Source organism: Chitinophaga sp. RAB17, from assembly GCF_052114225.1.
In the GTDB taxonomy this organism is placed as follows: Bacteria; Bacteroidota; Bacteroidia; order Chitinophagales; family Chitinophagaceae; genus Chitinophaga.
The window spans coordinates 288,358-346,028 of record NZ_JBFREI010000004.1 but is presented as its reverse complement, the minus strand read 5'-3'; the positions used below and the strand labels follow the sequence as shown (position 1 = coordinate 346,028).

The 57,671-nt window shown below is 46.4% G+C and carries 39 protein-coding genes (2 of these 39 only partly in view); 17 read left to right on the top strand and 22 right to left on the bottom strand.

Annotated elements, in window-relative coordinates; all coding sequences use genetic code 11:
• Window positions 1-129 carry the start of a tetratricopeptide repeat-containing sensor histidine kinase gene (locus AB4Z08_RS16740; protein ID WP_441574909.1) on the bottom strand. It extends 1,782 nt beyond the left edge of the window, so only the first 129 of its 1,911 coding nucleotides appear in the window; its start codon is at window positions 127-129; its stop codon lies beyond the left edge, outside the window.
• Between the two features lie 410 nt (window positions 130-539).
• On the opposite strand from AB4Z08_RS16740, the gene AB4Z08_RS16735 reads away from it, so the two are divergent.
• Window positions 540-1,178: a hypothetical protein gene (locus AB4Z08_RS16735; protein ID WP_441574908.1), complete on the top strand. Its 639-nt coding sequence runs from the start codon at window positions 540-542 to the stop codon at window positions 1,176-1,178.
• A 19-nt stretch (window positions 1,179-1,197) separates the two neighbouring features.
• On the top strand, window positions 1,198-1,563 hold the full coding sequence (locus tag AB4Z08_RS16730; protein ID WP_441574907.1) for a hypothetical protein: 366 nt from the start codon (window positions 1,198-1,200) through the stop codon (window positions 1,561-1,563).
• Between the two features lie 126 nt (window positions 1,564-1,689).
• Here AB4Z08_RS16730 and AB4Z08_RS16725 read toward each other — a convergent pair whose 3' ends face one another.
• From AB4Z08_RS16725 to AB4Z08_RS16695, 7 genes are all read right to left on the bottom strand, one after another.
• Window positions 1,690-2,991: an HlyD family secretion protein gene (locus AB4Z08_RS16725; protein WP_441574906.1), complete on the bottom strand. Its 1,302-nt coding sequence runs from the start codon at window positions 2,989-2,991 to the stop codon at window positions 1,690-1,692.
• Window positions 2,981-5,188, bottom strand: a complete 2,208-nt coding sequence (locus AB4Z08_RS16720) for a peptidase domain-containing ABC transporter (protein ID WP_441574905.1) — start codon at window positions 5,186-5,188, stop codon at window positions 2,981-2,983. The genes AB4Z08_RS16725 and AB4Z08_RS16720 overlap by 11 nt, the downstream gene beginning before the upstream one ends.
• A 1-nt stretch (window position 5,189) precedes the next feature.
• Window positions 5,190-6,260, bottom strand: a complete 1,071-nt coding sequence (gene gwsS / locus AB4Z08_RS16715; RefSeq protein ID WP_441574904.1) for a grasp-with-spasm system SPASM domain peptide maturase — start codon at window positions 6,258-6,260, stop codon at window positions 5,190-5,192.
• Between the two features lie 2 nt (window positions 6,261-6,262).
• Complete coding sequence (locus AB4Z08_RS16710; RefSeq protein ID WP_441574903.1) at window positions 6,263-6,442, bottom strand: hypothetical protein; 180 nt, start codon at window positions 6,440-6,442, stop codon at window positions 6,263-6,265.
• Complete coding sequence (gene gwsG, locus AB4Z08_RS16705) at window positions 6,420-7,394, bottom strand: grasp-with-spasm system ATP-grasp peptide maturase (RefSeq protein WP_441574902.1); 975 nt, start codon at window positions 7,392-7,394, stop codon at window positions 6,420-6,422. Before gwsG ends, AB4Z08_RS16710 begins: the two co-directional genes overlap by 23 nt.
• A 91-nt stretch (window positions 7,395-7,485) precedes the next feature.
• Entirely contained in the window at window positions 7,486-7,674 is a 189-nt protein-coding gene (locus AB4Z08_RS16700) for a hypothetical protein (RefSeq protein WP_441574901.1), read from the bottom strand.
• A 36-nt stretch (window positions 7,675-7,710) separates the two neighbouring features.
• A complete protein-coding gene (locus tag AB4Z08_RS16695) occupies window positions 7,711-7,887 on the bottom strand; it encodes a hypothetical protein (RefSeq protein ID WP_441574900.1) in 177 nt (58 codons plus the stop codon).
• A 497-nt stretch (window positions 7,888-8,384) separates the two neighbouring features.
• Here AB4Z08_RS16695 and AB4Z08_RS16690 point away from each other — a divergent pair, with 497 nt between their 5' ends.
• From AB4Z08_RS16690 to AB4Z08_RS16680, 3 genes are all read left to right on the top strand, one after another.
• Window positions 8,385-9,128, top strand: a complete 744-nt coding sequence (locus AB4Z08_RS16690; protein WP_441574899.1) for a hypothetical protein — start codon at window positions 8,385-8,387, stop codon at window positions 9,126-9,128.
• Window positions 9,129-9,299: 171 nt separating this feature from the next.
• Window positions 9,300-10,205 (top strand): aldo/keto reductase, encoded by a 906-nt coding sequence (locus AB4Z08_RS16685; RefSeq protein ID WP_441574898.1) that lies wholly within the window; start codon window positions 9,300-9,302, stop codon window positions 10,203-10,205.
• Between the two features lie 29 nt (window positions 10,206-10,234).
• On the top strand, window positions 10,235-10,618 hold the full coding sequence (locus AB4Z08_RS16680) for a nuclear transport factor 2 family protein (RefSeq protein ID WP_441574897.1): 384 nt from the start codon (window positions 10,235-10,237) through the stop codon (window positions 10,616-10,618).
• A gap of 90 nt (window positions 10,619-10,708) precedes the next feature.
• On the opposite strand, the gene AB4Z08_RS16675 is transcribed toward AB4Z08_RS16680, so the two are convergent.
• Window positions 10,709-11,155 (bottom strand): YybH family protein, encoded by a 447-nt coding sequence (locus AB4Z08_RS16675; protein ID WP_441574896.1) that lies wholly within the window; start codon window positions 11,153-11,155, stop codon window positions 10,709-10,711.
• A 352-nt stretch (window positions 11,156-11,507) separates the two neighbouring features.
• Between AB4Z08_RS16675 and AB4Z08_RS16670 the strand changes: the two genes are divergently transcribed.
• The 5 genes from AB4Z08_RS16670 to AB4Z08_RS16650 are packed head-to-tail and all read left to right on the top strand — an operon-like array spanning window position 11,508 to window position 28,141.
• Window positions 11,508-13,040, top strand: a complete 1,533-nt coding sequence (locus AB4Z08_RS16670; protein WP_441574895.1) for a hypothetical protein — start codon at window positions 11,508-11,510, stop codon at window positions 13,038-13,040.
• A gap of 9 nt (window positions 13,041-13,049) precedes the next feature.
• On the top strand, window positions 13,050-16,388 hold the full coding sequence (locus tag AB4Z08_RS16665; RefSeq protein ID WP_441574894.1) for a hypothetical protein: 3,339 nt from the start codon (window positions 13,050-13,052) through the stop codon (window positions 16,386-16,388).
• Between the two features lie 3 nt (window positions 16,389-16,391).
• Complete coding sequence (locus AB4Z08_RS16660) at window positions 16,392-17,513, top strand: HNH endonuclease (RefSeq protein WP_441574893.1); 1,122 nt, start codon at window positions 16,392-16,394, stop codon at window positions 17,511-17,513.
• A gap of 11 nt (window positions 17,514-17,524) precedes the next feature.
• Window positions 17,525-18,382: a hypothetical protein gene (locus tag AB4Z08_RS16655; protein WP_441574892.1), complete on the top strand. Its 858-nt coding sequence runs from the start codon at window positions 17,525-17,527 to the stop codon at window positions 18,380-18,382.
• Window positions 18,383-18,397: 15 nt separating this feature from the next.
• Window positions 18,398-28,141 carry a hypothetical protein gene (locus AB4Z08_RS16650; protein ID WP_441574891.1) on the top strand — a complete coding sequence of 3,248 codons (9,744 nt, stop codon included), beginning with the start codon at window positions 18,398-18,400 and terminating at the stop codon, window positions 28,139-28,141.
• On the opposite strand, the gene AB4Z08_RS16645 is transcribed toward AB4Z08_RS16650, so the two are convergent.
• On the bottom strand, window positions 28,091-31,969 hold the full coding sequence (locus AB4Z08_RS16645; RefSeq protein WP_441574890.1) for a glycosyltransferase: 3,879 nt from the start codon (window positions 31,967-31,969) through the stop codon (window positions 28,091-28,093). The two genes, AB4Z08_RS16650 and AB4Z08_RS16645, sit on opposite strands and share 51 nt — an antisense overlap.
• 101 nt (window positions 31,970-32,070) lie before the next feature.
• On the opposite strand from AB4Z08_RS16645, the gene AB4Z08_RS16640 reads away from it, so the two are divergent.
• Entirely contained in the window at window positions 32,071-32,997 is a 927-nt protein-coding gene (locus tag AB4Z08_RS16640; RefSeq protein ID WP_441574889.1) for an alpha/beta fold hydrolase, read from the top strand.
• Between the two features lie 135 nt (window positions 32,998-33,132).
• Here AB4Z08_RS16640 and AB4Z08_RS16635 read toward each other — a convergent pair whose 3' ends face one another.
• From AB4Z08_RS16635 to AB4Z08_RS16620, 4 genes are all read right to left on the bottom strand, one after another.
• On the bottom strand, window positions 33,133-35,151 hold the full coding sequence (locus tag AB4Z08_RS16635; protein ID WP_441574888.1) for a glycoside hydrolase family 19 protein: 2,019 nt from the start codon (window positions 35,149-35,151) through the stop codon (window positions 33,133-33,135).
• Between the two features lie 379 nt (window positions 35,152-35,530).
• A complete protein-coding gene (locus tag AB4Z08_RS16630; protein WP_441574887.1) occupies window positions 35,531-36,460 on the bottom strand; it encodes a pentapeptide repeat-containing protein in 930 nt (309 codons plus the stop codon).
• A 294-nt stretch (window positions 36,461-36,754) separates the two neighbouring features.
• Window positions 36,755-37,747, bottom strand: coding sequence for a hypothetical protein (locus tag AB4Z08_RS16625; protein WP_441574886.1), 993 nt, complete (start codon window positions 37,745-37,747; stop codon window positions 36,755-36,757).
• A gap of 79 nt (window positions 37,748-37,826) precedes the next feature.
• A complete protein-coding gene (locus tag AB4Z08_RS16620; RefSeq protein WP_441574885.1) occupies window positions 37,827-38,294 on the bottom strand; it encodes a hypothetical protein in 468 nt (155 codons plus the stop codon).
• 360 nt (window positions 38,295-38,654) lie between these two features.
• Here AB4Z08_RS16620 and AB4Z08_RS16615 point away from each other — a divergent pair, with 360 nt between their 5' ends.
• Complete coding sequence (locus tag AB4Z08_RS16615) at window positions 38,655-39,386, top strand: DUF1266 domain-containing protein (protein WP_441574884.1); 732 nt, start codon at window positions 38,655-38,657, stop codon at window positions 39,384-39,386.
• 421 nt (window positions 39,387-39,807) lie between these two features.
• Here the strand turns inward: AB4Z08_RS16615 and AB4Z08_RS16610 are convergent, their stop codons facing one another.
• The 4 genes from AB4Z08_RS16610 to AB4Z08_RS16595 are packed head-to-tail and all read right to left on the bottom strand — an operon-like array spanning window position 39,808 to window position 44,603.
• Window positions 39,808-40,911 carry a heme-binding protein gene (locus AB4Z08_RS16610; protein WP_441574883.1) on the bottom strand — a complete coding sequence of 368 codons (1,104 nt, stop codon included), beginning with the start codon at window positions 40,909-40,911 and terminating at the stop codon, window positions 39,808-39,810.
• Window positions 40,912-40,943: 32 nt separating this feature from the next.
• Window positions 40,944-42,128 (bottom strand): ferritin-like domain-containing protein, encoded by a 1,185-nt coding sequence (locus AB4Z08_RS16605; protein ID WP_441574882.1) that lies wholly within the window; start codon window positions 42,126-42,128, stop codon window positions 40,944-40,946.
• 10 nt (window positions 42,129-42,138) lie between these two features.
• A complete protein-coding gene (locus tag AB4Z08_RS16600; protein ID WP_441574881.1) occupies window positions 42,139-44,118 on the bottom strand; it encodes a GMC family oxidoreductase in 1,980 nt (659 codons plus the stop codon).
• Between the two features lie 17 nt (window positions 44,119-44,135).
• A complete protein-coding gene (locus AB4Z08_RS16595; protein WP_441574880.1) occupies window positions 44,136-44,603 on the bottom strand; it encodes a hypothetical protein in 468 nt (155 codons plus the stop codon).
• A gap of 210 nt (window positions 44,604-44,813) precedes the next feature.
• On the opposite strand from AB4Z08_RS16595, the gene AB4Z08_RS16590 reads away from it, so the two are divergent.
• The 3 genes from AB4Z08_RS16590 to AB4Z08_RS16580 all read left to right on the top strand — a co-directional run bounded on the left by AB4Z08_RS16590 (window position 44,814) and on the right by AB4Z08_RS16580 (window position 47,105).
• Window positions 44,814-45,659: a 5'-nucleotidase, lipoprotein e(P4) family gene (locus AB4Z08_RS16590; RefSeq protein WP_441574879.1), complete on the top strand. Its 846-nt coding sequence runs from the start codon at window positions 44,814-44,816 to the stop codon at window positions 45,657-45,659.
• Window positions 45,660-46,131: 472 nt separating this feature from the next.
• A complete protein-coding gene (locus AB4Z08_RS16585; protein WP_441574878.1) occupies window positions 46,132-46,629 on the top strand; it encodes a GNAT family N-acetyltransferase in 498 nt (165 codons plus the stop codon).
• Between the two features lie 5 nt (window positions 46,630-46,634).
• Window positions 46,635-47,105: a MarR family winged helix-turn-helix transcriptional regulator gene (locus AB4Z08_RS16580; RefSeq protein WP_441574877.1), complete on the top strand. Its 471-nt coding sequence runs from the start codon at window positions 46,635-46,637 to the stop codon at window positions 47,103-47,105.
• Window positions 47,106-47,148: 43 nt separating this feature from the next.
• Here the strand turns inward: AB4Z08_RS16580 and AB4Z08_RS16575 are convergent, their stop codons facing one another.
• A complete protein-coding gene (locus AB4Z08_RS16575) occupies window positions 47,149-47,760 on the bottom strand; it encodes a hypothetical protein (protein WP_441574876.1) in 612 nt (203 codons plus the stop codon).
• 165 nt (window positions 47,761-47,925) lie between these two features.
• On the opposite strand from AB4Z08_RS16575, the gene AB4Z08_RS16570 reads away from it, so the two are divergent.
• Window positions 47,926-48,351 (top strand): hypothetical protein, encoded by a 426-nt coding sequence (locus AB4Z08_RS16570; protein ID WP_441574875.1) that lies wholly within the window; start codon window positions 47,926-47,928, stop codon window positions 48,349-48,351.
• Here AB4Z08_RS16570 and AB4Z08_RS16565 read toward each other — a convergent pair whose 3' ends face one another.
• From AB4Z08_RS16565 to AB4Z08_RS16555, 3 genes are read right to left on the bottom strand one after another with little or no spacing between them, the layout of a single operon-like run.
• The gene (locus AB4Z08_RS16565) at window positions 48,352-50,241 is read right to left on the bottom strand and encodes a CocE/NonD family hydrolase (protein WP_441574874.1); all 1,890 of its coding nucleotides are present in this window, start codon (window positions 50,239-50,241) and stop codon (window positions 48,352-48,354) included. It lies immediately after the preceding gene.
• A gap of 30 nt (window positions 50,242-50,271) precedes the next feature.
• A complete protein-coding gene (locus AB4Z08_RS16560) occupies window positions 50,272-51,744 on the bottom strand; it encodes a RagB/SusD family nutrient uptake outer membrane protein (protein WP_441574873.1) in 1,473 nt (490 codons plus the stop codon).
• Window positions 51,745-51,756: 12 nt separating this feature from the next.
• Window positions 51,757-55,023 (bottom strand): SusC/RagA family TonB-linked outer membrane protein, encoded by a 3,267-nt coding sequence (locus AB4Z08_RS16555; RefSeq protein WP_441574872.1) that lies wholly within the window; start codon window positions 55,021-55,023, stop codon window positions 51,757-51,759.
• Between the two features lie 458 nt (window positions 55,024-55,481).
• Between AB4Z08_RS16555 and AB4Z08_RS16550 the strand changes: the two genes are divergently transcribed.
• On the top strand, window positions 55,482-57,671 hold the 5' portion of the coding sequence (locus tag AB4Z08_RS16550; protein ID WP_441574871.1) for an FtsX-like permease family protein. The gene runs 213 nt beyond the window's last position; only the first 2,190 of its 2,403 coding nucleotides appear in the window; it begins with the start codon at window positions 55,482-55,484; its stop codon lies beyond the right edge, outside the window.

Genomic DNA, 57,671 nt, shown 5'->3' with positions numbered 1-57,671 from the left:
ATAATCTTTTCCGGATGTTGTATCAAGGGTATTTTCCTGATGATGTTGTTGCTGCTTGTTATTCTTGCAGGCGGCAACAACAAGCAGGGTCAAAACACAAAAGAAAGCAAATGACGTTCTCACATTCATCAATGAAATAAATTTAGCTGCGCAAAAAAACGTAAAGATATAAACTGATCCCCTTTTATCCCCTGGTTTTATGATCGCAATTATTTTTTAAATATCTGATTTAAAAAAACAGTGCACATGACCGGGTAAATATCCAATGGTTTCCATCCCTTATCCGTAGCATCTGACCCCATATTTGCCCCCTTTCCATTCAGATAAAGGATAATGTATTGCAGATATGGACTCATAGGCTGCGAATACCAGTCGCCCGATCCTATCTCCGGGTATGCTGCCTATAATTGTATCCTTAATTTCTCTCTACAGCATATTTTCAGAAACAGTGCTGAAGACTTGTCACCAGATCGAAATGGCCTGGTGGAAAGCTATTTAAATGAAAAGATGCTGAAGGTGTACCGCAATAAAAGAAAATTATGGAATATAATCACCCAAGTTCACTAAACAAAAGTAAATCCGGGCAAAAATATTTACTCGTCATTACTGCAATAGTAATAACAATCATCTTATCCTGCTATTGGCTACTTAGCCGTACCGGCGAAAAGAACAGACCACAGGAGACAGCTTCATTACCACCAATGATCCACGACAGCACCAATACCAGGCAGGCGGACAATGACTTCTCCCACTCCGCTTTTAGTAGCCTGGATACAAAGACAAAAAAGCTATTACGCGCCCAAAATTATAGTGATGGTACAGCGTATGCGATAACCCGGCATGCGGAAAGAGCCCAATCCATTATTTGTTATGGAGATTTCGATGCTGATGGCTACAAAGACGTGGCCATTGTGATGGATAACGAGGACAAACAATGCAGCCGCCTGTTGATCATCTGCACAAATACAGCCACCAAAGAAAAGTTCCTTGCTTTCTCCGAAAACTATTCAGACAAAATAAAAATCAATGCTTTCCAGAAGGGATCAAAGATCATCATGAATAGTGAATCGCCCGAAACATCGGCCATTGACGGTATTATAGCTATTGGGGAAGATGTAAAACTGGCGATTGTGTATGATACGCATCTGCAAAAATTCAAGACCTTTTACCAGGAATAATTTTCAATAAAATCTAAATATGAAAACAATCAAAACAATCCTTTTGTCGGTGGCTGTAATAGCCACTATACTATTTTCAGCCTGTGGAGATAGCGCACCTTCCAAAAACTACTTTTCCGAAGCAGGGCTAACGCTGGAAACGTTCAGCAACCAGGAGTTGAATAACCACCTTAAAAAAATGGAGCCCTTATACAATGAAATGGCTTTTGCTGTTGAGAAAAAAGATAAGGGTGCAGACGCCAGGCTGAGCGCTTCTTTTTCAGACTGGCTACTGCAGGCGTTGTCATTTAAAGATTCACTACCCATCGAAGAGCAGAAAAAATTTGACGATGTGCTTGAAAAAATCAACAGCAAATGGGTAGAGAAAAAGAACAAATTATTGTAAGCAAGTATACTGATCAGAAAAATACAATACGGCCCTTTCATTTATTCCGCCATGTTACCACCAAAAACAAAAAACCTTGCAGCGCCATATGCTGCAAGGTTTTTATTATGTAAGCGATATTACCCGTTACTCATACCGCAACAGTCTTCTGAGCTGGTAAAAGAATCTTTCGATCAGCCGCAGGTCCTGTGTAACTACCTCTGCATTGCCTTTCAGTTCCTTATCAAAAGGAAGCGTTTTGTGAAAGGATGTCTGAAGACCATTAGGAAGAATAATATTCACATAATAATTACCATCTTTATCGGGCGCATTGGCAATATTCTTTACCCGACCTTCCACCATACCAAATTCCTGGTAAGGGTAGTTATCCAGTTTCAACAGCACTTTTTGTCCCTCCTTTACCTTGCCTGAATTGGTGGCGGGTACCCTCAGTCCGCCGATGAGGATATCTTTATCATCCGGCATAACAGACAACAGTATATCTCCTGTCTTCACGAACTGGTTCTTGCCAATGAACTGCTGAAAGCCCACCACACCAGCCACAGAAGAGGTGAGCAGGTAGTTCTGTTCCCAGGCGTTGAGTGATTTTCTCAGCTGCTCGAAAAGTTGTCCGGTTTGCGAACTTAAATTGATCTTGTCTTTCTCCGCATTGATGGTAGCACCACTCCTGGTCTTTTCAATACTGAGTATACCTTCCTGCAACTGCGATATCGTAATATTGATGCTTTCCAGGTTCTGTCCTGCCTGTAGAAACTTCATTCTTTCCTGGCTCAATTCTGCTGCGGATACTACTTTTTCTTTAAAAAGTTCCTGGTACCTGTCGAACTCCCTTTTAGAAAGTTCATACTTTGTTTCCTCCAGGCTCTTTTGTTGTTGCAGGGTATGTATCCTGTTGCGTGACTCGGCCAGGCTCTTGTTTGCCGCCGCATAGTCCGGGGAATAGGGTTGCAGCCTGGCATACAGTTGCTCGTCTGTCAGCGCTTTGGCAAAGGCGTTATAATCTCCCTGGATCTCTCCCAGTTTAAATCCCGCTACTTCACTGAGAGGAAAATACACCAGCCCTTTGTTACCCAGCGAATCAACGATGCTTCTCAGGCGGATCACATCCCGGTAGTCCGCTGTAGATTGTAATACCATGAGTACCTGGCCCCGGGAAACAGCCTGATGGTCTGCCACAAATATTTCCTCTACTTTGGTATTAATTCTGGCTTCCAGCTTCTCCGGCGGGTTCCGGGATGAAATGATCACCGTGGAAGGAACAAACTCCGGATACTTTATCAGGCAACTCATCAGTAAAATGAGTAGAAGTATCAGCAATATAGTAGTATTGCCCCAGCGAACCATCCAATGCGGTGGTTGCGTAAGAATATCCTGCACACCTTCCGAATGCAGTTGAATAGTGTCTAGTATATCTTTTTTAGTTTCCAAGTTCCAACTGATTTTTTACGAGTCTGTAATACTCTTTCCTGAGTGATACCAGTTCATCATGACTTCCTTCTTCCACTACTTTTCCTTTATCCAGTACAATGATCTTATCTGCATTTTTAACGGTTGACAAACGGTGGGCGATGATCACTGCTGTTTTTCCTTTTAAGAACTGTTCGAGGTTGCCCATGATCGCCTTCTCTGTATTGGCGTCCAGCGCGCTGGTGGCCTCATCAAAAAATATATACTCCGGTGATTTATATACTGCCCTGGCAATAAAGAGCCGCTGCTTCTGTCCTCCACTGATGCCAATGCCTTCATTGCCGATCTTTGAATTATAGCTTAGTGGCAAACTTTCCACAAAATCCCTGATACACGCTACACCCACGGCCTTCCTGAGCTGTTGCCGGTTAATATCGTCTATCCCTATCGCAATATTTTTTGCGATGGTATCATTAAATACGTATCCTTCCTGCATCACCACTCCACATTGATCCCGCCAGTACCGCGCTGAAATATGCTGCAGCTGCACATTTCCAATTTTAATCTCCCCTTCACCGGGCTCGTAAAATTTCATCAGCAGTTTCAGCAGCGTGGTTTTACCACTGCCGCTGGCGCCTACGATGGCAGTAGTTTTGCGATAAGGTATGCGCAGGCTAAGCTGCTCAAACACGGGTGCACCTGCGCCTACGTACCTGAAGGAAACATTATTCAGCGCGATATCCTGTTCTGGTATTTCCACCACTGTCTGTATATCGGCGGGCTCTTCATCTTCCTTGTCATGGATCTCCCCCAGCCTTTCCAGCGATATTTTTGCATCCTGCATTTGTTTGACAAAGTCCATCAGCTGTACCAGCGGACCATTCAGCTGGCCAATGATATACTGCACTGCCAGCATCATCCCCAATGTAAGGTTGCCATCGAGTACCAGCTTTGCCGCCAGAAAACTGACAAAGATGTCTTTCATCTGGTTGATGAAATTTGAGCCCACTGTTTGCCACTGTTCCAGTGATAATGACCTGATCTGGATCTTAAACAGTTTCACCTGCATAAACTCCCAGCCCCAGCGCATCTGTTTTTCTGCATTGTGCATTTTAATTTCCTGCATGCCATTCACCAGCTCAATCACCTTACTCTGCTCCTGCGATACCTGCGAAAAACGTTTATAGTCCAGTTCTTTTCTCTTCTTAAGGAAAAAAGATATCCATCCTACCGACAAGCAGGCACCCAACAGGTAGATCAGGAATAACCGGTAATCATACAACAGCAGTACCACGCTGAAAATAACCAGGTTCACCAGGGAGAACAGGGTATTCAGCGAGGAATTGGTCAGCAATTGTTCTATCCGCTGGTGATCATTGATACGCTGCATAATATCGCCGGTCATGCGGGTATCAAAATAGCTGATAGGCAGTTTCATGAGTTTTATGAAGAAGTCAGATACAATAGAAATATTGATCCGGCTGGAGAGATGCAACAAAATCCAGCTACGTACGATCTCTATTCCCATCCTACCTAAAAACAACATCACCTGTGCCAGCAGCACCAGGTAAATAAAGTTCAGATCATGATTCTGAATACCTATGTCTACTATGCTTTGCGTAAGAAAGGGAAAGATAAGTGACAACAGGCTGCCGGCAAAGAGGCCGATTGCCAGCTGCGCAATCAGTTTTTTGTACCTGAAAAAATAACTGAACAGGAAAGAGAAATCCTTCCTGCTACGTGGTGCTGCTGCATCAGCTTCATTAAATGCAGGGGTAGGGTCCAGCAAGAGGGCAATTCCTTCCTCATCCCGCTCCTGCTTACCCCGCCCTGCCCAACCATCGATGAACTCCTGTTGGGTATATTTCAGCAACCCGTAGGCAGGATCAGAAACATACACGAATGTTTGTCCACCGGTTTTTTTTATCTTGTAAACAACAACGAAATGTTGTTGCCCCCAATGACAAATGCAGGGCAATGGCGCCTCTTCCATCAGGGTAATGAAATCTATTTTAACCGCCAGCGATTTATAACCCAACCCCTCGGCTGCAGCAGACAATCCCAGCAAAGAACTTCCCTCCCGCGTGGTTTCTGCCAGCGACCGGATGGTCTGAATATCTATTAATCTGCCGTAATGCTTACTGATGATCTTTATACAGGTAGGTCCACAATCCTTCCCGTCCGGCTGCATATAAAAAGGGAATGCTTTCAGCTTCATATTAATTGATTGTCTCTTCCAGCCCATACAAGGCGATGGCGGCATGCTTCAAAGGATTGTCTGCCCATTCCTCCCAATGATTGGTGTACGGATCGTAGCCGCATTTAAGTGGCCTGGAATAAATATCCTGTGGATCTTCCAGGTAAGCCCTGCAATCAGTGCATACATGTCTGAACTCACAGTCTTTACAAACCGCTATTTCGTCTTTACGGATTTTTCCATACCGGTGAAACGCTTCATTATCCAACACTTCCTGTAACGATGTTTCTTTGACATGCCCGAAGTGTTCCCGCATGGAAGGACAGTTCCTGATATATCCATTCAGATCTATACTCAGTTTTCTGTTCAGGCAGGTGTTATAATGCTGGCTCTCCGTGAACAACTCCATGTTTGAAGTGAAATAGTTCGTGCGGATTTCACCACAGGCCAGGCAGGAATTGATCTTATTGCTGAAGAATACTACCGGCACGGAACCATCGAATATTTTTTCCGCCTTATCAGTCGGTGAGGAATGTATCAGCAGCGACTTTACCCGCGGGTATTGTTTCACGAGTTTATCCAGTGTCCGCAACTCCAGCGCATCATCATATAGCAGCACCAGTTTGATGAATCTCAGCGTGGTGCCGTTAAATATCTCCAGCAATTCCCGGATCTTACCTAATGCCGTTTTCCCGTAACACCTGATCTCCAGCCCTTGTACATGCAGGTCGAACAGCTGACGGAAAAAAGTCGCGGTGTAGTTGATTTCTTCATTGTACTCAATGATGACGTTGGTAATATCCGAGTACCGGTCCCAGCTGAGGTCCAGCGGTATCAGTTCCTGCAGCAGCTGATGATCTGTAAACCCCAGTTCTTTGCTGATCAGGAAATCAATGTAACCGGTAATGGCCTCCCGGTTATCTTCCCCGTAATGCGTCATACATTCTTCAATGGAATGTTGCTGCAAAAAAATGAGCACATCGGCGGTATCGTTGGGGATATGGTAAAATTTGCGCATCTGCAGATCGCAGAGTAGCGACATACGGGCTCCCTTCACGAGCCGGCAGTTTGCATATAGATTAAAGTATTGCATCATCAGAATTTGGAAATCACTTTATAGAAATTAAAAAGCTCGAACCCTTCGGACTTTATTTTCGGGGCTTTTTCAAATTTGAGGATGGACCTGGTTGTCTGCTGCTGATCTTTTTCCAGGAAATACAGCGACAACGGAAGACCTTTCTTCTCCTTCAGGTTACTGATAAATTTCTTTTTCATGGGAGCTATTTTTATGGAGCCATTGTGCCAATTTCTTTTCCAGGTAATAGTTGCAGGGATAAGACACCATGCCGAACTGGCCTACCGGGTTAATTTCGAGGAAATGATAGTTCCCCTGTATGTCTACCATCAGGTCAATGGAGCCGGTCTTGAAGCACAGTGATTTCATCAACTGATCCAGCTTAAGTTCCAGATCAGCCGGGAGTTTGTAGGGCACTGTTCTGTTGGGCCGCTGGTTGTCGTAGTTCCGGAAATCTTCTTTTGTCTTCCGGTTATTCTGGGAAAAAATAGCCATAGAATGGCACTCGCCATCCAGGTAAAAAGTACGTATCTCAAACTTCTTGATAATTTTTTCCTGTATCAGGGAGGGGAAGAATTTTTCAGGTACCTGGTGCAGATTGGCTTTGTTAATGGTTTTGGTAAGCATCTTGTATTGCCCTCCTTCGGTGTCTTCCAGGAAAATGCATTCACTGACAGGTTTTACAATCAGTTCCGGGTGGCTTTCAAGCAGGTGTATAATGGCGGCTTTGGACGTCACCACATCTGTAAAGGGTGTATCGATGCCGCATTTGCTGGCAAGGTGCAATACGTGTAATTTGTTCAGGTTATCTTCTGAGACAGGATCATTCAACCACTTCTGCCGGTCGATGGTATAAAACAGCAATGAATAAAGCCCGTTGAACTCATCCACCAGAAATCGTTTCAGGGTATATTGTGTAGGAAAGTCTTCCTGCTTAAGACTGTATTTTGCAGGAAATCCGCTAACCTTCCTCCGGTACCAAACGGTCGCTATTTCAGTATTGCCGGGCAGATCGCTCAGGTGTTGAATATGGAATAAGTCTTCCCCATTCACCCGCAGATAGGGTATCCGCAAATGATTCAACCACTGGCAAACATGGTCAGTGGTGCCTTCCAGGTGCGATTGACTTAATATGAGGATTTGCTTGGGCATGGTATATAGTTGATTACTGGTAGTAAGGACTGCCGGCAATAGCCGGCAGTCCTGGGGTTTCGGTCACAACAATGGCCGAAGATGATATTTATTATTTACCATCGGGTCTGTGGTCACACAGGTAAACATCCGGGCCTGAATAATGTGTAGGCGTGTGAACAGTGGTGCCACAGCTTTCGCCGGCGTCAGAAAAATCGTTGGAGATAGAGGCAGCTCTGCCACCTTTGATTGTTTCCAAAGACTCTACTTTTTTTGCATTCAGTTTTGTCAGCTTTTCCATAGTTTTTAATTTTTTAAAGGTTTACGTTTGGGGTGATTACTTAGGGTCTTTACGGGTATCGGTTACCCAATGCTGACCATTCCACGAAGCATAATTTTCCGTGGTTACTTCCTGATCGTCTACAGAAAACTCAGGTAAAAATGCGTATCTGCCGCCTTTTACAGTTTCCGGAGTTGCTACCTTTTTGGTAACCAATTTTTCTAACTGTTTCATGTGATTTGATTTAAATTCTGATTCAAAATTAGGCGGCAGGCGTAATTCTTCCGATGCTGAAAGCATATTTGGATGGTTGCAATCCATATTCGTAGTACTTTGCGAAATAATTGCAGTGGCAGGTAATCTACGTTTGAGAAATGGAGCTATTAAATACCCGTCAGTAATTTGCTAAAGTAAAAAGCGTGTTATCATTTAAAAAATGCATCACGCTTTCTGATCCTAATGCTGAAGCCGAACCTGATAATACACTTTTCAAGTCTTATTTATAACAGAGGTTTCCTTCTTATGAAAGATATCTTCTGCACATCATGTATTTTCAACACACTTTACCTGCTACCGCAGAGAAAAAACCTATACACTGTAACCCAATAGCAGCAACGGTTACAGGAATATTATATTTCTCCCGTTTTTAAAAAAATATAATATACCCATGCCATAGATTTAGTAGGAATAAATATATATTTGGGCGAGTTTTAAACCCTCATTACTATTTTATGAAACGCACCAAAATCCATGTTAACTCAACCCTCGCCCTGCTGTTAGCAATTGTTACCATTACAAGCTGTAAAAAAGAAAACCTGAGCAAAGGTCCTGTAGCACCGGAAAACACTGTAGCGGTACAACCCGTAGAAGATCACCTTACTATCACGCCCGAAAGACAAAAGGTGATCGATTTTTTTAACAAGAACAAAAATGCCCGTGGTGAAGCCTCGGGTGCGGTAGCAGCTGCCAGTTACCGTTCTTTTACAATTAACTATTCAGGTAGTGTTCCTAATGACATCAAAGCTTTGGTAAATGGAGAAATTGACCAGCTCTACAACACCACCATTACCAGTACCACCAAATCACGCATGACCGGCGCCCCTATCAATGTATACTCCAGCCCCGGTAGTGGTGATTTGTTTTACACTAACGGTAACGTATACATTGTAAATTTTGCTACTTACCGTAGTGTACATACAGGTCCGGGTAATGTTATCTTTCACGAATTATTCCACTATCTGCATGACCGGTGGGTTTCTGGTGGATTTAACAATTCTACTATTTACAACCTTTACAGTGATGCCTACTACGCAGGTATTTATCCTTCCTCCGCTTATGTGCTGAGTAATCAGGCAGAATATCTGGCGGTTTCATCGGAAGCTAATTACTGTAACACCAACAGACCTCCGTACAATTCGGCTACACTTGGTTCGCTGGATCCTAACTGTAAAAGTTACCTCACCACCAATTTCTAATCTGCTTCACAATTTTTTCAAGAACCGGTTGCTCCCTGGCAGAGAGCAACCGGTTTTTTTTACAACGTCCCTGAGATCTGTAAAATCAGCATTAAAAATGTGATGTAGGTCACACCCTCTCCTGAAATTTCCTGCCGTACTTTGTTGGGTGATTTAGAAAATATATCAAAAATGACGACAACAAATAATACCATCCATATGCCGCTGCTCGGGTTTGGCACCCTGATTCCTGATGCAGCCGAAACGATCACTGCTACCCGGAACGCGCTGGAAGCAGGATTTCGGCACTTCGATTGTGCAGAACGATACCGAAACGAGTGCCAGGTAGGTGAAGCATTGCAGGCTGGACTTGCCGCCGGAGGTATTGCCCGCGAAGACATTTTCGTCACTACAAAGTTGTGGAACACAAACCATCGGCCCCACCGCGTTGAACCTGCCTTCGAGGCGAGCTTGAACAGACTTGGGCTGGACTATCTGGATCTCTATCTCATTCACACACCGTTTGCATTTCAACCGGGAGACGAGCAGGATCCGCGGGATCAAAACGGGCAGGTCATTTACGATCGTAACGTAACTTTGTCGGACACCTGGAAGGCAATGGAGCGCCTGGTGGACGGTGGTAAATGCAGGGCTATCGGATTATCTGACATCAGCCTGAACGAACTGTTGCCTCTCTATGAATCAGCGAGAATCAAACCCGCCGTAATCCAGGTCGAATCACATCCGTATCTGCCGGAAACGGAGTTGCTGGAGTTCTGTAGGGAAAAGGATATAGTGTTTTTAGCATTTGCACCACTGGGGCACGGAATAAAACCCGGGCCGCTCGAAGATTCGGTCATTTTATCGATTGCCGCACGGGTTGGAAAAACACCAGCGCAGGTGCTGCTGGCCTGGGCGATCCAGCGTGGCACAGCTTTGCTGACCACACCCAGAACTGCCGCACGGGCGAGAGAAAATTTTGATATCTCTCCCCTCCCGGAAGACGCATTTGATGAAATCAATCGCATTCAAACCAGGCAGCGATTCAACGAAGTGGTGAAGACAGGCGTGCCGGGCTTCATTGCACGCGTTAATTGAACGGAAAAACCAAACAACCAATGCTGTCTATGGAAGAAGAACAAATACGCGAAGCCCTGAATACACACTGGCGCGCATCGGCAGCCGGCGATGTAAACGCCGAACACGATATTTATGATGACGATGTTATCTGTGATTATCCCCAGTCAGGAGAGCGAATTTCCGGACGGCACAATTTGCAGGCGTTGCGGAGCCATCATCCTGGTAAGCCTTCCGGATTCCATGTGAGGCGGATTGTTGGAGCAGGTGACCTCTGGATTACAGAATACACTATCAACTACCAGGGGCAATCGGCATTCACCGTGAGTATAATGGAATTCCGCAACGGGAAGGTTATACACGAGACACAATATTTCGCAGATCCCTTCGAGGCGCCGGCATGGCGAAGTCAATGGGTTCAATCAGGCGCTTAGTGCATAATCGAAATTCAACTAAAGAAAGCCACATAAATAGCGTGATTTATGCGGCTTTTGGTGGTGATATATAATAGAGGGATGATTGTATTATTTCTTTCCCAGCTTAAGTAACCAACTGGCAAATCGTCCGATTTTTTTTACCCTGCAATTGTGAAAAGCTGTAAGCTGCCAGTCGCCCGCAGCATCACTAACCCATACCGTTGTGTTAATGGATTGACGGCTTTCCGGCGCCTGTTTCTGCCAGCGAAAACGGATGGCCCCTGTGGCAATAACAACGGCTGTTGTTTCATTTAAAAAACGTACCTGTTTAATTTCTCCTTCCAGTTTTGCTCCTCTGAACATGAAATTATTCATCAGTTCTTCATGTACCCGTATGTATTCCTCTCTGCCTTTCAGATGTGTTCCATTAAAGGCGATATAGTCGCAGTCTTCAGTCAGATAGCGGCTTGCGGCCCTGAAATCCAATGTTTCAAAGGAGTTGCAAATTTCAAGGTTGGCTCTTTGTATAGCCTCGATGCTTGCCTGGTTGTCCATGGTTTATTTTTTAATCTGAAACAAAGTTAGCAGGCCATCTTTTCGTTGGACAGTACATTTAGGTGAGTCTCTACCTAACACCGGTAAAAACAGGGTTACTACCGGTAATTTATTATTTACTGCGGCATTTTCACAGCCGGCTCCCCCGTCTGACTGGTAATAACTCCCTTGTCATTATCAGCCACATCAAAAAGCGTTCACCGGATAAAAACAACACTTCACAGTCACCTTTACTCACAAGACATATTTCATGGTTAGATAAATTGAAATTTGCTTAACTTAACTTCTATAAAATTGATTTATCTATCCCTCAAGGATAAATTAACTCCCTCATGAAACCCTCATTTTATCTATGACACTACCACTAACAGATTCCACGGGTATTACAGGCCCGACAGGCCCTACAGGAGCACCAGGCCCCACTGGCCCACAAGGAGTTACCGGCATACAAGGTGAACCGGGCAAACAGGGGGACCGGGGTCCTACCGGAATTATGGGTGTTACCGGGCTGCTTGGTGCCACTGGCGTACAGGGAGCCACCGGCATTCAGGGCGTTACCGGCGTACAGGGTGTTACCGGTTATCCGGGCAATACCTGGAGTTATGCCATCATGAATGGTCTGACCGGGCCGGAAGGTCCACGGGGCCTCACCGGTGTACAAGGCACCACTGGCGTACAAGGTATGACGGGTGTAGGTGCCACGGGGGTACAAGGCTTCACAGGTATTCAGGGAGTTACAGGCCTACAGGGCGTAACTGGTGTTCAGGGCTTCACCGGCGTACAAGGTACAACGGGGTTGAACGGTTCAACAGGCGCACAGGGCTTCACCGGCGTACAAGGTACTACGGGGTTGAACGGTTCAACAGGCGCACAGGGCTTCACCGGCGTACAAGGTACAACGGGGTTGAACGGTTCAACTGGCGCACAGGGCTTCACCGGCGTACAAGGTACAACGGGGTTGAACGGTTCAACAGGCGCACAGGGCTTCACCGGCGTACAAGGTACAACGGGGTTCAACGGTTCAACTGGCGCACAGGGCTTCACCGGCGTACAAGGTACAACGGGGTTGAACGGTGCAACAGGCGCACAGGGCTTCACCGGTGTACAAGGTACAACGGGGCTGAATGGTTCAACTGGCGCGCAGGGCTTCACCGGTGTACAAGGTACAACGGGGTTTAACGGTTCAACTGGTGCGCAGGGCTTCACCGGTGTACAAGGTACAACGGGGTTAAGCGGTACAGGTTCAACAGGCGCACAAGGCTTCACCGGGGTACAGGGTGTAACGGGACTACGTGGCCCCACCGGACCTTCGGGAGGTGGTAGCGGCAACTTTACACTGGGTGATCTGGCAGAAGAACAATATGCCCGCGACCTGATGCTCTACAGAGTATCCTATAGCATTCTATGGATGGGCGCCTGGCGTTACCAGGTCCATACCATCCTGGTAAAAGGCGTACCTCACTTCCTCAAACGTGGTATCCTGGATACAGATGCTTCTACGAATGTGCAGTTCATGAACAGGTACGAAAGCTTCGATTATTACATCTACCAACTGCTTATTAAATACTATACCTGCCTGAAAACACCGGGCTGCCAGGCAGGTAATCTTCCATCCCTTATTACCGTCTTCGATCAGTTTTTCAAACTACGAACGATGCCACTCCATGAGGATCCTGCTGCGCTCAGCATCCTCGATGAGGCCATGGGTGGACCTGGAAAGATGAATACATTCCTACAGGAAAATATCGGCGATCCTTTTCCTACCGTTGATCCTGCCTACACAATGGACTCCTCCTTTATGGACGCCCTCTCCGCAAACATTCTCCGGAAAGGACAGGACTCGCCCGTCATGCAGCTGTTGAAGCTATTCTTTATTAGCCGTTAATATCATAACATGTACACCCCCTTTCAGCCAGACAGCAACCTGTATCTTCCCGACCCGGTTCCGGACCAGATCAGCTATTGCTATTACCTGCCCGGCACGGAAAAGCCGGCGCAGCTTTCCCTGGAAGACAGCTGGAGTAAATACAAAGGATATTACATCTTTCTGTATAACCCGATCGACCATACGAAAACAGATCTGCTGACAGCACTGGAAAAACAGCTGTCTGCCACCACTGCTCTCAAACAACCAACCCATACAGGTGCAGGCTGGTGGATGAATACGGATCAGAACTCCGGTCTGCAAAGTGTACTCCAGGCAAAGACGACAGACAATGGCATCCTGGTGCAGGAAGAAGTACAGCTGGGCTTCGGCACTTACCAGTTCCCTCTTTTCCGCGATGCGCCGCTCCTCCTCAATGCCGATGGCCATCTTCAGGCCGGATACCCCAACGTAACCGGCGCACAAACTACGGCTGTCGAAAAAAGTATATCCATTGCCGTTAGTGGTGATATGGCTGGTGTACTTACCGGTCAGGTAATGATCAACGACTTCTCTGCTGCCGAATATACCGGCTGGTCCGCCGGCTTCCGGTACAGCATGACGGACATGGATACCGGCAATCTGTGTAGCCAGTACTATCCGCTGTTTGCACCCACGCAAACAACCTACTGGCAGTTTAATGTACACTGGGACCCACTCCATCCACTGGACGACTCCCGCTCCTATCTTACATTCACCGGCATTTCCTTCGGACTGGAAAAAATTGCCGGCACGGACGACCGGTTCCAGATTGTTCCGGGAGGCGATGGCGCCATGCTGTCTTATCTGCGTACGATATACGGGCAGCCCATTTCCCTGCAACCTGTTACTACAGGCCCTTCACCGGCACAACTCGTGTTTCAGACATATGCCGATCCGGCAACACCAACCGCTTACTACCTGGCGCCCAAAGGCGCATTTACGCTTGGTATACAACAGGAAAGTGCCGCTGCCTGCCAGCTATTACCCGGACTTGCCGGCACGGAAGCTATTTCCTTTACCTCCGGTGATCAGATCATTTTTTATCCGGGTAATGCGGCTTATGCCAGCGCAGGACTTAGCAGTGAAGAACTGGATACCACCTACACCGTATCCTGGGCCTTTATTAAAACAAGAGACAGTCATACACCGGTGATATACGCCGCCGCACCTACCGTGGCCAGCTTATATCAGTCTTCCAACACAGCCGGCCTGCTGGATGCTTTCTATAATGCCACTGCACAGTTGCCCGTTGAAGGCACTGCTGCACTGAGTTTCCCGCTGGTACCATATGCAGGCCTCGGTGCCTCAAAAGGAGCTCCTTTTTCTCCAGACAAAATTGCTCCTTTTGAAACCAGACTAATAGCCCCTGCACGAAAAAAGCAGATGGATGCAATGCCGCTTCCCAAGCTTTCCGATGCGGATGCACCTTCCGTTGTAACCACCACCCCGCAAGGATTGCTGGCTACCATCGCAGGTTTAAACTGGCAGGAAGTGCTGCTGGCACATAACACGGAGATAGCTACGGACCTGCGGTTCGTAAACCTGCCGGCACCACTGCGGAATGCATTACAGACAAATAATCTTTTCCTCGTTATTTCCGACAATAAAAATATTGGCACCTTTGAGAATGCTCTTTCCATAGAAGGCTGGCAATTCAATATCAACATACCTGCACGCAATCCCGCAAATGATCCGGACCAACGCAATATCCTGATCCTGAAATTCCGCCCCGGCGCACTATTTGACCTGATCGCAGATCTTACTGCCTGGACAGATCCAATATCATTCAACTACGATAATAACCAGCTGCAGGGCATTCAAACATGGTTACTGAATTACTGTATTGACGCACAGTCGCAACAGGACGAACCGCAGTACGCCAATTTCCTGAACATCATTCAAGACCCTCAATGGTATGGCATTCTGGCGCTAAAGGTAGACATCAACCTGGGCAACTTCCCGAAGGACCTCCGCGGACTGCTGGGCGCCATGGACCTTAAACGCTTTTACGCACATCATGTAGGTGTACAGGTAAATTTTGTTACACAGGATGCCCAAAACCTGGACAAACCAATTGCGATAAAACGCAGTAATATGTTCGGGCTGATCAACTATACAGATCCTTCCTATAAACGGGTACAACAAAGCAGCGGCAATAACGGCAACGGCAATACGCAAATTGTCAGTGATACCAACAACAGTATGCAGGATGCCACATACAGCTATAAGGTGCTCTTTCTCCAGATTATTTTTGCCAATACCATCATCACCAATTTCGACAGCAAACTGGAACTCACAGCCCGTAAGTGGTTTGAAGAAGCCGCATCGCTGAATCCACCAGGCACCAAGGCAGATGATACACAGCCGCCTGCCAACTACTCCATGATCTTTGATGGCCATTATGAAAACCATGACGGCCACCGGACCTATACTTTCCTGACCCGTAAGGGCCTTTCCTATCAGTATTTCCTGACCAGTGAAGTATTGAATTATACGGACTTTGTAAAAGCGCAGTTTCAGACGGTAAATTCCGTTCCGGAAAAAGCAGTTCCCACCACAGAGCTGGTGACTTCCAAATTCACTTTCTATGGTTATCTCAATTTCCGTGACCTGGAAAATTTTGATTGCTTTTCTTTCGGYGCGGCCAAAGGCCAGGAACTGCTGCCCGCGCGAGGGTTATACTTCTCTAATCTTGCATTGGACGTAAGTTTCAAACTGGACACAAAGCTGAACGCAACCAGTGGACTGTCTATCTCCCTAAACACTGCCAATACCGCATTTGATCAATCGCTCAGTACCGTGCGCGACAAAAGTTTTGCCGCAGCATTCCCGATAAGTCCGAACGACATCCTGCAGGGCAGCGGGGATAATACACCCAAAAAACTGAACTACCTGCAGGTAGTACCTCCGGTTAATTTCACTACCGCCGGTTTGCAGGACTCCTGGTATGCTATCAACTTCGATGTGCATTGGGGCGGCCCCGGTGCATTGGCCAGCCAAAAAGGATTTATACCGCAGTTACTGCTGGCATGGAGCCCTGGCGCCGGCACGACTAATGTAGGCATCTTCCTGCAACTGCCCGGTTCCGGTGGTGGTGGTAATACTTTCAGCATCCAAAATGTACTGAAGCTGTCTGCCGGACCTTTCCAGCTGAAGAAGGTGGTACATGACGGCGATAAAGTGAGTTATAATTTATTTCTGATAAACCTCTCTTTGAGTTTGTTTGGACTGAAACTGCCGCCTGCGGGGAATGTAAACCTCGTATTGCTCGGTGATCAGGAACAACCCGGCTCCCTGGGATGGTATGGTGCATATATAAACTTATAAACAATGAGACCTGTTTCTTTCACGGCTAATCCAACGTACCAGATCCCACTGAATATGCGGACCAACACGCAGGCTATACGGAGTGGACTGGCGGCTAATGGCATCAATCCTGTCCTGGGAAAAACCACTTACCGTACGCAGCGGGTTTTGGACCTGCTGCAAACACTTACATTTACCAATCGTGGTGCAGACAACTGGAGCAATTTAAGCCAGTTGAACCAGGGGCTGGTTATTTCCCTGATCAATTATTTTAGCAAGAATGATAACGTAAATTACGGAAATGCCCGTGGGTCGTTGATTGAAAACTACGGACAGTACTGTAATTACTGTGGTATGCCCGTGCAGGATTCATCCCTGGCGGTAGAACACCGGCTTCCCAAGGCTGAATTTCCGGGATTGATGTTGAATTATATGAACTTCTTCCTGGCATGCCCGATGTGTAATTCCTACAAAGGCTCAAAGCCCACTTTTACCGTCTGTAGAAGCTGGGCAATAAACAGACAGGGAATTCCGGCTCCCAACATGGTGGAGGTAGGCAATGGCGGGTATGACAGACAAGTCTGGCCCAATCGTCCTGCGGCCTATACCGGCTTTACCCCCATCCTGTACAACCAAACCACCGATGCGCAGGTGCCGCTGCAATATGCACTGAACATCAATAATGATGTAGTAAATACCGAAAACAATACCGTACAGGCCATACTCCCGGGATATAAAAACGGACAGGAGGTAACGGTGGCGGTAAGGTTTGAATCTGTCGACGCGCTGGTTCAGGGGCTTCGGGAAGACAACTTCATCAGCATTGTCAACCTCAATTTTACCGAAGCGGATAATTACTCAGACAGGCGTGTTACCAACAGAACGGTGGCGTGGATGAATGCCCTGCTCTCGATGTTCAGATTATCAGGGTTTCAGCCCGGTTCAGCGGAATATGATTACATGGTAAACCAGATTCTTTCTACCGTGCAGGCAGCCGGCTACTACAGCATTTGGGCATACGTCTTTTATCAGAAATCCCCTCCAACCGTACAGAATTCAGTATATACTTCGTTCAAAACAGAAACCGCAGACCCTACACGTCCGCAATTCTATTTTCCCGGCACCAACGCTGCCAATATGCCCTAAAAAGAAAACCCATGAGACCAGTCAATAAAATATCTCCTCATATACAGCAGTTACAACAGCAGAACGGACCAGTTGAAACCGGCGCTGTTACAAATGCACTGATAGATACCATCGGCAACTACTGCTCCTACTGTGAAATGCCGCTCAGCGGCTATCATGTGGAACACCTGCGGTATGCTGCCGCCTGGCCTGGAAGTGCGGACATATCCATGTGGGATGATCTGTTGCTGATCTGCAACGACTGCCGCAGCAATATCCGTGTACCCGAACTCAATACATTAAGTGCGGATGCGCTGCTGTGGCCCGACAGAGACCTGTCCTTTAATCTCTACAACAGTCCCCTGCACTACGAACTGCGACCGGTAAAATATATGGTGGTTAATACGGATGATGACATAATACTTGAAAAGGAGACGGAACTGGTATTTGTGGTAGCCAATCCTGCAGCACCACAGGCGCTGTATGAAAAAGCTTTCAACACCGTCAACCATTTCCAGCTAAATATGAAGCTGGAATATTACGATGCTGCTACCAATGAATTACGTATACCCGAGACCGTACATCTGCAACATGCCGATAACCGGATGTTCAAACGTACCAAAGCCTGGCACGATGCCATACATGCAGTGGAGGGATTACGGGGTATGGATAGTATTCCCAATAAATCTGAAAACCACTCCGTACTCCGACAGATGCTGGTAGACCAGATTGCCATGACGGCCTGGTACTCAGGTAATTGGTCGGTATGGATGACAGTACTACACCAGCAAACAAACGATGTGGCACTTACACAATCCGTATTATTGAGTACTGCACATCTTTTCCCAGGAACGAGAAATGAAAACAACCGTTTATTCATTGCAGAATAAACAGCCCTCAACACCATGATGAAAAACATAACTATAGCACTGGCGGTTAATCCGCGGATCCAGCAACTGCAGCAGAAAATCACCTCTCTGCAGGCTTTCAGCCAGGCGTCTATTGAGTCCGCCGATATTATCAAACTGCTGAAACAGCTGATAAAGACAGATAATATCACGCTCAGCGGTACTGAATTCAGTAACCCGAACGACAACTCGCTGCAGGTAACCGCTACCGCTGCCCTGTTTAGTCAGCAGATAAAAATTACTTCCGTTTTTACTGTAGATGAAAACAGCCAACTGTCCATGACCATGAACAGCTATGCGGACATCTCCATGACGTTGAGTGCTATATATGAAGCAGGACTGGTACCTGCGAGCAAGACCCCGGGCCTCGTGCCAGCGGTCCCGATCGACGGATTGTCGTTTGTATTCGATTCTGCCGCCGGCGCTTTCACCCTCACCGGCACCGGAGAAAAATGGTCCTTCCTCGGTTATACAGATCTCTATGTTGATGTACCTACACTTCGTGTAGTCAATACCGTTAGCAAGGAAGGCAGTACATACCAGTGTATCGCCGGCGGTTCGCTGGTCAACTCCAAAGGTACCGTAAACGTAGCCATAGAAATAGGCCTGCCGATAGGCGTCAGCGGGTGGTACCTCTCCCTGCCAAAACCTACTCCGCTGAGTGACGGCGTAGCTATCCTGGATGAACTGACTGGCATCTCCATATCAGGCATCCTGCCGGAACAGTTTATATCTGTGCTGGAAAAAATTGAGCTGGATGCATTTTATATCGCATTTGATCCGCAGACCAAATCCCTCAGCGTAGTGCAGGTAATGGTTAGCACAAAAGCTCCCTGGGAGATTGTAAAAGACAAACTCAAAATTGAAGAAGGTATCAGCTTAACGCTGACAGGCCAGCGATATAAAACAGCAGATCCACTCACCTTTTCCGGTAGCATTCAAGGCAAAGCCGCTATCAATTATGCTAACCCGGACGAAAAAGTACAGGCATCCGCCACCATTCCTATACCACTCACAGATGATTGGGATATTACACTGGCCAATGATAAAGAACCACTGGGCATCGGAAAACTGATTGCCATTGTTCCCGGTGTAAAAGGGTTCCTACCTAAAGGGCTATACGAAAAACTCAATGAAATCGTATTGGAATACCTGACCATACGCTTCAAATTTCAAAATGGCTTCTCTTTTACCAAAGTAGCATTTGCCATCCATTCCGCTAACGAATGGACACTGCCAATGCTGCAGCAGGCCATCTACCTGGACAAAAACTTCCGGCTTGCGCTGGACATACCATTGCCCTACACGGCTGAAGGCACCAGCGGCGAGCTCGCAGGCGTATTGCAACTGGACGATGGCAATGTGTCTATTCCCGTAAGGCTGGCTAAAATACCGGAAGAAGCCAATTGGGTACTGAACGTTACCAGTGAAGAAATTCCACTGCCTTCCATCAGCTCCCTCAGTGGTATCCTGGGCAACAATGCACTTGCTTCCGCATCCCCACCGGGACTTATGCAAATTGGCGATTTTGTCATCAGCGATCTTGACCTTTCCTGGCAATTTGGAGAAGTATCTAAACTACTCCGGTTTGCTTTCACCATAGCATCCACACCAGACTCTCCTGCCTGGAACCTGGTACCTGGCTACTTTGAGCTTACCGACCTGCTGGTGAGTCTCGCCATTAACAATACTTCTGTCAGCGAAAAAGATATTTCCGGTAATATAGAAGCTACTGTTACCTGGATACTCAATAAAGCAACAGAGAAGAAACTGGTGCTGGGCATGTCTGCCACCAAGCCTTCTTCCAATGATCCCTGGAAATTTGCAGGTACGCTGGAAGAAGAGCTGGATCTGAAAGAACTCCTGCTGGCACTGCATATGCCGCAATCCGTAGTAGACATTCTTCCTGGCCTGAAGATAACGCAATTCGATCTTTCCATTGAACCGTCTTCCGGCTCCTTCTCCGTGGCTATGGCCATTGCGCCTACCAATACATGGACCATCCTTACCATTGGCGGCATGAATCTGCAGATGGATAATATAGGTTTCTCGGTAGAGAAGTATGACGAATACCTGGATATGGCGGCCAACGGATCGTTTAATTTCGGAACCGATAGCCGCAAGGTAATCATCACGCTGGCAGCTGCCTATAGCCAAAAAAACTGGAGCTTCTCCGGCAGCCTTGATAATACGGGAATAGATGGTATTACCGTCAATGAAATACTGGCCAAATATATTCCGGGTATTGACGACAAAAGTATTCCTCAGGTAAAAATCAGCCAGATTGATGTGGCTATGGTGAAAGGCACTACAGAAACTGATACACCCTACAATACACTCGATTTCACGCTTGCCGGCAGTCTTACGCTATTCGATGCACTCACGTTTAAAGCCAATGTTGATTTCCAGTACGACTCCAGGGTATTGGCCAGTCCATATAACGGCACCAAAGTACAGGGTACCGTGCTTTTCGGGGGCCTTACCTTTGATGCGATAGCCACTTATAACAATGGCGCTTTCAGTCAATTCAGCTTCCTGCTGACCTTCAAAAACATTATTGCCAAAGCGGATGTCACCAACAACGACAAAGAACTCCGATTTGAATTCGGTCTGCAATCTACTAATCCCAATCAACCGCTGTCGCTGGGCGATGTGATCTCCAGCCTCGTGGAAGCCGCTACGGGAGAGGTAGCAATTATTCCGTCTCCATGGAATTTCATCAACAATATTCCTGTTAACAACATCAATTTTGTTTTCCAGCAGGATAAACTCACCAATCAAAAAACAATAGGACTGGTATGGCCGGCCAACATCAACCTGGTATTTATAAACATCCAGGAACTAAGCCTGCTTTATTCTCCTGACCCCGGCACCAATAACGGCCCGGTGATGTTCAAGGTCACCAAAGGTACTTTCCTGGGCATGCCCATTGATCAGCTGCAGCCGGCGCAACGACCGGACTGGGACCTGCGCGATCCTGCAAAGGCACCGGCTGTTCCTGGATTTGGCAACAGCACCTTCAAGTTGCAGTTCCTGGGAATCGGCAACCAGGTCGGCATTATTCAACCTAAGCCCGCTACCTCCGTATCACAGGCCATTACCAACCTTGCCGATGCATTCAAGGAAGACGGCAGCAGCGGAAAGCTTCCGCCATCCCTGTATTTCGACAAGAACAACGGAATATTGTTTGGTGCGAAATTCCTGATCGTAGAATACATACAATTTAACATCGTGTTTTATGATCCGGTGATGTATGGTATATCCATTGGCGTTACAGATGGTAAATTCAAGAACCTTTACTTTGAAATTCTCTACAAAAAAATAAATGACAACGTTGGGGTATATCAGATAGACCTGGTACTTCCCGACTTCGTACGGCAGCAGCAGTTTGGCGCAGTATCCGTTACATTGCCTGCGATCACACTTTCTATCTATACCAACGGTGATTTCATTATAGATATGGGCTTTCCGAAGAACGGCGATTTCTCCCGCTCATTCGGACTGGAACTATCTATCTTCACCGGCTCCGGTGGATTCTATTTCGGTAAACTCAGTAATGATACCGCTACCATGCTTCCCAAAGCAGACGGGCAGTTCAATCCGGTTATCATCTTCGGTATCGGCATCCGTGCCGGCATCGGCAAAAGCATTGACAAAGGTATTCTGAAAGCGGAGCTGAGTCTCACCATCCAGGTAATACTGGAAGGTGTGCTGGCCTGGTACAAAGCCAATCCTACCGCAGTTGTAAAAGCATCGCAGGAAGAGCTGTATTATCGTGTACAGGCACAGGCAGCCCTGGTAGGAAGGATTTACGGAGAAATAGATTTCGCTATCATCAGCGCCACCCTGGAAGTCATGGTGCGCGTTGCTGCCCAGCTGGTGCTGGAAGCATACCGGCAATCGTTGGTGACCTTCACGGCAGAAGTATATGCGGCTGTTAAAGTGCGCATTAACCTCGGCCTGTTCAGCATCAGTATCAGCTGCTCGTTCCGCACTACCATTTCAGACAGCTTTACCATCGGCTCCAATGGCTCAGCGCCATGGGCCCCCGGAAAGATGCTGGACCGCAGCGCTTACTTCACCCCGCTGGATATGATAAGAGATATAGACATTCCAAAAATGGACTGGGTAGCTCCCATGACCTACCCGAAAGAAAAACTCAACCTGTTGTTCATACCGCAGCTATCTGTAAAATACAGCAACAGTGATGCATCGGGCAAAGTACCAGTGGGCATATCGCTGCTGTATATTGCCAATCAGTCTAAATCCGCCAACAATACAGATTTCACCGTATTAAGCCGTGCTTTCCTTGCGTGGGTATTCAACGCCTATTTCAGCGCCAAACCCGAACGGGAGCTGAATATCATGGACCAGCCGGTTGCCATAGATGATGTCAATGCCATCTTCGCCTACTTCTCACAGGAGCAATTTTCCAACGGAAGCGCAGATGCCATCAACCTCGAAGATATGTATGAGCATTTCTTCCCGCAGGCATTTAAAGAAGTAGCTATCATCACCCAGCAAGCGAAACAGTCAGCCACTTTCAGTGAAACAGACCTGGAGGTAGGATACTTCCCTATGATTCCTTTCCTGGAGATGACCGTTAGCGGGCAGCCAAAGGTGAAGTTCAGTGAGATGGGCGCCTGCGATCCGACATACCTCCAATATATCAAACAGTACTTCACCGATATGCAGGTGCAGGCTAAAGCACGTAATGCACAAGCACTTGTGAGAGAAGAGGATATTGTTACCATGGCAGAATTCCTGTTTAGCGACTATTTCACCATGATGGCAAAATCAGCACTGCAGGATATCATTAACGGATTCAAACAAACCACGCTGCATGTGACCACAGGTGATACTTTTGCGATGATCGCAAAACGTTATCAGCACTATGGTGTTACCGCAGAAGCATTGGCGTTCTCCAACCGTCATCAGCCACTGTATGCAGGCGCTAAAGTACATATCCCCGGCTTCAGACATCGCCTGCGCGACAATGAACAGCTGGCAGATTTGCTGAAAGTGCTGCCGGGTGCAGACAATATAAGTGTGACCGCGCAGGGCATGGTAGATGTGCCATCGTTCGTTTACAGTATACCGGATACGGATACGCATACACTCTGGACAGTAGCAGGCAGGTATAATATACCATTCCATACCTTCCTCAGCCACAACATTGATCAGCCGGGCCTCTTCCATATAGGAACGGGATTGCTGCATGCTTTTGTGGCGACCAAAACAGTAAAGGAAATACTGGATGAATTACAGGCCGGACCACAGTTTAGTCTCTCCAACCTGGGAGGAACTGTGTCGCGGTTTTTCCTGCATGGCCTGCGCATTCCCAAAGCCATTAATGATAAGTCACGTATAGGGCTATACGAAGCTTCCTGGCAGCAGTTTAATCTGACAGCCCCTGTACTGGGTCAGACCGTAAAACTGGAGCCAGATAAGCCACGCGTCTGGCTGAACCTCGGCATTACAGGCTCGCAGCTATTTGAATTCAACCAGGCGATGTCAGATGCTGCAGCAGCACTTCTGAAATCGCAATGGGTACCTGGCATTACGCTGAATGCACAACCCGATGTACGCCGTTACCGCCTGCAACCCAAAACATTTGCACTGGCTAACAGCTTCACCTGGCAAAATCCCAACGCACAACAGCGCGCCAATACTTCCGGCGACAGCTACATCTGGATGTTCCCCGCACAGCTGCAACAATATCTCAGCGTGCATCCCGGCATCCCTTACCAGATGCTTATACAGTCTGCCAGCACCGCTTTCAGCCTGGAAGATGAAGCGCCATTGAAGCCACTGTATTGGAGTACGTCCGTTACCGTTAGTATCCGCCAGGTACCTGTGGCAGCCATGCCTGGCAGTTACCTCGATAATGTATATGTAGTGGAAGGATGCGGAGAAGCCGATGGTCAGCTGCTGCAACAACTGCTGTTAGCTACTACCCCCCCCATAGCCAACCTGGATATCCTGTTTGCCGACAACACGGCAAAAAACAACGATGGTGAACCGGTAAATGGCCTTGTGTCGAATGCACTCAGTAAGTATAAAACCTTCCTCCTGCAAACCAACTTCTCCACCGTTTCCAACCCGGGCCTGCTTGCCACAAAGCAGTCAGCAACAGCCGCAGGTAACCTGTTGGGCATGGATGCCTCCACCTTCCTGCGTTTCCTGTGGGAATGTTCCATCGTACGCTCGGGCGGTTATTATCTGCACTATAGCAATGCTACCGGTGGCGGATTACCAGGGCATATTTTTGATGAAGAAGGTAAAGGCAACATCACCATACTTGTATCTTACAATATCCCGGCAGACAGCGCCAGCAACGGGTTTATTCTGCCAAAATATGTGAACAGCGCAGTAATCGATACTAAAACAGATCCTGCACAGGATTCCGTTTATGCAGGCATCGCACTCACCAAAGCACAAGCGGATACTTTTGATCCGGTACTGCAAACTATTCAGGCGACCATTCTGCCGGGAACAGGCATGTTCAAAGGCCAGCGGGCCAACCCGGCCACACTGCACGCCAACAGCCTGGCTGATAGCGCCGACCAGCAACTCAGTGAATTATTCCAACTGATGGAATACCGTATTGACGCTACTTCCGGCGTATTCCGCCAAACAGATTATGCATTGCCTGCCGGTCCGCTGGATCAGAAAGACGATGTAAAGAACGCTGTAGGCGCCATATCCACGCAGCCGGATAACGATACTACCTGGAATTACGGCGGCGTATTACCTATCTACCCCTTTGCGGAACCAATATCCGCAAACGGCAGACAGACGGACCCCTACGGGGCGAACGGCAAAACAGCTACCATCCGTTTCAACTTCCTGGATGTATTTGGTAACACGCTTATCAAGGACGATACCGGGAAGATACAGCAACAGATCACACCTGGTTATACAGACCCCGTGATCGGAATAGATCAGTGGATTAACATCGCCAGGAATTACAGTATCGCCATTGATACCACTACAAAGAAACCAACATTACATATACACCTGGTGCTGGGTGTGGACCGGTATAAAGATGCAAAGCAACCCTTTGCCCTCGCACAACAGGACCTGAAGCGGTATCGTCAGATAGCTTATCAGCTTGCACAACCCGGCATAGCGGTAAATGTAACCACGAGTTTAGGCACGCTGGAAGCCCCGGCTACAGCACCATTGGCCGCGTTGCAGGAATATATTTCCCGTATCATTGGTTTCCTGGAAATGATTAGTGAGATACCTATCGGCGACCTGCAGCCGGTAAAGACCGTCTTAAGCTACGGTATCGACCCTACGAAACTGAATGCCGCATTTATTTTCCACCTGACGGTGGCCATCAGCATAGAACGTACCCTGTACATCGATCCCCAGTTTACGCAGGAGCCGGGCATCCGCAGGGCTGATACCACTATTGCGCCGGACCTCTACGATGGAAAAGAAAGTGATACCACCGCCCTGAGTATCTTTGCCAAAGCACTGGAACAGGCATTGCCGGTGATGAAAGTAGCGGTTGGGCAGTCCGGTAGTATCGCTCCCGGCGCCGCAGAAGATGCAGCAGCAGATGCAGCAGAAAATTCCTCCGGCAAGGAAATATGGCTGTTAAGGTTTGCCAGTGGCACCATGCCTGGCATCAGTTACCAGGTAAACCCAACACCCGTTTATTTTGCTATTGCGCCGCTTTCCACCTCGCTGATTTCCAGGCCCAGTGCAGACATTAACAGACCAGTCCCCATTCGCACCTACAACCCGGGAACCTTCCTTGGTAACGCAACGGTGGAGAATAAGTCATATGCTGGTATTGATATTGAAGTGCTGGCCAGAACATTTGTGGATGCAGCAGATAACTTCCTTTCCCCTGCGGCCTCGGCTACCGCATGGATAGTAGAACAATCAGGTACAGCAACATTCCTGAAAACACCTTTCCGGGTAATTGAACAATCCAAACGGGCCATTGCCGCAGCTGTAGCGGACAATCAACTCACCAATATCCTGAAAAACGGCAGTACACAACAACTCCCGGTGGCCAGGGAAGCGACAAGGCAACAACTGCTTACGCTACTGGGCAACATGTACCGCACCGATGCTATTGTGCAGGCGGAGGTTACCGTTCAGCAAGGGTTCACATCTCCCCCACCTAATCTCTACGGCAACCTGGTATTTGCCTCTAAAGATATTCCGCAGAATGCTTACAGCTTCTCACCAGTGAAGATCCCTTTACCGGCCGGTAAAGATGCTGCTGGACAGAGTAACATCACTACCCTGTTCTCCGTACGTCCGGAAGGCGGCACCGGTGTCAACCAGAGCGTAGACCTTATCGATGCATTCCAGGCAGGGCTGAACTTTCAGCTGACCGCACTGGAGCACAATTTCGGTACGCCTATCAATGGCTATACGCCCTCATCCTGGCTGACACTTGCTATTCCATTACTGCAAACCGGCGCGGATAATACGGCACTTATCCAGGCAGATATTCCCATTCCGCTGAAAGCCTATCCCACCGCACCTTCGCTGGTGGTGCAAACCGGCACTGCCACTCCAGCACCGGAGTCGGAAAATAATGCGAAAGAAGCGCTGGAAGCCGCGTTACAATGGGACTACACGTTTAGCTACAATTACGTCATTGCCCGCCAGGACCTGATTTACCTGGAGATCAGATTGAATGTAGTGGAAAACAGCAACGACACGGATCTCAGCGCCACGCCGCCCGACCTGTTCGAAGCGCTCCTGCAGTTCAACGCTGCCTACGAACCCATCATATCGGACATAACTGCCAACAACGAAAACAGCCTCATAGCGCTGCAATCGTACGCATGGATGGTAAAACAGGTGGCGGATGCATGGCCTGCCTGGTTCAAAAAAAATCAGGACGACAGCACCCTGCTGAAACCCAAAACGCTGAAATATATTATCACAGAATATGAAGACAAAGGTACCGGCAACCTCCTGATCAGTGTGCGGCCCGCAGAACCGGTATTGGTGGAGAAGATAATCCCGGTCATTACCATCGATGGCTATACAACGAAACCATATGCATACGACGGAGAAACACAGATTTACTCCTTCATGCAGGTGACCAACGATGCAGAAACGCCGCTTTCTTACGCCGGCAGGAAACAGTACAGCGAACGTGGTGTAACCATTCAGCGGAATAATGTACTGATCGATGAAAATGCATGGGCAGGTGTGGCGATCCACCGCAACGAGGTACTCGCAGGCCAGCCCACCAACATGGCATTCCGCTACATTACACCATACATCCGGTTTGCGGGCGCCTGTTACCCGAACCTTAACAGTCAGGCTGCTATCAATATTGCGGAATTCACCCCGGATGCTTCTTCTGTGCAGAAGGTGAAACTGCAAATTTTGCTGGACAACTTCTTCCAGGTATTGTTTAAAGCAGCGCCAGACAGGGAGATCATGCTGCAGCTCCAGGCAGGCTATAGCTTTACCTTGCAAACCAGCCCTGATGCGCCGGCGATGCTGGGACCGACTTTACCTATTGTGCTGGCTACACCTGCCAATGTGAGTGGCAAAAACATCGTCACATTCACGACGCCCTTTGCCAATGCCATTACAGGATGGTTCAGAAATAACCAGGTAGCAGGAAAAGATACCAACGGCAAAGTAAGCCTGGTGCTGTCTCTATTTGCCGCCACCAACGGCGACATGAACCATCCGCTGTTAACACTGGACGGCTTGTACCTCCCTACCAGCATAGTGGATTTCAGCTGATTGGTTAAAAAGATGTATCCACTGACGTGCAATGGAAGACCATGACTGTTGTAAGGCCCATGCTTCGGCACGGTCCAGCAGCATGGTTTTCCGGAGGGTATCCTGCTGAATGGCGGTTATTACGGCGATGACATGTTCATCAAATCCGGCATCATCGGGACTTACTTCCAGGAAAATACCTCTGTCTGCCACTGTAGACAACAGTCCTGCCAATGGCGTGCATATACACAAAGTACGTGCTACCTGGGCTTCCAGGGCGGTGATGCAGAATGTTTCTGTAAAGCTGGTTGGATACAACCAGATGTCACTCTCCAGGAATGCTGCCGCCAATGTTTGTTGATCCACACGGCCGTGATAAAATATCCCCGTTTGTTGCATGCCCGATTTGATTTCATCACGCAATGCCAGTTGAGCTGCATTACCCATGTGCTCCAGGCTTTTCTCCCAGTTATCGAAACCATAATAAATATGCAGGGTTGCATCCGGCAACACTTGTCGTATAGCCGGGAACAAGCGCAATAGCCTGTCCAGTGACCGGTCAGGGCTGGAAGAATAAATAAATCTGTCCGGCGTTTTTTCCCGCGTTTGCCGGAAGCGGGATACATCGATACCATTGCCGATGAGAAATATTTTCTCCAGGGGGATCTGGTAATAGGCAGCCACCAATTCCCGGTGCCAGGGGCTCAGGCAGCAGATGCCATCAAGCTGGTGGAGATGGTGCTGAAGTGCAGCACCTTCGTCCCCTCCGGACATCGCAATCACATCATGAAGCCAGAAGTATTTTTTACGGGCACGCACACGATATTGAAGTGTGGACAGATAGCGGGAGACGATCAATATCTCTATAAAATTACGATCAGCAAAATGCTGGAATGCCTCCAGCGGAATATATTCTACTCCGTCTATAATGCCGGATTTTCCTTCACAGGCACAGCAAACCACCACCCTGTATCCTTCCGATACAAATGCGGCAGCCAGCGCAGCTACTGCTGTTTCGGAACCACCAATGCCGCTTTCCAGGATCGTGTGGGCGTTCCAGTTTTCATAAGCCCATCCGGCGTGTATGCATAACAGTGGTGCGCGATATTTATGCCGATACAGCTGATGTGTAGCATCTTTTTCTGCCGGGTGTTCCGTTACATAGGGGATAGTGCTGGTTCCACCGAAATGAAACACGAAGCTGTTTTCATTGACAACAGATGTGTAGCCCAACGCCGAGGCTCGCCGGCAGAGGTCTACATCTTCACAACCGTTGTTAAACCCATCGTCCAGCAGGCCTACCTGTTCCATCAGTGACCTGCTGGTAAGGGTACAGAAAAACGGTACCCAGTCCCGGTAATAATGCCGCGGCTGCACACCTGGCTGATAGCTCCAGATAACCGAAGGATCAATACCAGCCTCCGGTTGCGCGCGATGCACGATCTGTTCATGATGCAGCCTATTCGTACCGGCGCCCAACCGCACTGATGTTATTTCCAGGCGATAGTCGTGCAGAAACCCTTCATCGCAGTTGGACAAAGGATTACTGAAGCCTGCTCCCTGACGAATATCTTCCAACAACGGTTGCAACCAGCCGTCGGACACAATCACGTCATCGTTCATCATGCAGATGTATGGCGCATTGCTATGAGCTATGCCAAGATTAATGGCTGCTGCATAGTTGAGCGAGCCAGCCTGGATAACCCTCACTTCCTGCGGCAGCGACAGCGCATGCGTGCCGCTATGCACCACTATGATATGGAATGGTGTATGTGTACACGCCAGTATACTGTTGATGCAGTGATACAGGTGCGGTGTGTCGTAGATCGTTGGAATGATAATATCTACCGCAGACTGTTGGTAAGTTTCTGGAGATATTGTTCGCCACCATTTCAATGCAATATTGGCCGGCCTGAATGACATGGCTGTAAGATGGCCACGCTCGCGCAGTTGCAGCCTTTTCAACGGATCCTGTAACTGGCTGATAGCAGCCTGCCATGCCACCTTTGTATCTGCAATAAAACCATTGACACCATCGCGGATGATGCGTGTATACGCATCCAGCGGAGCGGCGACCACGGGTAGCCCCATAGCCATGGCTGTAGTTACCTTGTTATTGGACTTGCAGGGCTGTGCTGTTACATCCAGCGGAGCTATCACGAAATCGCATTGCGCCAGGTGATATTGCCAGGTATCGGTGGTCCAGTATTTATCGTAGCCTGGACCATTGTGTATCGTCACCAGGCGGCATCCCTGCGCTTCCAGCAAAGGGCGCAGCGCTTCTGCATGGCAGGCGTTCTCCGGCATGCCAAACCATCCGGCCGTCAGCATACGGGAGGGAGATACCTGGTGTTGGTGTGTCACTGTCTCCACCGCATCTTCAATCACCACTACTGCCTGGTTCCAGGGAGCCAACCGTTCTGCCAGCGCGTGAGAGCAACAGATAACCGTGTCCGCCAGTTGTATCATGGGCAGATAGTACGGAAAATCGGCCGTATGCGCCAGGAGATCCTCTGTAACGTCAAGGAATATACGTTTTCCCAGCTGCTTCATCTGTTGCATTACCTCATACTCTTCTTCCGCAAAAGATCTGAAAAAAATGAGGTGACTGTATCGCAGTAATACCAGGGGATCATCGGTCATAATATTATCTACGCCAAAGCGCTGTAGCTCCCCGTGTACCTGCAACGCACGGATACGATAGGCAGGGAACTGCGGAGAAACAGATTCCCCGTACCAGGCAATACTATTTTGTTTTGTCAGTTGCCGGGCCAGGTACTGACGGTTATAGAGAAGTCCGGTATCATGCCGTTTCACGGTGAGTGCTTTTTCATTGTATTCCCAGGCAGACTCATATTGCCGCAGCTGATCATGGCAAAGCACCAGGTAAACGCAGGGTCTCAGCAGATATACTTCCCGGCTCACAGGGCTGAGTACCGGGGGCAGTTCCCGCAGGCATTGCCGGAACCAGTAAATGGCTTCATCGTAATGTTTTTCCTGGTAGGCCAGCTCCCCCATCACAAAGAAAGGCTCGGCCCAGCGTTCATCCAGGGCAATGGCTTTCCGCGCGTATTCCCTGGCCGTGCAGGCGTAGGCGTTATCAGCAGTACTGAGCACAGCATAGCACTGCGCGATGCGGAAAGTGGCCATCATGCGTTCCTCCTGCCAGCTATCCGGAAATAAGAGGAAGTGGCTGAAAGCAGAAATAGCTTCCCCGAAGCGTTGATGGTCGTGCAGCTCGCGGCCAAGGTAATACCATATCCTGGGGTCAGACCGGTACTCATCCTGAAGAACAGCCTGTTGCAGTATAGCCAGGTTGCGGCCCTGGTCCGCCGCAGCACCATCGGCGGTTCTGGCATGGCGGATAATGATCTGCTCATAGGAAGAGATTCTGCCCACAGTACCATCGATCACTTCATGCACAGGGTATTTCCAGCGGAAGGTGCCGTCATTTCTGACAATACGTTCACGGAACAAGGTGCAGGCAGATTGTCCATATTCATCCTGGGCATAGTCATACGGCAGAAAATAAACCTCCGCGGAAAGTCGTTCTTTCAGGGCCAGTAGCAGCTGCAGTTGGTCAGGTGCTATCAGGTCGTCCGCATCCAGCCAGAGGATATAGTCGCATGTAGCCTGCGCAAAAGCATAGTTGCGTGCAGCGGCAAAATCCTGCTGCCAGATATACGGCAACACCTGGAGTGTATATTTATAGCAGGTGGCAATGGTATTATCAGTAGAGCCGGTGTCTACAATAATGATTTCATCAACGAGGGGATATACGGCGGCCAGGCAGCGATCAATTACTTCTTCTTCATTGCGGACAATCATGCAGAGGGATAGCGTGGGCATGCGGATAGTATTTGATACCGTGAAAATAGCGGATTTGGGTGGGAAGAAAACAATTAAAAAGCTAAATTCACAAGATGAAAGAAAAAGTGATAATACCTGGTATGAAAAAACTTAGTATACTCCTGCTGTTCTGCGTGGCTCCGCTGTTTCTCTTATCTGTACAAGCCCAGTCACTGGCCAATCGGACATTTATGTTCAAAACCAGTGATAGCACTGATTTATATGTGAAAATATCGGGCAAGGGGCCTGTCTGTTTTTTCATTCATGGTGGTCCCGGACAGGGTTGCCGTTCCTTTGAACTGCTGAAAGGCAATGAGCTGGAAAAATGTTTTACCATGGTATACCTGGATCAACGGGGGTCAGGTAAATCGCAGAATGCCGCCAACTACCATCTTCCCCGCATGTTAAATGACATAGAAGAATTGCGGCAACAGCTAGGGTTGAAAAAAATCTACCTGCTGGCTCATTCATTCGGCGGTATCATCGCCTTCAATTATGCAAAGCAATTCCCGGAAAGCACAAAAGGGCTTATACTGGCAAATGCAACGCTTCACGCCAACGGCTATAATGCCATGGTGGAGCGGGTGCAGTACCAGTTGCAACTGCTGGGCCGGGATACAACACTTCCTGCCGGGATAACAAAAGATAGTCTTAGCCGGCTGGAACAAAATACCTTTTCGGCTTTGCGTAAGCAGGGAATGGGATATAAGATGCTGACAGATGATACCGCCACCATCGACAAACAAATGAGCGTTGATAACTATGAACGCACGATAGATTTTGGTATGAGCATATTGAGCAAACAATCACAATACCCTGAATACTTCCAGGATTATACGCCTGCTACGCGGGAGCTGAAAGTGCCCGTGCTGATCATTGCAGGAACCGACGATCACGCCATCGGCACCAAAACGCATAAGGCCTTTACATTCCCCAATGCTACTGTAAAAGTGATACATGGAGGGCACATGTTGTATTATGAAAACAGCCCGGCCTTTGTAGAAGCGGTTTGCAGTTTTGTAAAATGATAGAGGATCTTCGGGATCTATCTATCGTGCTTTTCTTCCCTGACTTTTTATTTACCCAAAAGCCGTCAGCCCTGCATTCGGTGTGAAACCAGGAAGGTTTGCTGAATGCAGGGCTGTTAACAGGCTTTGTCGGATTTAATTTTTTATAAAGATAACAGCATTGTCCCTCCTGCTGCCATCACCACTGATCTGAAGTATCCAGGAGCCAGCCGGAAGACGGCTTACATCCAGTTGCACAGAATGCAAGCCATCATGAGATGCTGCATAGTTCACCTGTTGCATAAGCTGTAATGTAGTGCTATGGAGGATTGACAGATGATATTTTCCTCCAGCCGGTGTGGAGAATTTCACATTCAGCACATTACCAACAACAGGATTAGGGTAAACCGTTGCACTGTTGACTGTTTGGCTGTATGCTGCCGTGTTGCCACAATCCCGTACATATGTCCATGGCTGCCCTGCTCCACTGTTCTGGTCGGGTGGGTTGTTTTGAGTCCACCAGTTAGCCCTATAGATTTTGCTTTTATAAGCGGCCTGGTTACCGGCAGAATAGGCTTTAGATGACATCCATTCGGCAATACCGCCACAGCCGGTATCCGTCCGGGGACCATTGGTACAGGCACCCAGCAGTTCCCATGTGTCGCTGCTGCCTGGCACGCTGGCACTGCCTGCCCACCACTTATTGCGGTAAATATTGCTATTGTAAAGCACAATATTTCCAGCAGTGGTATAGTTCTGTGAGACCTGCCACTGCGGGAGATTGGCGCAACCTTCAAATGTAAGGCTGTTCCAAACGGCAAAACTTACAGTAGTGGTCACAGTATCCAGTCCATTTCGTATACCCCTGGCAGTGGCGGTATATTTATTGTATGCAGGTGGCGTCCATTGTATAACAGAATCATTGAAAAGCTGGCCATTTACCGTGATCTGGATTTTACTGATCTCATGGCGGGGATCATTTTTGGTAACAGCCAGGGTAACCGGACCTAATGATGTAGTGGAAAGGATTCCATTGGCGGGCTGCAGGAAACGGATGGAGGTAAGGCTGGCGCATTCTCCATTGTCGACGGTGAATCTGGCCATATTGGCACATCCACAGTTGACAGTATTATTACCACCGTTAAGTTCCAGGCTTACCTGCTTGATGGTAGCATAGCGCTGGTAGTGTGCAATGCGGCTCAGTGCTTTGGTGTTTTCCTGTCCGCTGCCGCATTCTATACCACCATTAATGATATTGACGGTAGCGCCAAATCCGGGCTTGATGCCGGCAGTCTGTTGGGCTGGTGTGGGTGTCCATTTCCCCGGAATCATTACATCATGGCATGACGGTTTGGGATACTGAGGCGCCATCCAGAACCAGATGCCGGTTTCGAAGGCTATGATGCCATCCTGTATCACTTTTTCCGGGTTGGCCAGCAATACGTTTTTGTCGCCGAATATCAGCTCACTGGCCTGCCCATAGTTATAGTTGTAACTGAGCTGAATAGGCCCTCTGCCATGATACGATTTTCCCGGCGCCGGAGGGTATATGGTATTCGTCTCATCCCGGTAACCGATGTTGCTGGTTCCTTCGTAACCTTGTTCTTCGCGGAAATACAACCCCCAGGCGTACTGCCCACCGGGGGCTGTGGGCCAGCCGCCGGTTGTTTCCTGGGATATGTTGGCCAGGAAGGCTACCAGCTCCCTTTTCCGGGCATTGATATCGCCTTCTCCCGCAAATGTGCCGTAGTCCAGCACCTGTGTAATAATGGCCAGCCCGTTCCAGGTTGGATCATTGAAACCGGGGTCGGTCCTGATCACCGTGGCCACACCTGTGGTTTTATCAGTACGGGTGATCCGGTAATAATCGGTACCACAGCGTCTTTCCAGCAGTACTTTAATATTGGACATGCGCCGTACAGCTTCCACGAAGTTGTTATACGAGTAGAAGTCCCTGGCAGGAGTTGTGGGCAGTGTCCCGGCCCCAGTGCGATCGTCCGGATTGAAACGGTGAGGAAACAATACATCCCATTCCGCGCTGCTCATCAGCGAGGAAAGGGATGTGTCGGCAGCAGGCATTGCGCTCATCGGATTTGCTGACTTGCAGCTGGCCGAAGTACGCGACCAGCATAGCAGGCATAGTAATACAGTGGTAATCAGAGGGTGGATTTTCATAACTAGCTAAGTTTGTAGCGTGGGAAAATGGTCCTTAAACTACAACCACTCATTGCTACAATACAGCAGCCACCCTCTGAAAGGTTTAACTGTTACTGGTATACTGAAAATTATACAGACTACTGCAGCGCAAAGGCTATTACACTGCTACAGCCACAAAATGCAACCGATAATCATTTGCAGCTGGCAAAAAAAGCCAAAGAAAAATATTCCTCAGCACAAAGGTTCTCAAACGTTTTGGCATATAAAAGGTTTCCCTACAGGAATCTGATAGTAGTAGTGCTTACTGAATTAAAAGCGACTGTTAAATCCACCGCGAGCGCATGGGCTTTTACCATCGCATCACTCGAATTTAGCGGTTTTGCATGTCCTCCCTTTTTTAAATAACTGTCACCTTTGACAACTCCATCACCCCCAAACCTTTAAGTGCAACATAGGTCAGCTTGTCCATCGTCGCACCATCAAAACAAATGGTTTTCATAGCAAGGTATGATTTGTTTGTCACGGAAAAAGGTAGTGTGAATGACACATTTCTGAGTGTTGCTCCTCTAAACGAAACGTCATTCAGCGCAGACTTGTTAAACCTGACACCGATGAAAGTCTGCCCGTCAAAACTAAACCCTCTCAGGTCGCAAGAATTGAAATCAACGTTGTTAAAGATACAGTTCTCAAAGACGGCTTTTCTAAGGTCAGTCTTGCTAATCCTGACATCGACCAGGTTTACATCTGTAAACTTCGCTCCTTGTCCGGACATGCTCAGAGTGGTGCGCACAAGAATGGATTTATGGAAGCTTGCATTTGTAAGGTCTGTAACGGAAAAGTTGCAGTCTGTCAGATTTGCGCCATCAAAACTGGCTTCACTCGCATCGATGATCTCAAATGAGCTACCGGTCAAATCGGCGCCGGCAAAATTGGCGCCGCATAATGGACTCGCTTTGAATTTTCCTTTATGCAAAATAACACCAGCAAAGTCACTCTCCTGCAGATTGATGGCAGTAAGGTCTATCCTTACCTGGCGCTCCGGAGAACCTGGCAGATTGCCGACCTCCTGTATTGATTGCTTAACCGGGGATTGATCAGGCGCCACTTGATTGGCTACAGGTTGTATGCCTTCTGAAAAATGGTTAAGGTCAACACCCAGAATCTCCGCAAGACGATTAAAAGTTGTGATATCCGGCATTGATTCCCCACGTTCCCATTTCCCTACTGCCTGGGGGCTAATAAATAAATGTTGAGCAAGTTTCGCTTGAGACATATTTAGCGACTTTCGTGCCTGGGCAATTTTGCCACCAATTACCTTAGTATCCATACGATATGTTTTTTATTATTTCGATGCTTCAAAGATATTAAGGTCATACCCAAAATCAATAAAAACGCAGCACTTAGTAGTTGTAATTATACTATTTATGGTTGTTATTTAACAACCGGCAGTTGTATATGTTGAAAATCTTTCTGCATCCACGCCCTGGATGCAGAAAGGGGTAAAAAGCCGGAAATAAGTGTAACGCTCCCCATGGAAACATAGTGCGGTGTAAGTGTATTAGATGTAGTATCCTGGTAAACGGAACACTAACTCCGCCGGTTAACGATAGCATTCACCCCATTACTGAATGGTGATGTTATCCAACATCTGATAATTGAAGTTCAATATTTCGTTCATCTCCTTCAATGGATCGTAATTACCTCCAAATTGCGCCCGATAAACATCAGCATACACAAAAACATGCGCCTGCCCTACTTTCTTGTATCTGAGACAAAAAACAGAACGAATGATCGCCTTTTGTTTACCGGCATCATAATCAAGCTCATACCCTATCACATCATTACCATTCTCTTTGAAAATTAACCGGTTGGGGCGCTCCTTTTTCCAGATGGCCAGGTCAAAACCCGCCTGATCTGTAGAAACCCAGATGGCCAGTTGCTTTAATCCGTAATCCTTTTTGGAATGCCGGATATCATACACGACAGCATTCTTAACAAATGTGCCGATTTTGATAGCTCCAAACTGCTCAGTTTTAATCTGCCCGGTTTTTTTAAGATCAATATCCTTTGGAATCAGTAAGTTGATCTTTTCCCCTTTGTCATCCACTATAACCTGACTTTTCTGGGGCAATTTTTCCAAAGGATCCAATAAGATCAGGGGACTTGAAGTCAATTGCTGCTTCAGTTCATTTATTTTGCCGGCAACGGCTTTCTGCCGGGCCATCTCTTTATTGATATCATCTTCGTATGCTGCTTTCGACATCCGGGTAAATTCCATTACTGTCTTTTGGGATGCAGTCGTCGTAGCAAGATCCTCGAACTTCACCTTAAAAATATCCCCATCAAAAGATTGACTGTACATTTTGTAATATTCGTGGTTCCTGATCTGGAGCTGAGAAAGACTCTTGAAACCTGAAAGATCTACACTGAATTTAGCCGGTAATTCAAACTGCAAATGATCTGCCTTTCTGATAAAATGAAAATTATAATCGAGCATTTCCTGCATGGCGTCAACTGTTAACCCTTTAAAGGGGGTCTTGTCCTCCCTGTAGATGGTGCTCAGTTTCCAATACGTTTCGCTGTCCTGAGATTTACAGTTTAAACTAGCTATCATAACCATGATCCAAACAGTCGTAATTCTTATATTTATGAGCATATGATTATGATTTCATCGATATCTTTCGGTTAAAGTATTATACATTCCCAATGATCTTCTTCCAGTGTGGCAACTGCGCCGGTGCTTTGGCAGCCACTTCTTTTAAAAACTGTTCGGCCACTTTCTGATAACCTTTTTTCAGATCAGAAAGTGGAAAGGTTTTGTTGCGCCATTTTTTGCCGCCGCCGCCACCATCTGAGATAGCCGAATCAACAATGGAAAAGGCTACCTCGTTCGGTTTGATCAACACAAATTGAAAGGCCGGTTGCCCCTGCTCCCCCTCATCATAGGTGTATTCCGTATCTTTTCCTGATTCGAAGTTGCGGACTATCGTGCCCAACACAGTGAACCAGGCATTCAGGCACACATCTTCCTCTCCAAAATAGCCCATAGCAGGTACTACCTTCTCGTCGATCACCATCTGTAAGTGGCCATGTACATGCGAGAAATGATCGGTGTTTGAAATGGGCCTACAGATGCCCAATCCCATTCTTAGTTGTCCCATAACGGTAAAAATAAATATTTATCCCGATCCCCAAAACAACAAAAGTGATTCCAGCAAGGATCGCTTTCAGTTTTGCGCTACCTCATTAAAGTAGATTCCTTCCATGTCCGTCACCTCAGAAAAATGGATATTGCCCTTGCCTTCCACATCACCCTGAAATTCTAAATTGGAGCTAACACGATGATTACTTCACGACTAACATGAATCGCATTAATATCTTAAAATATTTTAAATATTAATTTATTTTATTATTTTTAGGCCGGGCGAAAGTCTTTCAATACACTGTTTTCTGTAGCAATTATGTTCCTAACCTATATTCAAAAAAGAATCAAATAACCAATATTAAAAGTCCCTATTACAATGAACACTTACCTTATTATCGGTGGAATCGCCTTGTTATTTATTGTATACATGCTTGTCTTAAAAGCAAGGATGAAGAAAAACAATAATAAACAACTAGAAAGTTTCAATACCAATCATTCAGACAAACCATTAACCGACGAACAAAAAAGACTACTTTCATTTGGCGGAATTTTGTTTTATTATAGAGGAGAGAAAATCCTTGGAATCAAACCGGAAAATAGTCTGAATGAATATATCGGCGGATTAAAGCAACAATGGGAAATAACAAACGAAACAACGGCGAAAGAAACTTTAAATGGTTTAATATCATTACAAAGAAGTAATGAATTTGAACCTATTATTCTTCAGTCAACAAAAGAATTAAGCAATACTCAAAAAAATATTTCAAAAGGTTTAGGACTAGACCTGGATAGAGTTGCTCAAGTAAAATCTGCTTATGCCTGGGATATTTGCAGGGCCGTATCATTGGCAAAATGGTGCTACTGGGTAGGTTATTTAACGGAAAACGAAACTTGGGAAGTTATGAAAAAAGCTTCGGAAGTAGCAACTGCAAAAAGTGATAACTGGACAGATTATACCATTTCTTTTCTATTAGGCCGGACAATACAAGGGTTTGATTTAGATGAAATGATAGTAGAAAGCAAACAAATATTAACAAGCAAGGGGCCAGCATTGAGAAAAATTGAGAATGTAGATATATATGCAAAATACCCGTTTATAAAATCGTAACACAATAAATCTTTGACAAGACACGAGGATAGATTTGAACTCCGGTTAAATATAGGATGCAGGCTGATTCCAATAAGTTCCGATGTTTTGTTTTAGTATTGCATGGCTTGTTTTGCATCGGTTGTAAACCACAAAACCATTTACTGATAAACATTTCATAAAAGAGATACAGCAAATCTAAATTTATTTACTGTATCCTTTCAGATTTGTTTTTGTATAATTTAGCCTTTAATGGTAAAAGAAAAAAGCCGCTTAAATCCTGTGATTTAAGCGGCTTTAATTTTCTTTGATAATCAAGTGGTGGACTGTAGGAGACAAAGTTCGAACCGGTTGGTAGTAGATTTATCTCATATCCATACGTTTATTACAGTTCATTACTAAAATTGTACTTTAGTATGGTGCTACATTATGAGGTTTTTTATTAGCGTTTAATCAAATTTGCCACTGTAATATGCGGCCACATGATGTCAACCATTTCTCCATTAGGTTGCTGAGGATCCTCAGGTACAGAGAACCGTAGTATAACAGTTTGTGAATATTGCAATACCAGGAACTGGCTTTTGTCTTCATTCTCAACGGTGTTAATCCAGAATATTGCACTCATACTGTTAGCATCAGCATTTTTTACAACAAACGGAATATTTGTGATGCCGCCATTATTTATTCCCGGAGTGGGTGAAAAACCGGGTGCATCAGCAATACCACCTATTGGTGAGGCATTTACCTGGAATACAGTTGTACTGACAATTTTCTGCCTGGAAGCAATCAGATTATCGTTGAATTGCTGCAGTACTAAATTCGGATCGCTGAGGGCATTTTTAGGGATGCGGGGAGGAGCTGTAGCCTGAGCAAAAGCCTTCAGGTAATTAGCATCTGTTATATTTACACGCTTGCCGTTCTTATCAAGCGTAAATGGCGTAGGATCAGCTTTTGCAAAAACAGGTGCACCAGGAGAAGTAAAGAAACTGCCCTGTGCCATCACTGAGTCGCCATGAGGAATAGTCGCCATTCTTACAATAGTCTCCTCTTTCTGCTCTGAATTAGCTGGGAGGAACAGGAAGATTCCTGGTTCAATATGAATACCTTCCAGGGTTTCTTCATCACTCACCTTTTGCAGGTAGGTAAGCCCCAGAAAGAAAATGTCTTCCTGTGTATTACCTCTGTTAGGAATCGGAGCACTGATAGGAGAAAACTGTGTATCCTCAATCAATGAATTTATCTTCACTCTAAATGGATTATCAGGATTTGCCTTAAAGTTATTGGGTAGCGACATCACATTAAGGCCTCTCCCTGTCCAGTCTCCTTGTAAATTGACTAATGGACCGAGCGTAGGTTGTTGTACTTTAATGGGTGTAACGAGGAAATCTGTTTTAGTCAATACATCTATTTCCTCTACTTCCTGAGTTGTAGTAAATGCTGCTGAGTCCCCGGATCGCAAAGGTTTTACGTGTAGTATCTCCTGCACTTCTTCAGTAGGCGCATTGACAACGTTTACGGGTGCGCCGGCGCGTGGATTAGTACTCATAGTATTTAATTATTTAAAAAGTGAAAAAGGAACTATTTTATATATTCGAAAGTGGGGCCGGCCATTAAGCCATTGCCAATGGGAATGTTCATTAGTTCAACTGCCTGGTATTTTAATTGGAACATAAGTGGAATGCCTTGGCCCAGCACTTCCGGCTTCCCATTACATGCTTCATTGATATTATTCAGCAAAGCTGAATAGGTGTAGCTGAATGCTTTTGCCTTTTCATAAACCTGGGGCATATCTTTATAATCCGCAAGCCTGGGATTTGGCTTCATTTTACAAACAGCATCCCAGTCCACGTCAAACCGTTCACCGGTGGGCAGGCCTTTATTGGGACTATCGCGATGTGCAGAATCATCAACGGCATAAAATCTCTCATAAAAGACCTCTTTAAACCGGAAATAGTGTGCATACTCTTCTACATTAGGACCAAAAATCAGGTATTTAGGATCTCCCTCCCGATAAGGCGTTGAAAAAATAGAACCCAATGTACCTTCTCCCTGCCCAACAATTTCTTCAATGACCTTGATAGCATCTTCCAGATTCTCAACAGAAAACAGTTTCCCGCCTGCCCCATAGTAATGTTCTGCTTTCACCTGCCTTCCATGGTCTTTATGAAAGATAGAACCTCCTTTTGCTTTTGCAGCTGATTCCAACGCTATCATATTTTTTAACAGTGCTTCATAGAATTCTCCAATAGAGCCGTATTCCGGAGCGGAAAATTCAGTAGGGAGTTGATGGTCGCTGGAAGGATGCTCGATTCGCCAGAAAGTTTGTATAGTTTTTTTTGAAAAAGAATCCAGGCTAACGGTCAGTGATGGGTCTACATTTCCGGGCAAACAGGTAGGATAGTTGGGCACAAATTGCCTGTCTTTTCCTTTTTCTTTCGCTCCAATTTCGGGCTTTCCACCAACTGCATTGATTAAATTGGCTACCATAATCATGTGCAGCATTTCCTCCAGTACTACACTTTTTATGATTTCCACAGGCATCAGGTTTGTGCCTGGCTTAATGGAGTAAAGCGCACATAGATAAGGCGGGATAGTAGAATGTTCCAATTCAAGCGCTATCTGTAGCTGTGCTTTCAGTTCCTCCAGTTTGGTTTCGAAACTATCCTGAAGTGATGAGGTATCATCAATCACAAGATTGTCAGTAAAAAGCTCATCAGGTAATAAGAGCTGACGCTCTCCCTTAACGGATTTTTCAAATGCCATAAAATGTGTATTATAAATCTTTGAGAATTGCTTCTGCAGCTTTAAATGTGAGTGCAAGCATGGTAAGTGTGGGGTTAGAAGTACCTAGCGTAGGCATATTACCACAGCCAGCCAGATAGAGATTTTTGTGGTCCCATGTACGTAAGTTTTTATCTACGACAGATGTCTCTTTTTTATCCCCCATGCGGTGAGTACCTACAATATGTCCTGCACCCCAAAAGTTATATTCTTTTTTTTCTTTACCCTCCCCCCATGTTACAATGTCCGGGTTCTCGTATCTACCATTTTCACCTTTTTCACCGTATTTCGTGAAGTCTTTAATATTAGCTTCTTTAAACAGTTGATCATTGATTTCTTTTGCTGCTGCGAAGGCCTTTTTTTCATAATCATGCACCTTGTAAGTGATGACCGGACGATAGTTACCAAAAGCATCTTTATATTCTTTCTTTATCGTAACGCGGTTGTCCGGATGGGGTAATTGTTCACATTCGTAGTGTAATAGTAACTGTTTGGGTACAACATCTGACAAATGATTCCTCAGTTTTTTGCCGAATAGTGGTTTATCGAATAGTGGTTTACCGGATTTATTTAGACCCAAGGCATTTGCTACATCAGACCCCGGAGAAAATTTCGGCCATCCCCATCCCCAGTTGTCCACCGGACAAATCCAGGCTGAATAATCACTACGGGTTTTTGTGTCTCTGAAAGAGGATATGTTGGTGGTAGATCCTGGTCCGCGGAAAGGGTATCCTTTTTCCGGCAGCAATCCCCAGGTAAGTAAACATAAATGATCCATGAGGTTGCGTCCTACTTGTGTACTCGAATTGGCTGCGTCAGAAGCCAGCAGAATCTTTGCATTCTCAATAGCGCTTGCTGCCAGTACGTATATTTTTCCTTTTGCAACGACTTCATCGTATTTAATTGCGTCGTCACCCAATACATAGGTCTTGTACGCTACTCCTGTAATCAAGTTTGTCTTCTTATCATATAACACCCTTGAGGCTACTGCCTGTGTCTTAATTGTCAGCTTTGACTCGTCTGCCTTTGCTAATGATTTCAACGCATTATATTTTGCCTGTACAGGACAGATAGGCACGCAACTGGCGTTGCCTTCACAGCGCTGACCGGTATTAGGATCCCACACAGCGCCAACCGGCATGTATTGGTATTTATCTTTTTTATCCAGTTCTTTGAAAGCATGGTCTTTACCAGACCAATACATTTGTGTTGTCTTCACCAGTTTTTGCTGTTCCGGATCCCACATGATATCTATATAAGGATATTTTTCATTGGGTACTGAATTCCGCCCCTGTGGTGTACTCGTCAAACCAATGGTCACCTTCTCTCCTTTTATTTTCACAGGTGTCTTACTATTATTGACATTATCTACCAGCGCTATAAATTTCCCATCGAGATAACTTTGAGGAATTTTCTTCATCGGGAACTCATAACCTTTTGTGTATTTATGGGCGTCAGGCTGCACGCTTACATCTCCGGCAACACCTATTTCCAATTCAGCCATTTCATAATAAGGTACCAGATCATCGTAGGTAATAGGCCAGTCAACAGCTACCTTATATTTAGTTTCCATCTGAAAGTCATTTGGCAGCATTCTCGGTGTAGAGCCCAACCAGTGCATGGTAGTACCTCCGGGTCCCCTTAAACAATCGCTGGCAAATGGCAGCTCCCCTTCCTGTACAAAGTAGCCATGATTTACAGAAGGAGTAGCTTGAATATCTAATACATCGGGAGAAGGTGCATCCTTGATTTTAGGGTAAGGAGAGTTAGGAACTTTAGCCCCCGCCTTGTAATACGTATTCAGGTAATCGACATAGTTGTAATAATTACCGTTTTTATCGAGATTGATACCGGCCGTCAAACCAGCTTCGAGCAGCAGTACTTTTTTTCCTGCCTGAGTAAGGGTCTTGGCCATTACACAACCGGCAATACCCGACCCTACGATGATAACATCGTATTCTATGTTTTCCATAACTGATGTGATTATTGTTAGACTATAGTAAGGGTTTTGGCTGCAACAGAAGATTTAACCGGAGCAGGTACCTGAGTTATGATAGGCGGATTTTGCCAGGAAGCGTAACCTGGCTGTTTAGCTCCCGGAGGATGTGTATCTGCTGCCTTCCAGACAAGGCCCTGAATGTATGACTGGGCGCTAATTACATTGTTATTCCAGTTGCCCGTATACCACATCATGATGATATTCTTTGTCAGCCCGCTTAACTTAACATTGTTCATTAGCAGCTGTTCAATTTCATGATCAATGTCCGGGGAATTGACTGCTAATATCTTTGTGGATGTTGCAAGAAATGCTGAGACCAAATCAATGCTGTTTTCATGTATCATGACATTGTAATAGGATTCCAGCATACCGGTGCCCAATAAGGTCATCTCATCATACCCTGTAAGATATACGGAGATTGACAGGAAAGTTTTCGTGTCTTTGTTGTAAGCTTCCATTTGAGGTGTTTGTTTTGGAGTAATGCTTTTTCTTCAATTCGAGAGTATGTGGTGTTACTCTGTACAGTTATTTTGAGTTTTGGTCAATTGTTAGGAGTCCATTTGGTATGGTATGTCGGCAATATATGAATAAAATTGGCACGAAAAAAAATATATTTCAATGAACAAAATTTATGACCGGATGTTACGTGTCAGCTAATATTATATACTATGAAAAACAAAAACTACTTAACGCTTATTTTAATAGTTGCATTTTTTTCCTGTCGTTCTAAAGTGACCCACAGGGATGAAGGGAATGTAATGTCGTTACTGTATCAGCAAAACGCGGCAGAATGCAAAGCGCTTTGTTTGCAGGGTTATAACCTGGCCAGACAAAAATTGTATGAACATGTGTTGGAAGTGCAGAAGGTACCAAATCACAAGCGGATCGCTATTGTAACAGATCTTGATGAAACAGCGCTCAATAATAGTTATTCCAACGCGTTGGCATATCTTCATGACACGGTTGTTGGATTAACTTCCCTACAGCAATGGTGGCTAAAAGGACAGGCAACAGCCGTTCCTGGAAGCGTATGTTTTTTCAAATTTGCAGATAGTTTGAATGTAGAGATATATTACATATCCAACAGAGGAGATGCCGGAAATTATGTTGCCGCTACCATGGAAAATATGCGCAATCTTGGATTTCCACAAGCTACAGATACCAGTCATTTCCTTTTCTCCAATAAAAATCGCAACAAAGAAATGCGTCGAAACCAGGTGTCAGTAACAGATACTATACTATTACTTTTAGGAGATAATCTTTCTGATTTTAACGTTTGTTTTGATAACCGTACAGTAAAGGATCGCAATGTAGCAGTAATGGATTTGGAAAGTGAATTTGGGAACCGGTATATAATATTTCCAAATGCAGTTTATGGCGGCTGGGAAGATGCGCTTTATAAAGATATTAAGAATCCAAGTCTGTCGCAGAGAGATTCTATTCGAAGATTATTACTGGATACAATACCCTTTGTTAAACCGGAGCAATGTTTGAAAAAAGTGAGTAATCACTAAAGCAGATATCAATAGTCATCTTTTTTTATGCCCTTGATATTTCTAGCGCTATTGGTTTCAAACACTTCAGGAATGCAAAGGCTGTAATCGCCCAACTGTCGGGCAATACCCCTGAAAATGCAAAAGGGACAAACCATCATTCTGATGATTTGTCCCTTTCCGCGGCCCTCACGGGACTCGAACCCGTATTCCCCTTGCAGGGCAGTATGGCTGTAAATACGCTTCCCTACTCTGTGTTACCATTTCGGTGCATCTGTAAATTGTGATCATTGCAAAGCATGTCTGCAACGATATGTTTCCATACACTCCGCGGCGCCGTAATTTTACCGCAGCTTTGTCCATTTTAAGCTAGAAGGCCTGCTTGTTTTACAAAGAGACAACACGACTACGCAGCCCATCTGCGCACCTAAATAAAAAATAAATTTTGATTTATGTAGTCAACTACGTAGTTTTATACCATAAATCTATGCAAATGAGTACGGCACCTACTATAAGAATGATTGACAACCAGTTTTGCCAGCAGGTAATTGATATTATACTGCCAATACAACAAATAGAATTTAACGTTCCCATTACCATCGAAGATCAGCCGGATCTGCATGATATTGAAACCAATTATCATCAGACAGGTGGCGGATTCTGGGGAGCCATGGTAAACGGCGAACTGGTTGGTACGATTGCCCTGATTGCCACCGGCCACCAGGCTGGCGCCATCCGCAAAATGTTTGTAAAAAAAGACTTCCGGGGCAAGGAATTAGGCCTGGCACAACAGCTGCTGGATCAACTGATCGCCTATTCCAGATCTGCAGGGATTACAGATCTTTACCTGGGCACGGTAGACAGACTGGCGGCTGCCATCCGTTTTTATGAACGCAATCATTTTAAACAGATAAAAAAGACGGAATTACCATCGTACTTTCCGGTGATGAATGCAGACAACGTATTCTATCACTTACACCTTAACGATTAAAGGATATGACAAATGTGATTGACGAATCGGGTATACTGGCTATTTCTACCCGGTTGCAAAGACTCAGTGATCAGCTGCGCAAAGATGGGCAGCTGATCTATAAAGCCAATGGCATTGAGTTTGAACCTAAATGGTTTCCCGTTATTTATACCCTGCATCTTAAACCCGTATTATCTGTAGTAGAAATTGCGGTGGAAATAGGATACTCCCACCCTTCTACTATCAGCTTGCTCAAAGAGCTGGAGAAACAAAAACTTATCCGCTCTAAAAAAGACAAGGCAGATGAACGGAAACGACTCATACAGCTCACAGAAAAAGGGAAAGCACTCGTTGCTGATATGCAGCCGGTATGGAAAAGAATGGTCGTTGCACTCACTGCACTAACGGATACCAAAAATAACCTGATGAAAGCGATTGATGAAGTGGAGTTACAAATGAAAACATTGAGCTTTCTGGAAAGGGAACAACAACTGTAGTTGATAACTTGAAGAAAAATCAGGGAAGATATCTGCCGGAGGCTCATTCCAACAATCCCTTCACCAGCGCCTTCCACTGCAGCTTCGAGATACCAATGGCGCCGGTGGAACCTACCACGGCATTCCTGATCTTATCTCCCACGTCAGCAGTCTGCGTATTAGGTACTTCATTACGCCCGTATACGGTAGCGGTAATGGTAGCCCCGTTCCTCACCAATACAAACGAACTGCTGGCTTCTTTACGCAGAAAATGTGCAATACCGGCACTTTTCTGGATGGGATGCTCCGTAGGTCGTGCCCGGATAAAAAACACCTCCTGGTGCTCATTGAGCATTACATGCTCCTTCTGTTCAATCTTTACCCAGTCAAACCCCTTCCCGGCATTGGTACCCGGGCCAGGAATATCTATTCGTATATACATCCCCGTTTCAGCCGGCCCTTCGGCCAGCTTACCGGCCAGATCCGTCAACTGAAATTCTGAAGAGAAACTTCCGCTCATTCCTGCCCATTTGTTTACATCAGACAGCCTTGCTACCGCCGCCTTAAAAAAAGTCACAGCCGCGGTTTCATGCACCAGCTCCCTCGTCTCAGACGTAGTCGTGGCTTCTCCAATGTATTGTGCAGGTATAAACGGCGCTGCAATATTATCTGCCATAACACGACTTTTTACGGGTAAAATATTAAGCGAAAAGATTAAAATTATTGCCGGCCCTTTATTATTGCTCACTCCGATTGTAGTACATTTGGGCTACGAAGTTGAGATGCACCTCTGATCATCAGCACGGCAAAAGACGATTTGTTCAATCTAAAGATACGAAATATGAATAGCTTGTATATGCTTTTCTTAACCTGTTTCCTGCACCTCCACTGCGGTAACATCCCGAATATCCCGGCTAATCAGACAAATGGTAAAATCACTGGTAAATGGATGCCGGTGAAGTCTATCATGAGCGCTACTGAAAATAAGGAAAAAGCATTTGAAAAAATAGATACCAACTTCAGCCCGATTGACGTGTTGCTCTTTAAAGAAAATGGCAACATCGTTGACGGCGGCCAACGCTACGAATCCTATGTGCTGGACCGGGAAGCCAAAGAACTCACCCTGCAGGAAGCCAACGGAGACGCCATCACCTTCAGGATACGTGTCCTCACCCCACAACAACTGATCATTTTCCGGGAGGATGAGGAAGTCTATAACAACAAGCACCGGCAGATGAAACTGGAAATCCAATTCAAACGACCGTAGTTATTTCAACACCGGCAAAATGATACCGGAAGGGTGATCCTTATCATGATAAATACGGATCGTTTCTTTTACAAAATCCTTTTCCGCGGCTTCGTATATATTCAAGAACTGCTGCGGATTTCTGTCTGCCAAAGGAAACCAGGTACTCTGCACCTGGATCATGAGCCGGTGCCCCTTCTGAAAAGTATGGGCCACATCCGGTAAAGTAAACTTCACCTGCTCAATTTTACCGGGTTCAAATGCCTGCGGTTCCTCAAAGCTATGGCGGAAACGTCCCCGGAAAATATCGCCCCTTACCAGCATCTGGTAACCTCCCAACGGATAAGGACCTCCGGCATCGCGCGTTCTGTTAGGAGGCGGTGTATTGGGATAGCGGAAATCATCCGGAAACACATCTATCACTTTCACCACAAAATCTGCATCACTACCTGTGAGGCTTACACGCAGATCTGCTGTAACGGTGCCACCTATGGTTAAATCCGCTGTCAGCGTATCTGTTTCGAAAGTCAGTACATCTGCCCGCCTTGAGGCAAACCGCTGGTCATCCGTCATATAGTCACGTGTGCGGATGTAATGTACATCCTGCGTGTATGGCACCGGGTGCGCCGGATCACTTACGTATTCGCAGAAACCTGTCTCACTTTTATGCCAGGCCAGCTGCCCGTCTTCCTGCAAAAAAATCTCCCTTTCCTCTGCCACCGGCGGCCATTTATCGTATTGATGCCATTTGTTCTCACCACTGAAAAACACATTAGCTTCTGCGATGGCAGACAAATTGCCCTTCCCCTTAAGATGATAATTAAAAAACGGTACTTCTATATGCTCCTGGTACCAGGCGGCAGTGTTATCGCCAAACTGAATATTACCCAGGTGCGTACCATCTGTAGAAGCCCATTGGCCATGGTACCAGGGGCCCATCACCAGCCGGTTGAAATGAGTCCCGGGATTACGTTGTTCTACTGCCTTATATAAATTCCAGGCACCATAACAATCTTCTGCATCAAACAGGCCGCCTACTACCAATACGGCAGGTTTTATACTGTCCACGTAATTACGCGGGTCACGCGCTTTCCACCAGTCGTCATAATGCGGATGCGCAATGATTTCTTTCCAGAAAGCCAGACTGTCGCCTGTTAATTTCGTGAAGTTTTTGATGGTACCTATTTTCAGAAAAGTATTGTAGTTATCGGCACATGGTAACTTTAATGCCTGTGCCGGCGCTACCGATATCGGTTTGGGATGAGGATATCCAAATCCTTTGGTATAAAAACCGAAACAGTCCATCAGGAAAAAAGCGCCGTTGTGATGAAAATCATCCCCACGAAACCAGTCGGTCACCGGCGCCTGCGGACTTACCGCCTTCAATGCCGGATGTCCGCTCAACGCAGCCATGGTAGTATAAAATCCCGGATAGGAAATACCAAAAACGCCTACATTGCCATTGTTACCCGGTACATTTTTCAGCAACCAGTCGATGGTATCATAGGTATCACTGGCTTCATCAATGTCGTTGCCCTCCTTATGCGGATTAAACGGACGCACATCTTTAAATGCTCCTTCGCTCATCCAGCGGCCACGCACGTCCTGCACCACAATAATATAGTGTTCGTGTGCATAGCTGTTCCAGTATATATTCCAGAGGTTCGGGCTGAGATGTTGCTCTCCGTAAGGTGCTGCCGAATAAGGCGTACGCGTGATGAGTATCGGGTGTTTCTCTGTGTTGTCTTTCGGTAGGTAAATAGCCGTAAACAAATGTACACCGTCCCGCATACGGATTTGACGCTCCTGCTTATAATAATTTTTCTTTACCCATATYGAGTCACTGACATGCTGTCCCCTGGCCGGGAGCACATATAGTGCTCCCAGCAACATAAAAATAAAACGATTCATACTACGCTATTTAATTCAACCCGCCTGCCATCATGGATTCTGAGGAAAATTGGTCGGATCGTTGTGAATATCTATTTCGCTTTGCGGAATAGGAAACAGCAACCGGGCCGGCGTCAATACCGGGGTAGCCAGGTTATACTCTTTCTGCAAATGTGCCTGCATAATCGCTAATCCTTTAGAATAACGGATCAGGTCAAACCAACGATTATTTTCAAAGGCCAGTTCTACCCTTCTTTCTGCAAAAATGGCATCACGGAAACTCCCCTGATCAGGGAGGTCTGCAGCGGTTTTCGCTATCAGACCAGCTCTTCTTCTTACCTGGTTCAGGTAATCAAAAGCACTACCAGGGCCGTTAGCGGCGCTATATCCCTGCTCATTCAGTGCTTCCGCCTGTAACAGCAATACATCCGCATATCGTAATACCGGGAAACTGTTTCCACCGTCACCGGTAGCACCAGGTACATCCAGGTATTTCTTTACATAATTCCCTTTCTGTGTGGTGGTGGCATTTTTAAAGGAAACCGTGTCCAGCGAAGCGATCAGGCGCTTATCATCTTTCTCATAAGCAGACACGATATCATTGGTAGGCCGGTTGTTATTGGATCCACCATAGGCGACACCGTTATAGTAGAAAGAAAACGGCACCATGTCCGTGAAATAGGTATTGCCTTCAGATGGACTCAGCCCTTTCTTAAACCGCACAGTAAATAACACTTCACTGTTGACAGCATTGGCCGGGTTATACAAACTGGCATAATCCGTTAACAACGTATAGCCGGTAACGTTTTTGAGTACCGCAGTTGCAGCAGACCACTTTTTCTCCGTCACATATACTTTACCCAACAGCCCATTTGCCGTACCGGCAGTTGCCCTGCCGTAATCACCGGCGTTGGAGTAGCTCACAGGAAGTAAGGTGACAGCTGATTGCAGGTCCTTCTCGATCTGTGCATACACATCCGCTACTTCATTTCTTTTATCGTTCTGCGCTTCGGCTGTGGTTTCTGTTTTAATCACCAGCGGTACTTTTCCATACAAACGTACCAGGTCAAAATATACAAATGCTCTCAGGAACTGTGCTTCTCCCTTGAATTGTTTTTTGGAAGAATCCGGAATGGCAGCCGCATCTATCTGATCCAGCACTGCATTGGCGCGTGATATCGTTACATAAGCCCCTGCGTATATATCTGTGAGGAAGGGATTGGTAGTGGTTTCCGTGAACAGGTCTATCTGGGAAGCTACACCACCCAGCGCACCACGATCAAGAATATCTGTATTGTCACTTCTTACTTCCATCAGGTAATAACTCGATTTGCCGTAAGAGCGTGCACTCTGCAGCCCATCGTAGACAGCATTTACACCTTGCTGGAAATCATTGGCTGTTTTAAAAAAGGTAGCCGTAGTTTGATTGGATACCGGTGCCAGGTTAATAAAATCTTTACTGCAGGAAGATATAACCGTTACCAGCGACAAGCCTGCTATTGCTTTTGTGATATTTAACTTCATAAGTTCCTGTTTTTAGAATGAAAGATTGATACCTGCGGTGAATGTTCTCGGCAAAGGATAAGTACCATAGTCCTCTCCCTGCGACAGCGGGCTATCCGGTCTGGCATTCACTTCCGGGTTGTAGCCAGTGTAGTTGGTCCAGGTGTAGATATTCTGACCGGATACATAAATCCGCAGTCCCTGTATCTTATTCTTCAGCAACCGCTGATCAAAAGTATAACCGATGGTAAGGTTACGTAAACGCACATACGAACCATCTTCTACAAAGAAGGAACTGGGTTGCGCACTGTTACCGGTGGTTACGCGGTTAGGGCGGATGGTATTGCCATCACCCGGATCCGAAGGCGATTTCCAGTAACCCGTCTCCTCAATCATCTGGTTGGCATTACCTTCCCCATTATACAGGAAGCGGCGTTGCAGGTTCATTATTTTATTACCGTTTGACGCCTGCAGCGCCACGGTGAGATCAAATCCTTTATAACGGAATTCGTTGGAGAGCCCCCATATAAACTTAGGAAAGTAGCTACCTATATCTGTTCTGTCGTTGGCATCAATTTTCTTATTATCGTCTACATCGATAAACTTACGATCGCCGGGTTTCGTGGTGGCGTAGTGGGGATATGCATCTATGGCTGCCTGATCTTTAAATGAGCCACCGTTTACATAGCCATAATAGCTGCCTATAGGCAATCCTACTTTAGTGATGTATAACTGTGAAATGGTACCATTACCACCATCTGAGATGATTGGTGCATTGTTGGCGCCGAGTTGTAATACTTCATTTTTATTTGCAGAGATGTTGAAACTGGTATTCCATACAAAAGCACCGGTCAGATTGCGGGTATTCAAACCAAACTCCACGCCTGTATTGCGCACTTTACCAATATTCTTCAACGCCGTGCCAAAGCCGGAGCTCAGTGCTACGGGCACATTCAGCAACAGGTTAGAGGTCGTGGCCCGGTAATAATCTGCGCTGAGATAAATCCTGTTGGAAAATAAACCGATGTCTACACCAGCGTTCAGCTGTACCGTTTTTTCCCAGGTAAGGTCCGGATTGGCTGGCTGGGATAATCCTACGCCATTCACCGATGTGCCGTTACCATTACCCAGTACATAGCCGTTTGAGGATAACAGGTCATAGGAGGCGTAGTTGGCAATCTGGAAATTACCGGAAGTACCATAGCTTACCCGTGCTTTCAGTTCTGAAATAGCTTTCACTTTAAAGAAGGATTCATTGCTGATGAGCCATCCACCGGAAACAGCAGGGAAATAGCCCCATTTGTTATTGGCGCCGAAGCGGGAAGATCCATCGCTACGGATACTGGCAGAGATAAAGTATTTATCATCGTAGTTGTAGTTTACCCTGCCGAGGTACGACAGCAACGACCATTGTGATTCTGTAGAAGTACCACTGGTGATAGTGGCCGCATTTATCGTTTGTACGGCATCGTTAGGGAAACCGGTGCCATCAGTTTCATTGGCTTTGGTTACATTTTTCTGGGAAGTATAACCTGCCAGTACATCAAAGCGGTGTTTTTCGTGTATGCTAAACTGGTAGTTCAGGGTATTTTCCCAGAGCCAGTTGGTAGATAATGCCGTTTGAGCGGATCCCTTTGGAATGGTCGGAGCAGCCTGCTGTACTGGTTTATAGCTTCCCAATGTAGATGGCCGGAAATAATTGCGGCTGAAATGATTGATATCGGAGCCAAAGAATGTTTTAAACTTCAGCCCTTTAATGATTTCATATTCTGCCCAGGCACTACCCAGGTTGCGCACATGATCCATTTTATCTTTTATCTGTGTGGCCAGTGCTACGGGGTTTTCACCACCGGAGTAACCATAGGCCCATACATTCTGGCGGTTGGTAGCCAGCGACCCGTCAGGGTTGTATACCGGGAATACCGGTGATGCTTTCAGGGCATTGCTGAGGATACCATCGAATGTCCAGGGGCCTTCACTGTTGATCAGGTCATAATGATCAAAGGTAGGATTCACGGATACGCCTATCCGCAGTTTCTGGGTAAGTTCTGCAGTCAGGTTAGCTCTCAGTCCATATCTTTTATAGCCGGAGCCCAGGATGATTCCTTTTTGATCGAGGTAGTTACCGGAAACATAATACTGGAACTTATCACTACCGCCGGAAACATACAGGGTATGATTCTGAATGGGCGCTGTTCTGAACAGCGCATCCTGCCAGTCGGTATTGGTGAGTCCCTGATTACCTGCCAGGTAAGGCAGTATTTCGGGTGCAATCTGGTAATTGGAATTACCTCTGGTGGCGTTATCGTCTGTAATTTTTCCGGATGGTTTGAAATCCAGGTAGGCGTTGTTCTTTGCATCAAAGCTGAACTTCGACCACTCATAGGCATCCATCAGTTTTATTTTTTTGCTGGCCTGTTGAAAACCGGCGTACATGTTATATCCGAAGGATGGCGGTCCGGATGTTTTGCCTTTTTTGGTGGTAATGAGCACCACGCCGTTAGACGCCCTGGAGCCATATATAGATGCAGAGGAAGCGTCTTTCAGGATATCGATGGAAGCAATATCATCACTATTCAGCGTACTGAGTGGATCCGGAGATTTCTGGAAAGATGCCTGCCCGGTAATGTTCACCACATCTGTTGATCCCTGCAGGTTTTTCAGATCGTTGGAGAGTGGAATTCCATCCACCACGTATAATGGATCGATGCCTGCGGAGATAGAGTTCAGCCCCCTGATGCGTACACTGATGCTGCCACCGGGCGCGCCGGTATTCTGGAGCACTTGTACACCAGGTACTTTACCTGCAATAGCCTGTGCGAAGCTGGTCACCGGCTGATCTTTCAGATCAGCGGCACGTACGGAAGCTACTGCCCCTGTAATTTCTTTGCGGCGTTGTACACCGTATCCTACCACTACTACCTGGTTAAGGGAAGAAGTAGATTCTTTAAGTGTAATGTTTACCTGCTGCGGTTGTCCTTCTGACAAAGTAAGGCTCGCTACCAGGGCAGGTTCATAACCAATAGAAGTAAACTGCACACTATAGGGACCACCAACACCAAGGTTCGTGAAGCGAAAAGCGCCGCTGCCATTGGTTTGTGTGGATGCCGTGGCGCCGGTGGTTTCATTTTTCACCACTACAGATACGCCAGGCACTCCCTGATGACGTTCATTCTGAACGATACCGGTAACGCCTGCACGTTTTTCCTGCGCCAGCAGGTATAAAGGCGTCAATAAGGCAATGAGCAAAAATGTGCTCCGCCATTTTTCTTTAAAAGACCGAAAGTAAAAAGAATCCATAGGTAATGTTTGAGGCCCCGCCCAGGCTGTTGCCATGCCTGCGAAAAGAGAAAGCACGCTTCTGGATGCTCACCGATGTACGAGGGCCGGTTGATAAAACTGTTTAAAACCGACTACAGCTGAATCGCGATATCAGATTTCAATTCAGCGTTAAAAGTACCAACAAGTTTTTAGTCTACCAAATTAATAGACTAATGTAAAATAGTTATTTTTGTGGTAGATAAATTTACTTTGCAGCAGAAGAAATACCACCATTAATTACACAGCCGGTAAATTTCAGGGAAAGTTCAGGATGAGGTAATCATCAGAGACTGGCATTATGAATGGTGTCCGATAATGAACATTCACCGTTAAAACCGGACAGCGGGCAATGGAAATTTCAGATGCTACATATTGATAATCAACATCAATGAAGTTGGCATTTACTTAGCCGTTGCAAGTCTACAACATCACACACCATGTTTAAAAGTCAACTAAAAATCGCGTGGCGGAATTTCCGGAAAAATATCACACATAGTCTGTTGAATCTCGTCGGGCTTACGATGGGGCTTACCGCCTGTTTCTTTATTGCGATTTATGTGACAGATGAATACAGCTATGACAAATGGATCCCTCAGCAACAGGAGGTATACAGAATTGCTGAAGAAGTGAAGACTCAAACCAACGACGCCCTTCGGTTCTCCTCCACACCGGGTAACCTAAAGCAGGCCGTGCTCGCCTATCCACAGGTGGCATCGGCTACACGCATTTTTGATTATATAAAGAATTCAGTAGTCAGTACCGGCACGCAAAAACAGATTCCTGAAACAGCTGTTTACCTGGCAGACAGCAACCTGCTCGAAGTACTTCCCTATCCTTTGCTGGCGGGCAATCCACGTACGGCCATGAATGAGATGGATGCTATTTTACTGACAGCTGCCAAAGCGGAGAAATATTTTGGAAAAGAAAATAATGCCAGTAACTATCTCAATAAAATATTGACGATTAATGAAAAACACTATCGGGTAACCGGTGTACTGAGAGATATTCCTTTCAACACCTATTTCAGACCAGACTTTATCGTCTCCGCAGTATCTTTCCGTAACCAGGAATGGTTCAAACGCAACAATGATAACTGGCATGGTACTGTGGTGCAAACCTTCATCAAACTAAAACCAGGTACGTCAGCTACCGCATTCGACAAGCAGATCAGGTATCTTGCCTATCAATATGTAGGTGATGAAATAAAGGCCAACGGACAAGTATATACGTACTTTTTACAGCCACTGGCAGACATACACCTGCATTCGAATCTTCGTTATGAACTCAGTAAAAACGGGGACGCCTACTATGTACGTATCCTATCTTTCGTAGCATTATTCATCCTGTTGATTGCAGGCATCAATTTCGTCAACCTGGCTACTGCCAGGGCCACTACGCGGGCTAAGGAAGTAGGTGTAAGAAAGGTAATCGGTGCCAGACGTTCCCAGCTCATCTTACAGTTTATGACAGAAGCAGGCATGATGAGTACGATGGCTTTCCTGCTGTCGCTGTTACTGGTGGTATTGTTCCTCCCCTCTTTCAATCATATTGCGGATAAGAATTTTACAATAGTGGCCTTATTGCAACCAGGTATTTTAGGTGCCGGGTTTGGCATTAGTTTATTGATTGGATTGCTTGCCGGTGTTTATCCGGCTATTGTCCTGTCCGGGTTTAACCCTTCCCGCATGGTACAGCGGAGCGGACTGCAAATGAAAAGTCATTTCCTCCGGAACGCCCTGGTGGTAACCCAGTTTTCTATTTCCATCCTGCTGATCATCGCCACTATTGTGGTATACAGGCAACTCCAATATATGAAAAACTACGACCTGGGTTTTGATCAGTCGCAGGTATTGGTGATACCTGCCAAGGGTGGGGAAGCTGGCAAAAATATCAAAGCACTGGTGGAAAAATTTAAGGAGCAGGCAGGTGTTTTATCTATTACTGCATCAGGTAACGTGCCGGGGCAGGAGTTTGGGAATAACCTCCTCCGGCTAAAAAATGATCCTGCAAAAAAAACAGATACCCGGTTACTGTCCGCAGATGATCAGTTTTTCCAGACCTATAACATCAAATTGCTGGCAGGTCGGCAGTGCAGCATGGTAAAAGATACCTCCCGGAAATCCGGCGATATTATGATCAACGAGGCAGCACTCCCCTTCTTCGGCTGGAAAAAGCCGGAAGATGCACTGGGACAGGAATTCGACTGGGGTTGGGGGACCATATGCGGTGTATACAAAGATTTTCATTTCAACTCTCTGCAACGTGGAGTAACGCCCATGGCTATATTTTATAATCCTAACTGGCTGAATTATATCAGCATAAAAATAAATACAGGTAACACTGCAGCTACCGTTGCTGGTCTGGGCAAAACCTGGCAGGCAATTGTTCCCTCTATGTCATTTGATTACTTCTTCCAGGACGAAGCTTTTAACCGTCAATACCAGGAAGAACAACGACTGGGTGAGCTCTTTATGCTGTTCTCCATCCTTGCCATTGGCATTGCCTGTCTGGGGTTGTTTGGACTCGTTTCTTTCACTGCAGCACAGCGTACCAAAGAGATAGGCATCCGGAAAGTATTAGGCGCCAGTATCAGCGGTATTGTTCAACTATTATCAAAAGATTACCTG

What these genes read in the sequence shown, in the direction of transcription:
- AB4Z08_RS16635 (WP_441574888.1), bottom strand. Translation starts at nt 35,151, where the DNA reads ATGAAAATCCACCCTCTGATTACCACTGTATTACTATGCCTGCTATGC.
- AB4Z08_RS16615 (WP_441574884.1), top strand. Translation starts at nt 38,655, where the DNA reads ATGAACACTTACCTTATTATCGGTGGAATCGCCTTGTTATTTATTGTA.
- AB4Z08_RS16575 (WP_441574876.1), bottom strand. Translation starts at nt 47,760, where the DNA reads ATGGCAGATAATATTGCAGCGCCGTTTATACCTGCACAATACATTGGA.
- AB4Z08_RS16580 (WP_441574877.1), top strand. Translation starts at nt 46,635, where the DNA reads ATGACAAATGTGATTGACGAATCGGGTATACTGGCTATTTCTACCCGG.
- AB4Z08_RS16595 (WP_441574880.1), bottom strand. Translation starts at nt 44,603, where the DNA reads ATGGAAGCTTACAACAAAGACACGAAAACTTTCCTGTCAATCTCCGTA.
- AB4Z08_RS16710 (WP_441574903.1), bottom strand. Translation starts at nt 6,442, where the DNA reads ATGAAAAAGAAATTTATCAGTAACCTGAAGGAGAAGAAAGGTCTTCCG.
- AB4Z08_RS16605 (WP_441574882.1), bottom strand. Translation starts at nt 42,128, where the DNA reads ATGGCATTTGAAAAATCCGTTAAGGGAGAGCGTCAGCTCTTATTACCT.
- AB4Z08_RS16730 (WP_441574907.1), top strand. Translation starts at nt 1,198, where the DNA reads ATGAAAACAATCAAAACAATCCTTTTGTCGGTGGCTGTAATAGCCACT.
- AB4Z08_RS16570 (WP_441574875.1), top strand. Translation starts at nt 47,926, where the DNA reads ATGAATAGCTTGTATATGCTTTTCTTAACCTGTTTCCTGCACCTCCAC.
- AB4Z08_RS16660 (WP_441574893.1), top strand. Translation starts at nt 16,392, where the DNA reads ATGAGACCTGTTTCTTTCACGGCTAATCCAACGTACCAGATCCCACTG.
- AB4Z08_RS16640 (WP_441574889.1), top strand. Translation starts at nt 32,071, where the DNA reads ATGAAAAAACTTAGTATACTCCTGCTGTTCTGCGTGGCTCCGCTGTTT.
- AB4Z08_RS16720 (WP_441574905.1), bottom strand. Translation starts at nt 5,188, where the DNA reads ATGAAGCTGAAAGCATTCCCTTTTTATATGCAGCCGGACGGGAAGGAT.
- AB4Z08_RS16625 (WP_441574886.1), bottom strand. Translation starts at nt 37,747, where the DNA reads ATGATAGCTAGTTTAAACTGTAAATCTCAGGACAGCGAAACGTATTGG.
- AB4Z08_RS16610 (WP_441574883.1), bottom strand. Translation starts at nt 40,911, where the DNA reads ATGAGTACTAATCCACGCGCCGGCGCACCCGTAAACGTTGTCAATGCG.
- AB4Z08_RS16560 (WP_441574873.1), bottom strand. Translation starts at nt 51,744, where the DNA reads ATGAAGTTAAATATCACAAAAGCAATAGCAGGCTTGTCGCTGGTAACG.
- AB4Z08_RS16655 (WP_441574892.1), top strand. Translation starts at nt 17,525, where the DNA reads ATGAGACCAGTCAATAAAATATCTCCTCATATACAGCAGTTACAACAG.
- AB4Z08_RS16645 (WP_441574890.1), bottom strand. Translation starts at nt 31,969, where the DNA reads ATGCCCACGCTATCCCTCTGCATGATTGTCCGCAATGAAGAAGAAGTA.
- AB4Z08_RS16630 (WP_441574887.1), bottom strand. Translation starts at nt 36,460, where the DNA reads ATGGATACTAAGGTAATTGGTGGCAAAATTGCCCAGGCACGAAAGTCG.
- AB4Z08_RS16685 (WP_441574898.1), top strand. Translation starts at nt 9,300, where the DNA reads ATGACGACAACAAATAATACCATCCATATGCCGCTGCTCGGGTTTGGC.
- AB4Z08_RS16650 (WP_441574891.1), top strand. Translation starts at nt 18,398, where the DNA reads ATGATGAAAAACATAACTATAGCACTGGCGGTTAATCCGCGGATCCAG.
- gwsS (WP_441574904.1), bottom strand. Translation starts at nt 6,260, where the DNA reads ATGCAATACTTTAATCTATATGCAAACTGCCGGCTCGTGAAGGGAGCC.
- AB4Z08_RS16555 (WP_441574872.1), bottom strand. Translation starts at nt 55,023, where the DNA reads ATGGATTCTTTTTACTTTCGGTCTTTTAAAGAAAAATGGCGGAGCACA.
- AB4Z08_RS16670 (WP_441574895.1), top strand. Translation starts at nt 11,508, where the DNA reads ATGACACTACCACTAACAGATTCCACGGGTATTACAGGCCCGACAGGC.
- AB4Z08_RS16675 (WP_441574896.1), bottom strand. Translation starts at nt 11,155, where the DNA reads ATGGACAACCAGGCAAGCATCGAGGCTATACAAAGAGCCAACCTTGAA.
- gwsG (WP_441574902.1), bottom strand. Translation starts at nt 7,394, where the DNA reads ATGCCCAAGCAAATCCTCATATTAAGTCAATCGCACCTGGAAGGCACC.
- AB4Z08_RS16590 (WP_441574879.1), top strand. Translation starts at nt 44,814, where the DNA reads ATGAAAAACAAAAACTACTTAACGCTTATTTTAATAGTTGCATTTTTT.
- AB4Z08_RS16695 (WP_441574900.1), bottom strand. Translation starts at nt 7,887, where the DNA reads ATGAAACAGTTAGAAAAATTGGTTACCAAAAAGGTAGCAACTCCGGAA.
- AB4Z08_RS16735 (WP_441574908.1), top strand. Translation starts at nt 540, where the DNA reads ATGGAATATAATCACCCAAGTTCACTAAACAAAAGTAAATCCGGGCAA.
- AB4Z08_RS16680 (WP_441574897.1), top strand. Translation starts at nt 10,235, where the DNA reads ATGGAAGAAGAACAAATACGCGAAGCCCTGAATACACACTGGCGCGCA.
- AB4Z08_RS16620 (WP_441574885.1), bottom strand. Translation starts at nt 38,294, where the DNA reads ATGGGACAACTAAGAATGGGATTGGGCATCTGTAGGCCCATTTCAAAC.
- AB4Z08_RS16585 (WP_441574878.1), top strand. Translation starts at nt 46,132, where the DNA reads ATGAGTACGGCACCTACTATAAGAATGATTGACAACCAGTTTTGCCAG.
- AB4Z08_RS16700 (WP_441574901.1), bottom strand. Translation starts at nt 7,674, where the DNA reads ATGGAAAAGCTGACAAAACTGAATGCAAAAAAAGTAGAGTCTTTGGAA.
- AB4Z08_RS16690 (WP_441574899.1), top strand. Translation starts at nt 8,385, where the DNA reads ATGAAACGCACCAAAATCCATGTTAACTCAACCCTCGCCCTGCTGTTA.
- AB4Z08_RS16600 (WP_441574881.1), bottom strand. Translation starts at nt 44,118, where the DNA reads ATGGAAAACATAGAATACGATGTTATCATCGTAGGGTCGGGTATTGCC.